This window comes from Pseudomonas sp. 58 R 12, assembly GCF_900005865.1.
Classification (GTDB): Bacteria; Pseudomonadota; Gammaproteobacteria; order Pseudomonadales; family Pseudomonadaceae; genus Aquipseudomonas; species Aquipseudomonas tritici.
This window is the reverse complement of record NZ_CVTP01000018.1, coordinates 1-56,130: the sequence shown is the minus strand read 5'-3', so window position 1 is coordinate 56,130 and position 56,130 is coordinate 1. Positions and strand designations below refer to the sequence as shown.

The 56,130-nt window shown below is 59.9% G+C and carries 55 protein-coding genes, 3 pseudogenes and 1 riboswitch (1 of these 59 only partly in view); of the genes and pseudogenes, 22 read left to right on the top strand and 36 right to left on the bottom strand.

Annotated features, from left to right (window positions below):
- The 6 genes in view from BFP95_RS15250 to cobO are tightly spaced (each overlapping or abutting the next) and all read right to left on the bottom strand, a layout consistent with a single transcriptional unit that may run on beyond the window.
- On the bottom strand, nt 1–1,417 hold the 5' portion of the coding sequence (locus BFP95_RS15250) for a cobyric acid synthase (protein ID WP_065910386.1). The gene continues 35 nt to the left of window position 1, outside the view; the window shows 1,417 of its 1,452 coding nt (coding positions 1–1,417); it begins with the start codon at nt 1,415–1,417; the stop codon falls past the left edge of the window.
- Entirely contained in the window at nt 1,414–2,403 is a 990-nt protein-coding gene (cobD, locus tag BFP95_RS15245) for a threonine-phosphate decarboxylase CobD (RefSeq protein WP_065873783.1), read from the bottom strand. Before cobD ends, BFP95_RS15250 begins: the two co-directional genes overlap by 4 nt.
- The gene (gene cbiB, locus BFP95_RS15240; protein WP_065910385.1) at nt 2,396–3,304 is read right to left on the bottom strand and encodes an adenosylcobinamide-phosphate synthase CbiB; all 909 of its coding nucleotides are present in this window, start codon (nt 3,302–3,304) and stop codon (nt 2,396–2,398) included. The genes cobD and cbiB overlap by 8 nt, the downstream gene beginning before the upstream one ends.
- Nucleotides 3,301–3,951, bottom strand: a complete 651-nt coding sequence (bluB, locus tag BFP95_RS15235) for a 5,6-dimethylbenzimidazole synthase (protein WP_065873785.1) — start codon at nt 3,949–3,951, stop codon at nt 3,301–3,303. The genes cbiB and bluB overlap by 4 nt, the downstream gene beginning before the upstream one ends.
- A complete protein-coding gene (locus BFP95_RS15230) occupies nt 3,948–5,351 on the bottom strand; it encodes a cobyrinate a,c-diamide synthase (protein ID WP_065910384.1) in 1,404 nt (467 codons plus the stop codon). Before BFP95_RS15230 ends, bluB begins: the two co-directional genes overlap by 4 nt.
- The gene (gene cobO / locus BFP95_RS15225) at nt 5,348–5,959 is read right to left on the bottom strand and encodes a cob(I)yrinic acid a,c-diamide adenosyltransferase (protein WP_065873787.1); all 612 of its coding nucleotides are present in this window, start codon (nt 5,957–5,959) and stop codon (nt 5,348–5,350) included. The genes BFP95_RS15230 and cobO overlap by 4 nt, the downstream gene beginning before the upstream one ends.
- A gap of 78 nt (nt 5,960–6,037) precedes the next feature.
- Nucleotides 6,038–6,297, bottom strand: a riboswitch (cobalamin riboswitch).
- A gap of 99 nt (nt 6,298–6,396) precedes the next feature.
- Here cobO and BFP95_RS15220 point away from each other — a divergent pair.
- On the top strand, nt 6,397–7,710 hold the full coding sequence (locus BFP95_RS15220) for a PQQ-dependent sugar dehydrogenase (RefSeq protein WP_065891093.1): 1,314 nt from the start codon (nt 6,397–6,399) through the stop codon (nt 7,708–7,710).
- A gap of 75 nt (nt 7,711–7,785) precedes the next feature.
- On the opposite strand, the gene BFP95_RS15215 is transcribed toward BFP95_RS15220, so the two are convergent.
- The 5 genes from BFP95_RS15215 to BFP95_RS15195 all read right to left on the bottom strand — a co-directional run bounded on the left by BFP95_RS15215 (nt 7,786) and on the right by BFP95_RS15195 (nt 12,364).
- Nucleotides 7,786–8,325: a C40 family peptidase gene (locus BFP95_RS15215; protein WP_046036011.1), complete on the bottom strand. Its 540-nt coding sequence runs from the start codon at nt 8,323–8,325 to the stop codon at nt 7,786–7,788.
- Nucleotides 8,326–8,470: 145 nt separating this feature from the next.
- Entirely contained in the window at nt 8,471–9,100 is a 630-nt protein-coding gene (locus BFP95_RS15210) for a C40 family peptidase (RefSeq protein ID WP_065873789.1), read from the bottom strand.
- Between the two features lie 209 nt (nt 9,101–9,309).
- Complete coding sequence (gene hda / locus BFP95_RS15205; RefSeq protein WP_025855817.1) at nt 9,310–10,014, bottom strand: DnaA regulatory inactivator Hda; 705 nt, start codon at nt 10,012–10,014, stop codon at nt 9,310–9,312.
- A gap of 203 nt (nt 10,015–10,217) precedes the next feature.
- Entirely contained in the window at nt 10,218–11,291 is a 1,074-nt protein-coding gene (locus tag BFP95_RS15200) for an AI-2E family transporter (protein ID WP_065873790.1), read from the bottom strand.
- 32 nt (nt 11,292–11,323) lie between these two features.
- Nucleotides 11,324–12,364 (bottom strand): DUF2066 domain-containing protein, encoded by a 1,041-nt coding sequence (locus BFP95_RS15195; protein ID WP_065873791.1) that lies wholly within the window; start codon nt 12,362–12,364, stop codon nt 11,324–11,326.
- A gap of 355 nt (nt 12,365–12,719) precedes the next feature.
- Here BFP95_RS15195 and purM point away from each other — a divergent pair, with 355 nt between their 5' ends.
- The 4 genes from purM to BFP95_RS15175 all read left to right on the top strand — a co-directional run bounded on the left by purM (nt 12,720) and on the right by BFP95_RS15175 (nt 15,605).
- Nucleotides 12,720–13,778, top strand: a complete 1,059-nt coding sequence (gene purM, locus BFP95_RS15190) for a phosphoribosylformylglycinamidine cyclo-ligase (RefSeq protein WP_065873792.1) — start codon at nt 12,720–12,722, stop codon at nt 13,776–13,778.
- Nucleotides 13,778–14,428, top strand: a complete 651-nt coding sequence (purN, locus tag BFP95_RS15185; RefSeq protein ID WP_065873793.1) for a phosphoribosylglycinamide formyltransferase — start codon at nt 13,778–13,780, stop codon at nt 14,426–14,428. Before purM ends, purN begins: the two co-directional genes overlap by 1 nt.
- 8 nt (nt 14,429–14,436) lie before the next feature.
- On the top strand, nt 14,437–15,150 hold the full coding sequence (locus BFP95_RS15180; RefSeq protein ID WP_065873794.1) for a DUF3108 domain-containing protein: 714 nt from the start codon (nt 14,437–14,439) through the stop codon (nt 15,148–15,150).
- 266 nt (nt 15,151–15,416) lie between these two features.
- Nucleotides 15,417–15,605, top strand: a complete 189-nt coding sequence (locus BFP95_RS15175) for a hypothetical protein (protein ID WP_049712101.1) — start codon at nt 15,417–15,419, stop codon at nt 15,603–15,605.
- A gap of 204 nt (nt 15,606–15,809) precedes the next feature.
- On the opposite strand, the gene BFP95_RS15170 is transcribed toward BFP95_RS15175, so the two are convergent.
- From BFP95_RS15170 to BFP95_RS15140, 7 genes are all read right to left on the bottom strand, one after another.
- Complete coding sequence (locus BFP95_RS15170; RefSeq protein ID WP_065873796.1) at nt 15,810–16,355, bottom strand: DUF2058 domain-containing protein; 546 nt, start codon at nt 16,353–16,355, stop codon at nt 15,810–15,812.
- Between the two features lie 25 nt (nt 16,356–16,380).
- Nucleotides 16,381–17,214 carry a nucleoside triphosphate pyrophosphohydrolase gene (mazG, locus tag BFP95_RS15165; RefSeq protein WP_065873797.1) on the bottom strand — a complete coding sequence of 278 codons (834 nt, stop codon included), beginning with the start codon at nt 17,212–17,214 and terminating at the stop codon, nt 16,381–16,383.
- Between the two features lie 154 nt (nt 17,215–17,368).
- Nucleotides 17,369–19,612: a GTP diphosphokinase gene (relA, locus tag BFP95_RS15160; RefSeq protein WP_049712098.1), complete on the bottom strand. Its 2,244-nt coding sequence runs from the start codon at nt 19,610–19,612 to the stop codon at nt 17,369–17,371.
- 120 nt (nt 19,613–19,732) lie between these two features.
- A complete protein-coding gene (gene rlmD / locus BFP95_RS15155; protein WP_065881198.1) occupies nt 19,733–21,085 on the bottom strand; it encodes a 23S rRNA (uracil(1939)-C(5))-methyltransferase RlmD in 1,353 nt (450 codons plus the stop codon).
- Entirely contained in the window at nt 21,085–21,987 is a 903-nt protein-coding gene (cysM, locus tag BFP95_RS15150) for a cysteine synthase CysM (protein ID WP_065873799.1), read from the bottom strand. Before cysM ends, rlmD begins: the two co-directional genes overlap by 1 nt.
- A 214-nt stretch (nt 21,988–22,201) precedes the next feature.
- The gene (locus BFP95_RS15145; protein ID WP_065873800.1) at nt 22,202–22,807 is read right to left on the bottom strand and encodes a tRNA-uridine aminocarboxypropyltransferase; all 606 of its coding nucleotides are present in this window, start codon (nt 22,805–22,807) and stop codon (nt 22,202–22,204) included.
- A 7-nt stretch (nt 22,808–22,814) separates the two neighbouring features.
- On the bottom strand, nt 22,815–23,708 hold the full coding sequence (locus tag BFP95_RS15140) for a LysR family transcriptional regulator (RefSeq protein ID WP_049712094.1): 894 nt from the start codon (nt 23,706–23,708) through the stop codon (nt 22,815–22,817).
- 163 nt (nt 23,709–23,871) lie between these two features.
- On the opposite strand from BFP95_RS15140, the gene speB reads away from it, so the two are divergent.
- From speB to BFP95_RS15120, 4 genes are read left to right on the top strand one after another with little or no spacing between them, the layout of a single operon-like run.
- A complete protein-coding gene (gene speB, locus BFP95_RS15135; protein ID WP_049712093.1) occupies nt 23,872–24,822 on the top strand; it encodes an agmatinase in 951 nt (316 codons plus the stop codon).
- On the top strand, nt 24,822–25,244 hold the full coding sequence (locus BFP95_RS15130) for a YybH family protein (protein ID WP_065891095.1): 423 nt from the start codon (nt 24,822–24,824) through the stop codon (nt 25,242–25,244). The genes speB and BFP95_RS15130 overlap by 1 nt, the downstream gene beginning before the upstream one ends.
- Before the next feature lie 21 nt (nt 25,245–25,265).
- Complete coding sequence (locus BFP95_RS15125; protein WP_065910383.1) at nt 25,266–26,840, top strand: purine-cytosine permease family protein; 1,575 nt, start codon at nt 25,266–25,268, stop codon at nt 26,838–26,840.
- 24 nt (nt 26,841–26,864) lie between these two features.
- The gene (locus BFP95_RS15120) at nt 26,865–28,244 is read left to right on the top strand and encodes a sodium:solute symporter (protein WP_065891097.1); all 1,380 of its coding nucleotides are present in this window, start codon (nt 26,865–26,867) and stop codon (nt 28,242–28,244) included.
- A 77-nt stretch (nt 28,245–28,321) separates the two neighbouring features.
- Here BFP95_RS15120 and BFP95_RS30055 read toward each other — a convergent pair whose 3' ends face one another.
- Together BFP95_RS30055 and BFP95_RS30050 are read right to left on the bottom strand one after the other, a co-directional pair.
- Nucleotides 28,322–29,254 (bottom strand): hypothetical protein, encoded by a 933-nt coding sequence (locus BFP95_RS30055; protein WP_256534228.1) that lies wholly within the window; start codon nt 29,252–29,254, stop codon nt 28,322–28,324.
- Nucleotides 29,255–29,296: 42 nt separating this feature from the next.
- The gene (locus BFP95_RS30050) at nt 29,297–30,400 is read right to left on the bottom strand and encodes an NAD(P)-dependent oxidoreductase (RefSeq protein WP_256534226.1); all 1,104 of its coding nucleotides are present in this window, start codon (nt 30,398–30,400) and stop codon (nt 29,297–29,299) included.
- 251 nt (nt 30,401–30,651) lie between these two features.
- Between BFP95_RS30050 and BFP95_RS29800 the strand changes: the two genes are divergently transcribed.
- Entirely contained in the window at nt 30,652–31,044 is a 393-nt protein-coding gene (locus tag BFP95_RS29800; RefSeq protein WP_175405795.1) for a hypothetical protein, read from the top strand.
- Nucleotides 31,045–31,076: 32 nt separating this feature from the next.
- Here the strand turns inward: BFP95_RS29800 and BFP95_RS15105 are convergent, their stop codons facing one another.
- The 3 genes from BFP95_RS15105 to BFP95_RS15100 all read right to left on the bottom strand — a co-directional run bounded on the left by BFP95_RS15105 (nt 31,077) and on the right by BFP95_RS15100 (nt 33,080).
- Nucleotides 31,077–31,679, bottom strand: coding sequence for a peptidoglycan recognition protein family protein (locus tag BFP95_RS15105; RefSeq protein WP_065873806.1), 603 nt, complete (start codon nt 31,677–31,679; stop codon nt 31,077–31,079).
- 242 nt (nt 31,680–31,921) lie between these two features.
- Nucleotides 31,922–32,044 (bottom strand): PA1414 family protein, encoded by a 123-nt coding sequence (locus tag BFP95_RS30045; protein ID WP_003193089.1) that lies wholly within the window; start codon nt 32,042–32,044, stop codon nt 31,922–31,924.
- Nucleotides 32,045–32,186: 142 nt separating this feature from the next.
- Nucleotides 32,187–33,080 (bottom strand): putrescine utilization regulator PtrR, encoded by an 894-nt coding sequence (locus BFP95_RS15100; RefSeq protein WP_065881203.1) that lies wholly within the window; start codon nt 33,078–33,080, stop codon nt 32,187–32,189.
- 103 nt (nt 33,081–33,183) lie between these two features.
- Here BFP95_RS15100 and BFP95_RS15095 point away from each other — a divergent pair, with 103 nt between their 5' ends.
- Nucleotides 33,184–34,392 (top strand): MFS transporter, encoded by a 1,209-nt coding sequence (locus BFP95_RS15095; protein WP_065910382.1) that lies wholly within the window; start codon nt 33,184–33,186, stop codon nt 34,390–34,392.
- Here BFP95_RS15095 and BFP95_RS15090 read toward each other — a convergent pair.
- From BFP95_RS15090 to BFP95_RS15080, 3 genes and pseudogenes are all read right to left on the bottom strand, one after another.
- A pseudogene (locus BFP95_RS15090) lies at nt 34,304–35,747 on the bottom strand (NCS1 family nucleobase:cation symporter-1). The gene BFP95_RS15095 and the pseudogene BFP95_RS15090 overlap by 89 nt on opposite strands.
- A 198-nt stretch (nt 35,748–35,945) precedes the next feature.
- A complete protein-coding gene (locus BFP95_RS15085) occupies nt 35,946–36,344 on the bottom strand; it encodes a DUF2177 family protein (RefSeq protein ID WP_065873810.1) in 399 nt (132 codons plus the stop codon).
- Between the two features lie 52 nt (nt 36,345–36,396).
- Nucleotides 36,397–37,233, bottom strand: coding sequence for a CvfB family protein (locus BFP95_RS15080; RefSeq protein WP_065873811.1), 837 nt, complete (start codon nt 37,231–37,233; stop codon nt 36,397–36,399).
- Between the two features lie 335 nt (nt 37,234–37,568).
- Between BFP95_RS15080 and BFP95_RS15075 the strand changes: the two genes are divergently transcribed.
- From BFP95_RS15075 to BFP95_RS15065, 3 genes are all read left to right on the top strand, one after another.
- Nucleotides 37,569–37,748, top strand: coding sequence for a hypothetical protein (locus BFP95_RS15075; RefSeq protein WP_003193095.1), 180 nt, complete (start codon nt 37,569–37,571; stop codon nt 37,746–37,748).
- A gap of 208 nt (nt 37,749–37,956) precedes the next feature.
- Nucleotides 37,957–38,679 (top strand): TorF family putative porin, encoded by a 723-nt coding sequence (locus tag BFP95_RS15070; RefSeq protein ID WP_065910381.1) that lies wholly within the window; start codon nt 37,957–37,959, stop codon nt 38,677–38,679.
- Between the two features lie 65 nt (nt 38,680–38,744).
- The gene (locus BFP95_RS15065; RefSeq protein WP_065873813.1) at nt 38,745–39,611 is read left to right on the top strand and encodes a DUF6279 family lipoprotein; all 867 of its coding nucleotides are present in this window, start codon (nt 38,745–38,747) and stop codon (nt 39,609–39,611) included.
- A 99-nt stretch (nt 39,612–39,710) separates the two neighbouring features.
- On the opposite strand, the gene BFP95_RS15060 is transcribed toward BFP95_RS15065, so the two are convergent.
- A complete protein-coding gene (locus BFP95_RS15060; protein WP_017134854.1) occupies nt 39,711–40,100 on the bottom strand; it encodes a hypothetical protein in 390 nt (129 codons plus the stop codon).
- Between the two features lie 156 nt (nt 40,101–40,256).
- On the opposite strand from BFP95_RS15060, the gene BFP95_RS15055 reads away from it, so the two are divergent.
- Nucleotides 40,257–40,532 (top strand): hypothetical protein, encoded by a 276-nt coding sequence (locus BFP95_RS15055; RefSeq protein ID WP_065873814.1) that lies wholly within the window; start codon nt 40,257–40,259, stop codon nt 40,530–40,532.
- 48 nt (nt 40,533–40,580) lie between these two features.
- Here the strand turns inward: BFP95_RS15055 and BFP95_RS15050 are convergent, their stop codons facing one another.
- The gene (locus tag BFP95_RS15050) at nt 40,581–41,927 is read right to left on the bottom strand and encodes a DEAD/DEAH box helicase (RefSeq protein WP_065873815.1); all 1,347 of its coding nucleotides are present in this window, start codon (nt 41,925–41,927) and stop codon (nt 40,581–40,583) included.
- A gap of 193 nt (nt 41,928–42,120) precedes the next feature.
- Between BFP95_RS15050 and BFP95_RS15045 the strand changes: the two genes are divergently transcribed.
- Nucleotides 42,121–43,419 carry a mechanosensitive ion channel family protein gene (locus BFP95_RS15045; RefSeq protein WP_065873816.1) on the top strand — a complete coding sequence of 433 codons (1,299 nt, stop codon included), beginning with the start codon at nt 42,121–42,123 and terminating at the stop codon, nt 43,417–43,419.
- Between the two features lie 47 nt (nt 43,420–43,466).
- Here BFP95_RS15045 and BFP95_RS15040 read toward each other — a convergent pair whose 3' ends face one another.
- The 3 genes from BFP95_RS15040 to BFP95_RS15030 form a co-directional block, all read right to left on the bottom strand.
- The gene (locus tag BFP95_RS15040) at nt 43,467–44,333 is read right to left on the bottom strand and encodes a carboxylate/amino acid/amine transporter (protein ID WP_065873817.1); all 867 of its coding nucleotides are present in this window, start codon (nt 44,331–44,333) and stop codon (nt 43,467–43,469) included.
- A gap of 202 nt (nt 44,334–44,535) precedes the next feature.
- Nucleotides 44,536–45,135 (bottom strand): FMN-dependent NADH-azoreductase, encoded by a 600-nt coding sequence (locus tag BFP95_RS15035; protein WP_049712077.1) that lies wholly within the window; start codon nt 45,133–45,135, stop codon nt 44,536–44,538.
- 151 nt (nt 45,136–45,286) lie between these two features.
- On the bottom strand, nt 45,287–45,601 hold the full coding sequence (locus tag BFP95_RS15030) for a 3-phosphoglycerate kinase (protein WP_065873818.1): 315 nt from the start codon (nt 45,599–45,601) through the stop codon (nt 45,287–45,289).
- A gap of 49 nt (nt 45,602–45,650) precedes the next feature.
- Between BFP95_RS15030 and BFP95_RS15025 the strand changes: the two genes are divergently transcribed.
- The 5 genes and pseudogenes from BFP95_RS15025 to aqpZ form a co-directional block, all read left to right on the top strand.
- Nucleotides 45,651–46,574 carry a LysR family transcriptional regulator gene (locus BFP95_RS15025; RefSeq protein WP_065891102.1) on the top strand — a complete coding sequence of 308 codons (924 nt, stop codon included), beginning with the start codon at nt 45,651–45,653 and terminating at the stop codon, nt 46,572–46,574.
- A gap of 14 nt (nt 46,575–46,588) precedes the next feature.
- Complete coding sequence (locus tag BFP95_RS15020) at nt 46,589–47,392, top strand: alpha/beta fold hydrolase (RefSeq protein WP_065873820.1); 804 nt, start codon at nt 46,589–46,591, stop codon at nt 47,390–47,392.
- 3 nt (nt 47,393–47,395) lie between these two features.
- Nucleotides 47,396–47,959: a peptidylprolyl isomerase gene (locus tag BFP95_RS15015; RefSeq protein ID WP_065873821.1), complete on the top strand. Its 564-nt coding sequence runs from the start codon at nt 47,396–47,398 to the stop codon at nt 47,957–47,959.
- 83 nt (nt 47,960–48,042) lie between these two features.
- Nucleotides 48,043–49,875: an ABC transporter ATP-binding protein gene (locus tag BFP95_RS15010; protein ID WP_065873822.1), complete on the top strand. Its 1,833-nt coding sequence runs from the start codon at nt 48,043–48,045 to the stop codon at nt 49,873–49,875.
- A 156-nt stretch (nt 49,876–50,031) separates the two neighbouring features.
- Nucleotides 50,032–50,610 (top strand): annotated as a pseudogene (gene aqpZ, locus BFP95_RS15005) (aquaporin Z); the annotation flags it as partial.
- Between the two features lie 197 nt (nt 50,611–50,807).
- Here the strand turns inward: aqpZ and BFP95_RS15000 are convergent.
- Nucleotides 50,808–51,932 carry a GNAT family N-acetyltransferase gene (locus BFP95_RS15000; protein ID WP_065873823.1) on the bottom strand — a complete coding sequence of 375 codons (1,125 nt, stop codon included), beginning with the start codon at nt 51,930–51,932 and terminating at the stop codon, nt 50,808–50,810.
- A gap of 282 nt (nt 51,933–52,214) precedes the next feature.
- Between BFP95_RS15000 and BFP95_RS14995 the strand changes: the two are divergent.
- Nucleotides 52,215–53,090, top strand: a pseudogene (locus tag BFP95_RS14995) (putative porin); the annotation flags it as partial.
- 620 nt (nt 53,091–53,710) lie between these two features.
- Here BFP95_RS14995 and BFP95_RS14990 read toward each other — a convergent pair.
- From BFP95_RS14990 to BFP95_RS29880, 4 genes are all read right to left on the bottom strand, one after another.
- Complete coding sequence (locus BFP95_RS14990) at nt 53,711–53,956, bottom strand: anti-sigma factor family protein (RefSeq protein ID WP_049712065.1); 246 nt, start codon at nt 53,954–53,956, stop codon at nt 53,711–53,713.
- Nucleotides 53,950–54,564: an RNA polymerase sigma factor gene (locus BFP95_RS14985; RefSeq protein ID WP_065873825.1), complete on the bottom strand. Its 615-nt coding sequence runs from the start codon at nt 54,562–54,564 to the stop codon at nt 53,950–53,952. The genes BFP95_RS14990 and BFP95_RS14985 overlap by 7 nt, the downstream gene beginning before the upstream one ends.
- A gap of 148 nt (nt 54,565–54,712) precedes the next feature.
- Entirely contained in the window at nt 54,713–55,834 is a 1,122-nt protein-coding gene (locus tag BFP95_RS14980; RefSeq protein WP_065873826.1) for a beta-ketoacyl-ACP synthase III, read from the bottom strand.
- A 99-nt stretch (nt 55,835–55,933) separates the two neighbouring features.
- A partial coding sequence (locus BFP95_RS29880; protein WP_218187118.1) for a hypothetical protein occupies nt 55,934–56,130 on the bottom strand: 197 nt, incomplete at its 5' end.

Here is a 56,130-nt window from a genome sequence, read left to right as displayed (position 1 = left end):
CCAGGTGGTTTTCCACCAAGTCGGCCAGGCGCTCGATATCGCGCTCGCGCAAGGCGTGGTAGTCGACCTCCTGCACATCCTGCAACCCCGCCCAACGCAGCAGCGCACTGCACGCGGCCGGGGTTTCGAACAAGCCATGCAGGTAAGTGCCGAGGACCTGCCCGTCTGCACTTTGCGCGCCATCACTGCGGCCGTCATCGAGGCGCACAGCGGCGTTCGACAAGGCATCGCCAGACGTCACGCCCGCATGGATCTCATAACCGCTGACGTCGGCATCTTCCAGTAACAGGCGACCGCGTACGTTGCGCAGCTGTTTCTCTTCTTCCAAGGTGGTGCTGAACGCCAATAACCCAAGGCCATCGCTGGAGCCCGCAAGCCCTTCCAGGCCCAACGGGTCATGCACCTGCTCGCCGAGCATCTGCAAGCCGCCGCAAATGCCGAGCACCTTGCCGCCGTAGCGCAAGTGCCGCGCCACGGCGGCGTCCCAACCGTTGGCACGCAGATAAGCCAGGTCGCTGCGCACGCTTTTCGAGCCTGGAAGGATAATCAGGTCGGCAGCAGGGATCGGCTGGCCTGGCCCGATGAATTGCAAGTCCACCTGGGGATGCAAACGCAACGGGTCGAAATCCGTATGGTTGCTGATGCGCGGCAACACCGGCACCACCACCTTGAGTACCTGCGCAGCCTTATCGATTTGGCGCTGATCGATGCCGTCCTCAGCTTCCAGATGCAGGTCCATCACGTAAGGCAATACGCCCACCACCGGTTTGCCGGTGCGCGCTTCCAGCCAGTCCAGGCCCGGTTGCAACAGCGAAATGTCGCCGCGAAATCGGTTGATGATGAAGCCTTTGACCCGTGCCTGCTCGCTGGGCGAAAGCAGTTCCAGGGTTCCGACCAGATGGGCAAACACCCCGCCGCGATTGATATCGGCGATCAGCAGCACCGGGCAATCCACTGCTTCGGCGAAGCCCATGTTGGCGATGTCATTGGCACGCAGGTTGATCTCCGCCGGGGAGCCAGCGCCTTCCACCATCACGACGGGGTAGGCTTGGCTCAACCGTGCGTGGGAGGCCAGCACCGCCTGCATCGCGATGGCTTTGTAGTCGTGATAGGCCACCGCGTTCATGCTGGTAACAGCGCGGCCGTGGATGATCACTTGGGAACCGGTGTCGCTGTTGGGCTTGAGCAGCACCGGGTTCATATCGGTGTGCGGCGCCAGGTTGGCCGCCTGGGCCTGCACCGCTTGCGCACGACCGATCTCGCCGCCCTCGGCCGTCACGGCGCTGTTGAGCGCCATGTTCTGTGGCTTGAACGGCACCACTGGCACGCCCTGGCGCACCAACCAGCGACACAGCGCCGTCACCAAGGTGCTTTTGCCGGCGTCGGACGTCGTGCCTTGCACCATCAACGTACTCATGTCGCGTCCTTATAAGCGGCCAGGGCTTCGTCCAGGCGTTGCCAGTCGGCGTCGGTATCCGGCAGGCCAAAACGCAGGCTGCTGTTATGGACAAACAGGCGCAGCAGGATGCCGCGCTGGGCCATGAATTCATGCATGCGTTCGGCGTGCGGCGTGATCAGCCACTGGAACAAGGCGCAGCCGCCCTGAGGTTGAAAGCCGTGGCGCTCGAGCGCGGTAAACAAGCGCTGGCTCGCCTCGATGCAGCGCGCGCGTTGCCGCGCCTGCCCGGCAGTGTCGCGTAGGCAGACTCGGCCCAGTACCCGCGTCGGCCCGCTGACCGCCCAAGGGCCAACCTGCTCGGCCAGCAACTTGAGCAGCTTGCGTTCGGCCAGTACGAAGCCCAGTCGCACACCGGCCAGGCCGAAGAATTTACCGAACGAGCGCAGCACAATCAGGCCGACCTGATGCGCCTGGCCCGCCAGGCTCAATTCCGGAGTCACGTCCATGAACGCTTCGTCCACCACCAGCCAGCCGCCGCGCTGGGCCAGCCGCGAGTGCCAGTCCAACAAGCGTTGCGGGTTCAGGCTCAGGCCGGTGGGATTGTTGGGGTTGACCACCACCAGCACGTCAAGGCCATCAAGAAAGAAGTCGACTTCCTGCTCCAGCACTTCGCGCACCACGTAACCGGCACGGCGCCAGGCTTCGGCGTGTTCGGCATAGCACGGCGACAATACCCCGACCTTGCCGGCGCGACGCAGACGTGGCAGCAACTGAATCGCCGCCTGGGAGCCAGCTACTGGCAACAGATGCGCTGCGCCGTAATACTCGCTGGCGGCCTGCTCCAGGCCGTCATCGGTTTCCGGCAGACGCGCCCAGGCGCGCAGCGGGATCTCGGGGATCGCCCAGGGCCAGGGCGCCAGGCCGCTGGACAGGTCGAGCCAGTCAGCTTCGGCAATTCCGTACTGAATCGCTGCCTTGCGCAGCCGGCCACCGTGCTCAAGCATAAAATTGCCCCCCGACGCATAAGATCAGCAGCCACAACCATACGCCGCGCTGCACCAGTTGCCAGCCCCGGTCGATGGCGTCCGCATCCGCCGCCGGGCCCTCGCCCAGCGGCGGGCGCTGGTGCACTTCACCGTGATAGATCGCCGCGCCGCCCAGTTCAACGCCCAGCGCGCCTGCACCGGCAGCCATCACCGGGCCGGCGTTGGGGCTGTCCCAGGTCGGGCCTTGGGTGCGCCAGCATTTGAGCGCCAGACGGGTCTTGCCGAGCACGGCATAGGTCAAGGCGACCAAGCGTGCCGGAATGTAGTTCAGCACATCGTCGATTTTTGCCGCGGCCCAACCAAAGCGCTCAAAACGTTCGTTGCGATAACCCCACATGGCGTCGAGGGTATTGCTCAGGCGATAAAGCACCACGCCCGGCACGCCCGCCACCACAAACCAGAACAACGCGGCGAAGACTGCGTCGCTGCCGTTTTCCAGCACCGATTCGGTCGCGGCGCGGGCGACTTCGGTGCGGTCCAGTTCGCTGGTCTGGCGGCTGACCAAGTAGCTGACGCGCTTGCGGGCTGCCTCCAGGTCATCGCTGCGCAGGGCCTGGGCCACCGGGATCACATGCTCGCCAAGGCTACGCATGCCGAGGGCGCAATACAGCGCCAGAATCTCTACTACCCAGCCGATATACGGCGCCCACGACAACGCCGTGGCCAGCAGGGTCAGCGGCACTACGGCGATAAACCAAGCGGTCACGCCATGGCTGCGCCAGCCACGGCCACCGGAGTTAAAACGTTGCTCGATGCGCCCGGCGAAATTGCCGAATGCCACCAGCGGATGCCAGCGCCTGGATTCGCCCAGCAGCGCATCCAGCGCCACTGCAGCGACGCACAGCAAGGCCACACTCATTGACTCACTCCCCACACATTCTCATACAACATGTCACTCAGCGGCCGAGGCTCGGTCCAGCCTTCGAGTTGCAACATCGGTGCCGGGTAGAACTCGGTTACCGGCCCCAGGCACAACACGGCCAGGGGTTTCGCGCCGGGCGGCAAACCGAGCAGATCGGCCAGGGCCTGGGGTTCGAACAACGAAACCCAGCCCATGCCCAGACCCTCGACACGCGCGGCCAGCCACAGATTCTGGATGGCACAGGCCAGCGAGGCCATGTCCATTTCCGGCAAGGTACGACGGCCGAAGATGTGCCGCTCACGGTCATCCATCAGCGCCGCCACCAGCACTTCGGCGCAGTCGTGGATGCCTTCGACCTTGAGCTTCATGAACGCGTCGGAGCGCTCGCCCAGGGCTTCGGCGGTGCGTACGCGCTCCTCTTCTACTAACTGCTGAATCTGCCCACGCAGTTGGCGATCGCTGATGCGGATGAAGCGCCAGGGCTGCATCAGGCCGACGCTGGGGGCCTGGTGCGCGGCCTGGAGCAGACGGTGCAGCAATTCGGGGGCGACAGCGCCGCCGCTGAAGTGGCGCATGTCACGGCGTTCGGCGATGGCGCGGTAGACGGCGTCGCGGTCGGCCTGGGGGAAGGCGTTGTCCGTCATGGCCTCTTCGCGGGCAAGTCGAATCGTCGCACCGCCCCTCCCACATTTTGATCTGTGAACACTGTCGATGTGGGAGCTGGCTTGCCTGCGATAGCGACATCACGGTCTGGCGCAAACAGTGCGGCTACAGCGGCTGGATTCGACGGGAAATAAAAATGCACGTAAGAAGCCGTCATCCGCCCCTGACGGTAAACCGCCTCAGCCCCGCGCCCACCATTGGGGCTCACCCCCCTGGCAATCGGCTGCCAGTCGGTGCTGGTCAGCGAATGGTGATAGGTGTGACCACGCAGTGTGCCTTCCGGCAACTCGACGCTTTGCAGCGCCAGGGCCGCCAGTTTCTTTTGCATCACCGCATCGCCCTGCAACAGGCCCACCAGTTCGGCGCGGGTGCCGTCGACATCGGTGAGCGAGTCCAGCAGGTAGAGCATGCCGCCGCATTCGGCGAGCAAGGGTTTGCCGGCCGCATGGTGAGCGCGGATCGCGTCGAGCATTGGGGTGTTTTCCGACAGCGCCTGGTGGTGCAGTTCCGGGTAACCGCCGGGCAGGTAGAGGCTGTCGGCATCAGGCAATGCGCGATCGTGAATGGGCGAGAAAAACTTCAGCTCGGCGCCCATGGCCCGCAGCAGATCAAGACTGGCGCCGTAGGTAAAAGCGAAGGCTTCGTCGCGGGCCACGGCAATACACACGCCCTTGAGCAGTGGCTCGGCCTCGATCACTTCCGGTGCAGCAAAGGTCACCGGCGGCGGCAAGGCCACTTCGCAACTGCTGCCCAAGGCTTGGGCGGCGGCGTCAAGGCGCACATCAAGGTCATTCAGTTCGCTGGCTTGCACCAGGCCCAGGTGACGGCTAGGCAGCTCTATACCGGTCTCGCGGGACAACGCGCCGTACCAGCGCAGGCCTTCGGTGAGGCTGCCTTCCAGCAATTGCGCATGACGCAGCGTGCCAACGCGGTTGGCCAGCACCCCGGCGAACGGCAAGTCCGGCTGATAACGCGCCAGGCCCAGGGCCAAGGCGCCAAAGGTCTGGGCCATGGCCGTGCCGTCAATAACGCCCAGTACCGGCACGCCGAAGTGTCGCGCCAGGTCGGCGCTGGAAGGGGTGCCGTCAAACAAACCCATCACGCCTTCGATCAGGATCAAGTCGGCCTCGCCCGCCGCTTCCCACAGCAGGCGGCGACTTTCCTGCTCGCCCACCATCCACATGTCCAATTGATACACCGGCGCACCGCTGGCGCGCTCGTGGATCATCGGGTCGAGGAAATCCGGGCCGCATTTGAACACGCGCACCTTGCGACCCAGGTTGCGGTGCAATCGGGCCAGCGCCGCGGTGACGGTGGTTTTGCCCTGGCCGGACGCCGGTGCGGCGATCAATACGGCCGGGCAATGACGGGGCTGATTCAAAGTTCGACGCCCTTCTGTGCCTTGATACCGGCCTGGAACGCGTGCTTGAGCATGCCCATTTCGGTGACGGTGTCACCCATTTCGATCAACTCAGGCTTGGCGCCACGGCCGGTGACCACCACGTGCTGCATCGGCGGGCGGGCCTGCAAGTCACTGAGCACCTGGTCCAGTTCGAGGTAGCCGTGCTTGAGGGCGATGTTCAGCTCATCCAGCACGACCATGCCGATGCTCGGGTCTTGCAGCAGTTCGCAGGACACAGCCCAGGCGGCTTCGGCCGCGGCGATGTCACGTTGGCGATCCTGGGTTTCCCAGGTGAAGCCTTCGCCCATGACGTGGAAACGTACTTGCTCGGGGAATCGGCGGAAGAACAACTCTTCACCGGTGCTGTGACGCCCCTTGATGAACTGCACCACGCCGCACTGCATGCCGTGGCCCATGGCCCGGGCCAGCATGCCGAACGCGGAGCTGCTCTTGCCTTTGCCGTTGCCGGTGAGCACCAGCAGCAAGCCGCACTCGTTGGGGGAATTGGCAATGCGTTCGTCGATCACGGCTTTTTTGCGCAGCATGCGCGCCAGGTGGCGTTCGTCGCGGTCGGGGGAATCGGTCATGACAGCTCTCCGTTGGGGCTGGACAAAAACGGCGGGCAGGAAAAAAGAAAAACAGACAGCCAAGCATCGCCCACCGTGATGCTGTTGGATGTAACAGGCCGGTCTCCGGGCTCATGAGTGGCGCCGTTGCCCTCGTATAGAGAGCGCGCAGGCCAACGCTACGCCTTCCCATATCGCTGGCGATACAGTGGCAAAAGGCAGCGTCTTGACTCATTTACCGTTGCGGGGGCAGCGCCGGAATCGCGGCAGCACTGTGTACAAGTGCGCTCACTCACCGGCTTCCCTGTTTCACTCGGTCGACCCATTGGTCACAGAGCACCTGGAACAAGCCGCGAAGGTTAGTGGGTTGGGGGTGGAGCGTCAATGAAAGCTGACCTTGCACTTGAACCATCGCACCGCCGACCTCCTCTACCCTTACAGGTATTAAGGAGAACACCATGCATAAAACAAGACTTGCCCTACTCATCCTGGTCGCCGGCACCCTCGCCGCCTGCGGTGAAAGCTCCACCCTCCAGGTCTCCGACGGTACCGGGCCTTCGCCCAAGTTGCCGGAACCGAACAAAACCCTGATCCCCACCGTCAATATCGCCCCCGCCATCGGTTGGCCCGAGGGCGTGAAGCCAACGGCCGCCGCCGGCACCCAGGTTGCGGCGTTTGCCGAAGGCCTGGACCATCCGCGCTGGCTGTATGTGCTACCAAATGGCGATGTGCTGGTAGCGGAAACCAACGCGCCGCCCAAGCCGGATGACTCCAAGGGCGTTCGTGGCTGGGTCATGGAGAAAGTCATGGGCCGCGCTGGCGCCGGGGTGCCGAGCCCGAATCGCATCACGCTACTGCGTGACGCCGACCACGACGGCGTCGCGGAGACGCGCACGGTATTCCTGGAGAATCTCAATTCGCCGTTTGGCATGACACTGGTCGGCAACGACCTGTACGTCGCTGACTCGGACAAGCTGCTGCGTTTCCCCTATCAACCGGGTGACACTGCGATCAAGCAAGCCGGCACCAACGTCGTCGACCTGCCGGGCGGGCCTCTGAACCACCACTGGACGAAAAACGTGGTGGCCAGCAAGGACGGCACCAAGCTGTACGTGAGCGTGGGTTCCAATAGCAACGTCGGTGAAAACGGCCTGCAAGCGGAAGAAGGCCGGGCGGCGATCTGGGAAGTCGATCGCGCCAGCGGCGAGCACCGCATCTTCGCCTCCGGCCTGCGCAACCCGAACGGTATGGCGTGGGAGCCGCAGAGCGGTAAGTTGTGGACGGCAGTCAACGAGCGTGACGAAATCGGCAGCGACCTGGTGCCGGACTACATCACCTCGGTCAAGGATGGCGGCTTCTATGGCTGGCCGTTCAGCTACTACGGGCAGCATGTGGATGTGCGGGTCAATCCGCAGAATTTGGACTTGGTGGCCAAGGCGATCGCGCCGGATTACGCGGTAGGCCCGCACACCGCATCCCTGGGGCTGACGTTTGCCGAGGGCAGCAAACTCCCTGCGCAGTTCAGTAACGGCGCGTTTATCGGCCAGCATGGTTCGTGGAATCGCAAGCCGCACAGTGGCTACAAGGTGATCTTCGTGCCGTTCGAGGGTGGGCAGCCTAAAGGGCCGCCGGTGGACGTGCTGACGGGGTTCCTCGATAAGGACGAGAAAGCCATGGGCCGCCCGGTGGGCGTGGTGATTGATCAGCAGGGGGATTTGCTGGTGGCCGATGATGTGGGGAATAAGGTATGGCGGGTGTCGGCCGCTAGATAGCGGAGCAGCAAGCCTCACGCTTGAAGCTGCAAGCAGGCATTGCGCCTTCTTGCAGCTGACAGCTCGTAGCTGCCGCTAGGGATTACGTGCCAGATTCGCCGGCAACACACGCTTGGCACTCAGGTACGCATTCTGCCAGTACGCCTTGGACAAGGTATCCAGCTTCACCGTACCGCCCGTTTGCGGCGCGTGCACAAAGCGCCCTTCCCCCACGTAGATCCCGGCGTGGCTGACCTGTGAACCACCACCGGTGGCGAAGAACAGCAGGTCGCCGGTCTGCAGGTTCTGCTCGCTGACGTCCTGGGCGCGCATTACGATCAGTTCACGCGTAGTACGCGGCAATGAGATGCCGGCAGCGTCGCGAAACACAAAACCAATCAAACCGCTGCAATCAAACCCGGAGTCCGGCGTGTTGCCGCCCCAACGATAAGGCGTGCCGACCAGGCCCAGCGCGCGGAAGAGCACATCTTCAGCCGCAGGCGAGAAATTCTGGGTGGAATAGTTGAACACCGGCTTAGGCTTCACCGCGACAGGCGCGGGCGGCGGTGGGCGGCTTGCACAGGCGCTGAGCAGCGCGGCGCAAACAATAAGAATCAGGCGGGCCGAGGTCGACATGTGCAGAACAATCCTGGTCTGGATGCGGCTTTTCGCTGCCGAACGCTGAAAACCAGAACGCGCAAGCAAAGCTCGCGCGAACGGATTACAACAATGTCCAGGGATTCTAGCGCTTACACGTCAAACTTCAAGTATCACTTTAAGTTTACTTGCTAGCGGTAACCGTCGTCGGGGCCATGGCGAGTGCGCGCTTGGCTTCGATGAAGGTTTTGCTCCAGTAGCTATCACCCAGGTTGTCGACTCGAACACCGCCACTGCGACGGCTGCTGGAGTGGATAAACTGGTTATCGCCCAAGTAGATACCGGCATGGCTGACGCGACCACGACCAGCCGTACTAAAGAAAAGCAGATCACCGGGCTTGAGGTTGTTGCGCGCGACCAACGGTGCATTCACGTTGATCATTTCGCGAGTGGAGCGTGGCAGGTTCATGCCCGCCTCTTCACGAAACAGGTAGCCGATGAAACCGCTGCAATCGAAACCGGCTTCGGAAGTACCGCCGAAACGGTAACGGGTACCGATCAGGGACATGCCGCGTTCGAGGATGCTGTCGGCGAGAACTGGAAGCTGGTAAGGCTTGCTGCCGGAGAAATTGGCCAATTCTTTTTCAGTTGCCAGCTCTTCTTCGTAAACAGAAGCAGACTGTGCAGCAACAAATTTGGCCTGGTTTTGAACCTGTGGTTTTTGCTGTTCTGCCACCTGTTGAGGGTGGGAGGCGCAACCAAACAACAGGGTAACGAGTGCGAGAGGCACGAGGGGTGCGAAGCGATTTAGCATGGGCACGACCGTGGCTGGTATGTAAAGAAGCCGAGACTATGCCTTCTATCACATCGATTTGCAAATTCAATCGTGGTCTATGTGACTTCCCGCTTGGACTATGCCATCTAAGCCGTAATTCCATTTATCGATTGAAATGCGTGACCAATACGGTTCAAACGCAGGTTTTCTGGCGCCTGAAAATTGCCGAACCCCGTCAATTCAATGGGTTACCAGCCCAACGTTTCTTTCAGGAAAGGGATCGTCAATTTTCGTTGAGCCTGCAAGGAAGCCTGATCGAGTTGCTCGAGCAAATCGAATAAGGCGCTCATGCTGCGTGTGCCACGGGTAAGGATGAAATGCCCCACCTCGTCGGTGAGATGCAGGCCGCGACGCGACGCGCGCAATTGCAAGGCGCGCAGTTTGTCCTCGTCGGACAGCGGGCGCATCTGGAAGATCAGCGCCAGGGTCAGACGCGACTTGAGGTCAGCCAGCTTGATCGGAAGTTCACGTGGGGAAGTCGAGGCGGCAATCAATAAACGCCGACCGCTGTCACGCAGGCGGTTGAACAGGTGAAACAGCGCCTCTTCCCAGTCTGCCTTGCCGGCGATCGCTTGCAGATCGTCCAGGCACACCAGCTCGTATTGCTCGAGGTGGTCGAAGATGCCGATGCCACGGTCCATCAACTCAGCCAGGGGCAGGTAAACCGCTGGCTCGCCCATCTGCTCGAAACGCAGGCACGCGGCCTGCAACAGGTGAGTACGCCCTACGCCGTGCTTGCCCCACAGATAGATCAGGCTTTCGGTCCACCCGGCGTCGGCTTCGCAGAGCCGCTCGACATAGCCGAGTGCAGCGGCATTGGCGCCTGGGTAGTAGTTGATAAAGGTGGCGTCATCACGCAGACGCACACCCAAGGGCAGCTGAATCGGTTTCATGCTGACTGAACGGCTCCAAACGAACCGTTAGTGGCCTCTGTGTAAAGTTTGCAAAGTTTATACCCGTGACGCCGGGCGCACAATGCAGCAGACCGCAAGCAAAATCAAAGGTTTGCGTTAACTTGTTGGATTTGTGCAGATTGTTTGGCGCCGCTGCTCCAGAAACAACAAACCCGGCCTTGGCCGGGTTTGTTACGAAGCGGTTACAGCTCGGGGTCTTCAACGCCGGTATACACATCCGAATCCTTGTACAGATCGTGCATATGGCGCACCAGCACCATGATCACCGCCGCCACCGGCAGAGCCAGCAGGATGCCGGTAAACCCGAACAGCTCACCGCCCGCCAGGATTGCAAAGATCACCGCCACCGGGTGCAGGCCAATCCGGTCGCCCACCAGCAAGGGCGTGAGCACCATGCCTTCCAGCGCCTGGCCGACCATGAACACCGCGACAATCCCCAGCATCGGGTACAGGTCGCCGCCAAACTGGAACAGCCCGGCCACCAGCGCCGCGCCGATACCGATCACAAAGCCCATGTACGGCACGATAGCGGCCAGGCCGGCGATCAGGCCGATCAACAAGCCCAGCTCCAGACCGATCGCCATCAAGCCGCCAGCATAGATGATGCCCAGCGCCAGCATCACCAGCAGTTGGCCACGCACAAACGCGCCCAACACCTCATGACACTCGCCTGCCAAGGAAACAATGCGCTCCTCACGATCGCGCGGTAGCAGGCTGCGGATCTTGGCCATCATGATGTCCCAGTCGCGCAGCAGGTAGAACGCCACGACCGGGATCAGCACCAGGTTGGTCAACCAACCGATCAGCGCCAGGCTGGACGCAGTTGCCTGGCTGAGGATGACACCGACGATATCGGTGGTCTGGCCCATGTGCTCGCTGATCGCCGCCTTGACCTTGTCGAACTTCCAGAAGCCGTCCGACAGCCCGAGCTTGGCCTGGGCCCACGGCATTGCCGTGTGTTGCAGCCAATCGAGCATCTGCGGCGCCAGTTCATACAAGCGATACAGCTGCTTGGCCAGCATGGGTACCAGCACCAATACCAATGCCGTGATGATCAAGGTAAACAGCGCAAACACTGCCACTACCCCCAGGGTACGCGACAAGCCAGCCTTTTCCAGGCGATCCACGACGGGATCGAACAGATACGCCAGCAGCAACGCAACCAGGAACGGCGTCAGGATCGAATGCAGCAGGAACACAAAGACGCACAGCAGGACAATCCCGCCAAGCCACACCCAACGACGCGTATCCGCCATAAACCACTCCATCTATATAAAGAAGAAAACTGCTACCAACGAAAACGCAGCTGTGCTTGAGGTTCAGGTGCGATTGCAGGCTGAGCGCCATCTGTTACAGGCTGCTGGACCGGTGCTTCACCGGCAGGAATCTCCTGCAACTTGGCCAGGCTTAGCTGGGTACGTAACTGATCGGCACTGCCGTTGACGCGGTACACGATGCGATTGCCATCCACCCGTTGGGGCTGGCCACCAAAGGGCTCAAGCAGATGACCCAGCGCGGCGTAGCGCTCAAGGGTCATGCCTTGCACTTCCAGCAATTGCTCGGTGCTCACGCCAGGCTTAACCGCAAAACGCGGCGCCAATTTCTGGCTGACCGCCAGCATCACCGCATCGGCCACGGCAGCAGTGTCGGCGCCTTGCGCAGTGCCCTGCTCGTTCTTGTCGCCCAGCCACAGGCGCCATTTGGCCTGCCATTGGCTGCCTTCCTGGCGCGCATGCACGGCCAGCAGGGCGTCGGCGCCGTAACGCTCGGAGGCGGCGCGCAACGGTGTGGCATCGGCACTTTCCAAGTTCGGCGCGGTGGCGACCACCTGCTCATCCAGGTCCCCCAGCGGCAGACGCAACGGCAGGCCACGGTGTTGCGCAGCGCGGCGCAGCGCCTGGGCGACGGTTTGGCCGTCGCCTACCAGGCTGCTGCCTTCAGTAGAGTCGTTCAACCACCAACCGAGGATCGAGGGGCGATTGCTGCCCCAGATCGACAGGCCCGCATCGCGCAAGGCGCGGTCAGTACTGACCGGATCAAAATCCACTTGCAGGCTTTCCGGCGGACCAGCGTCGTACCCATATTGCGTGATGATTTGTTGCGGATCCTTGCGAATCGCCGCCAGGCCCGGGCCTTCGGCGGCCTTGGCATCACCGGTCAGGCGGATCACCAGGGTTTGCACGGCACGCTGGGTAGCCTGGTCGCGCTCTTGCGGGGACTGGCTGCTGACAGGCTCAAGTACTTGATAAAGGCCATTGAGTGTTTCGGCATGACTCGCCAGGCTGACCAACGACAAGCAGCCTACAAAGAAGAAGTTACACAGACGCATGGAAGATTCCCGAACGACAAATTTAGCGGCTGCAACAGACCGCGTGAACTCGGTTTGGCAAGGCTGTGACCACAGCCACCGGTAAAACATTCACAGGGTCATGGCAGTTTTTGTACTGTCATAACGATAGCGGGTTAAAGGCTATACCTTAATACGTGCCAAAGCAGAGTCGATTAGCATTTTTTTAACCCGCTTTTTTGACCTATATGGCCCTGCCCGTCGGCCCGAGGATGGCCGCTGCCCCTCAAGCCTGATAAAATCGCGCGCCTTCGCAGACCGTCAACGGCTGGGCCTTTTACCAAAAGCGCCTGCCCGCTCGGTCGTTACCCCTGAATCCCCCCTAAAGGCCTGGATCATGAGCAAGCAACCCTCCCTGAGCTACAAGGACGCCGGTGTAGACATCGACGCCGGTGAAGCATTGGTCGAACGCATCAAGAGCGTCGCCAAGCGCACTGCGCGCCCCGAAGTCATGGGCGGCCTGGGCGGTTTTGGCGCCCTCTGCGAAATCCCGGCCGGCTACAAGCAGCCTGTACTGGTTTCCGGCACCGACGGCGTGGGCACCAAGCTGCGCCTGGCGCTGAACCTGAACAAGCACGACAGCATCGGCATCGACCTGGTTGCCATGTGCGTCAACGACCTGGTGGTGTGCGGCGCTGAGCCGTTGTTCTTCCTGGACTACTACGCGACCGGCAAGCTCAATGTCGAAACCGCGACCCAGGTGGTGACCGGCATCGGCGCTGGCTGCGAACTGTCGGGTTGCTCCCTGGTTGGCGGCGAAACCGCTGAAATGCCAGGCATGTACGAAGGCGAAGACTACGACCTGGCCGGCTTCTGCGTCGGCGTTGTAGAAAAAGCCGAAATCATCGACGGCTCCAAAGTGGCTGCCGGTGATGCCCTGCTGGCCCTGCCATCCTCCGGCCCGCACTCCAACGGCTACTCGCTGATCCGCAAGATCATCGAAGTGTCCGGCGCCGACATCGAGAACATCCAGCTCGACGGCAAGCCGCTGACCGACCTGCTGATGGCCCCGACGCGCATCTACGTCAAGCCTCTGCTCAAGCTGATCAAGGACACTGGCGCAGTCAAAGCCATGGCCCACATCACTGGCGGCGGTTTGCTGGATAACATCCCGCGCGTCCTGCCAAAAGGCGCCCAGGCGATCGTCGACGTGGCCAGCTGGCAGCGTCCTGCGGTCTTCGACTGGCTGCAAGAGAAAGGCAACGTCGATGAAACCGAAATGCACCGCGTGCTGAACTGCGGCGTGGGCATGGTCATCTGCGTGGCCCAAGAGCACGTTGAAACCGCGCTGAACGTGCTGCGTGAAGCCGGCGAGCAGCCTTGGGTCATCGGCCAGATCGCCACCGCCCCAGAAGGCGCGGCACAGGTTGAACTGAAGAACCTCAAGGCTCACTGATGCCTCAGACCTGTGATGTCGTGGTGCTGCTTTCCGGCACCGGCAGTAACTTGCAGGCCCTGATCGACAGCACGCGCACCGGCGACAGCCCGGTGCGCATCGCTGCGGTGATCTCCAACCGCAGCGACGCCTACGGCCTGCAACGCGCCAGGGACGCGGGTATCGACACCCGCTCCTTGGATCACAAGGCTTTTGAAGGTCGCGAGGCCTTTGATAACGCCTTGATCGAACTGATTGACGCCTTCAACCCCAAACTCGTGGTACTGGCCGGCTTCATGCGCATCCTCAGCGCTGATTTCGTACGGCATTACGAAGGGCGGCTGCTGAATATCCACCCTTCCCTGCTGCCCAAGTACAAAGGCATGCACACGCACCAGCGTGCGCTAGACGCCGGCGACAGCGAGCATGGCTGCAGCGTGCACTTCGTCACCGAGGAACTCGATGGCGGGCCTCTGGTCGTACAGGCAGTGGTTCCGGTAGAGTCTGACGACTCGGCGCAGAGCCTTGCGCAACGGGTTCACACCCAGGAACACAGGATTTACCCGCTGGCCGTTCGCTGGTTTGCCGAAGGTCGGTTGATTCTTGGCGACCAGGGTGCATTATTGGACGGTCAGTTACTCGCGGCCAGCGGCCACTTGATTCGAACCTAGGAGATTTTATGCGTCGCGCCTTGCTCTTCGCTTTTGCGCTGTTCGCCTTGCCTGCCGTGCAAGCAGCAGACCTTCACCCCTTCTCCGCCAGCTACACCGCTGACTGGAAACAGTTGCCCATGAGTGGTTCGGCAGAACGCAGCCTGACCAAGAACAGCGACGGCACTTGGACGTTGAACTTCAAGGCGTCCATGATGATCGCCAGCCTGACCGAAACCAGTGCGATCGTGTTCGACAAGGACACACTGCAACCGAAGAGCTACACCTTCGAACGCGGCGGCTTGGGGAAGGCGAAGAAGATCAATCTGGATTTCGACCAATCCGCCAAGAAAGTTACCGGTTTTGAAAACAAAGACCCGGTCAACGTCACCCTTGAAAGTGGCATGCTCGACAAGTCGACTTACCAACTCGCCCTCCAGCGTGACGTGGCTGCCGGCAAGAAAAGCATGAGCTACCGTGTGGTCGAAGGCACGGACGTCGATACCTATGACTTCCGCGTCATCGGCCCTGAAAAGGTCCAGACCAAGGTAGGCTCCATCGACGCGATCAAGGTCGAGCGTGTGCGCGACCCGTCGCAGAGCAAGCGCATCACCCAGATGTGGTTTGCCAAGGACCAGGGCGGCATCCTGGTTGCCCTGCGCCAGGTTGAGACCGACGGCAAGGAATACAACATCATGCTGCTGGACGGCACCGTTGACGGTAAGGCTGTCAAAGGTAGCTGATCGGTAGATGGAACAAAGAGCCTCGCGAATGCGGGGCTTTTTTTCGTCTGGAGGTTTTGTGTTGAAGCCTTACGCCAACATGAAACTTTTGTCATAAAACTCAGCACCCTGCGACGCAATGCCTTGATTTACGCGGCCTGCAGCACTGTTGCATTTACCGCAATGAATTATTGCGCGAAAAGTCAGTTTACTTAGCAAGCTAACAAAACATATAACAAAGGCCTGCGACGACTTGCCGCAGACCCACCAGAGATTGGAGCAAGCAGATGACTGTAAAAGTAACTGAACGCGACGACGAACATATGTCCCACGAAGCCTTGGGCCATGGGATTCACATCTGGGACGTACACCAACAAGACCTGCTGGTCGGCATGTTTCACAACGAGAGCGACGCTCATAATTATAAGAACGAGCTGGAAACCCTTGAGATGAGACGCCAGGCGCAAGATTCCTGAAGACATATCTGTAGTGAGCGGGCTTGCCCCGCGCTGGGTGGCGAAGCCGCCCTAATAAAGACACCGTGCATTTCCAGGTAGAGTCACGTCGCCTGGTTTGGGGCGGCTTCGCCACCCAGCGCGGGCGGTGCGACGATTCGACAAGCCCGCTCACTACAAACGACAAACCCCGCCTTTTGAGCGGGGTTTGTCATTTTTAAAGCCTTACCACATCAGGTCATCCGGGATCTGGTAGGCGGCGTACGGATCATCCTCATCCGGCACCTGGCTCTCCGTCAGGATGTTGAGCTGCACGATACGCTCCGGTGCGCGCTCCTGGATCTTCAGCGCTGCTTCGCGCGGGATCACCTCATAGCTGCCGCCGTGATGCACGATCGCCAGGGATCCGTTGCTCAGCTTGTTGCGCATCAAGGTGTTGACCGACAGGCGCTTGACCTTCTTGTCATCCACGAAGTTGTAGTAGTCCTCGGTGGTCAGCTTGGGCAGGCGCGAGGTCTCGATCAGTTGCTTGACCTGGGCCGTGCGGGCCTTGGCCTCGGCTTTTTCCTGCTGCTGGCGGTTCAGCTCCTGGTCGCGCTTGATCTTCTCAGCCTTTGCCTCGGCTGCCAGGCGGGCCTGGGTGTCGTCAGCCTCGATCTGGCCTTTGTGGACCAGGCGCTGCTGCTTCTGTTTGTCTTTGCCGACCTGCTTGGCCTGCTTTTGGTTGACCAGACCTGCTTTGAGTAACTGATCGCGAAGGGAAATGCTCATGGTGCTTACTCACTTAGGCAGCCGCTCAACCGCAGCTGGACATGTTCTTTTCCTGACGTTTGGCTTCGCCCCACAGGGCGTCCAATTCTTCGAGGGTGCAATCTTCTATGGGACGATGGGTATCGCGCAATGCCTGTTCGATAAATCGGAAACGTCGTTCGAACTTGGCATTGGCGCCACGCAGTGCGGTTTCCGGGTCGACCTTGAGGTGGCGGGCCAGGTTGACCGCCGCAAACAGCAGGTCGCCGACCTCGTCAGCAATGGCCGCCGAGTCGTTATCGGCCATGGCTTCGAGCACTTCATCGAGCTCTTCGCGCACGTTATCCACCACCGGCAAGGCCGATGGCCAATCGAAGCCAACCTGGCTGGCGCGCTTTTGCAACTTGGCGGCACGGGACAGGGATGGCAAGGCGGTGGGTACATCGTCCAGCAGGGAGAGTTGCTCTGGTGCGTCGGATTTTTCCGCGCGCTCCTCGGCCTTGATCTGCTCCCAGCGTTGCTTGACCTGCTCTTCGCTCAGCTGCGGGATATCCAGCGGTGCATACAGATCGCCGGTGGGGAATACGTGGGGATGGCGACGGATCAGCTTGCGCGTGATGCTGTCGATCACCCCGGCAAATTCGAAGCGCCCTTCCTCCCGCGCCAACTGGCTGTAATACACCACCTGGAATAACAGGTCGCCCAACTCGCCTTGCAGGTGATCAAAATCGCCGCGCTCGATGGCGTCGGCGACTTCGTAGGCTTCTTCCAAGGTGTGCGGGACGATGGTCGCGTAGGTTTGCTTGATGTCCCACGGGCAGCCGTATTGCGGGTCGCGCAGACGGTTCATCAGGTGCAGCAGGTCTTCGAGTGAATACATCAATTTGTGCCTGATCAAGTTGGAACGCCGCCGCTCAAATGTGGGAGCGGGCTTGCTCGCGAATACGGTGTGTCAGTTCCAGATGCATTGGCTGATCCACCGCATTCGCGAGCAAGCCCGCTCCCACATTTTCAGACCGCGTTCATCCAGATGTTCATGGCGTGCGATTACGCCGCGTCTCGATGATATTCGGCAACTGGGAAATCCGCCCCAGCAACCGCCCCAGTGCGTCCAACCCCGGAATCTCGATGGTCAGGGACATCAACGCGGTGTTGTCCTCTTTGTTCGAGCGGGTGTTGACCGCCAGCACGTTGATCCGCTCATTGAGCAGCACTTGCGACACGTCACGCAGCAAACCGGAACGGTCGTAGGCGCGAATGATGATATCCACCGGGTAGGTCAGCACCGGCACCGGGCCCCAACTGACCTGGATGATCCGCTCCGGCTCACGCCCGCCCAATTGCAGCACCGAGGCGCAATCCTGACGGTGAATGCTAACGCCACGGCCCTGGGTGATATAGCCGACAATGGCATCCCCCGGCAATGGCTGGCAGCAACCGGCGATTTGCGTCATCAGGTTGCCCACGCCCTGGATCTGGATATCGCCACGCTTGCCAGGCTTGTAGCCGGTGGCTTTGCGTGGGATCAGCTCCAGCTGTTCGCTGCCGCGTTCCGGTTCGACCAGTTGCTGCGCCAGGTTGACGAGTTGCGCCAGGCGCAAATCGCCAGCACCGAGGGCGGCGAACATGTCTTCGGCAATCTTCATGTTGGCTTTTTCGGCCAGCTTGTCGAAGTCCACCTGCGGCAGGCCCAGGCGTGCCAGTTCGCGTTCAAGCAAGGTTTTACCGGCGGCGACGTTCTGGTCACGCGCCTGCAACTTGAACCAATGGACGATCTTCGCCCGCGCCCGCGACGTGGTGATGTAGCCCAGGTTCGGGTTCAGCCAGTCGCGGCTCGGCGTACCGTGCTTGCTGGTGATGATCTCGACCTGCTCACCGGTCTGCAGGCTGTAGTTGAGCGGCACGATGCGCCCGTTGATCTTCGCGCCCCGGCAGTTGTGGCCGATCTCAGTGTGTACGCGGTAGGCGAAATCCAGCGGCGTGGCGCCCTTCGGCAAATCGATGGCGTGGCCGTCGGGGGTAAAGATATAGACCCGGTCCGGTTCGATATCCACCCGCAACTGCTCGGCCAGGCCGCCGATGTCACCGAGTTCTTCGTGCCATTCCAGCACTTGGCGCAGCCAGGAGATTTTCTCTTCGTACTGGTTGGACCCGGCCTTGACGTCCGTGCCCTTGTAGCGCCAGTGCGCACAAACCCCCAGCTCGGCCTCTTCGTGCATGGCATGGGTGCGGATCTGCACTTCCAGTACCTTGCCCTCGGGGCCTATCACGGCGGTGTGCAGCGAGCGGTAGCCGTTTTCCTTGGGGTTGGCGATGTAGTCGTCAAACTCCTTGGGGATGTGCCGCCACAGCGTGTGGACGATACCCAGCGCGGTGTAGCAGTCGCGCATTTCCGGCACCAGCACACGCACGGCTCGCACATCGTAGATCTGGCTGAAAGCCAGGCCTTTGCGCTGCATTTTGCGCCAGATGGAATAGATGTGTTTGGCGCGGCCGCTGATGTCGGCTTCGACACCGGTGGCCTGCAACTCGGAGCGCAACTGGTTCATCACGTCGGCGATAAAACGCTCACGGTCGAGCCGCCGCTCGTGCAGCAACGTGGCAATCTGTTTGTATTGATCGGGTTCGAGGTAGCGGAAGGACAAGTCCTCCAGCTCCCACTTGATATGGCCGATACCCAGGCGGTGCGCCAACGGCGCGTAGATATCGAAGACTTCGCGGGCGACGCGGTTACGCTTCTCGTCGTCGGCGGTTTTTACCGCACGGATCGCGCAGGTACGCTCGGCCAGCTTGATCAGCGCGACGCGTACGTCGTCGACCATTGCCACCAACATCTTGCGCAGGTTTTCGACCTGGCCCTGAGTGCCCAGCACCAGGGACTGACGCGGGCTGAGGCTGGCGCTGATCGCGGCCATGCGCAGCACGCCGTCGATCAGCTTGGCCACTACCGAGCCGAAACGCTGGCCAACGGTCGCCAACTGAATGTGCCCTTCCCGCACGCCGCGATACAGCACGGCGGCGATCAGCGAATCCTGGTCCAGCTTGAGATCGGCGAGGATCTCGGCGATTTCCAACCCGGTGCGAAAGCTTGACGTGCCTTCGGCCCACAGGTTCTTGGCCGCATTGTCTTGCTGCTCAGACTCACGAGCGAACTCGCAGGCTGCTTTCAAGGCTTCACGGTCCAGTGCCGGGTCGACACTGATGGCATGATCCAGCCATGCCTCGAGATTGATACTGCCGTCGGTGTTGATCGGCTGGTGTGCTCTCACCTGTACCATCTTGCTTACCTTCCCTACGACGCACCTTGGGTGCGCCAAAAATCATCCCGACCTTTGCTGCAAGCTCCCTGGCAGTTCACGGCCCTGAAGAATGCAGGCCAGTCGGATTAAACGGGCATCCTAGCCCGCTTCAAATAACGCCATGGCCTCGACATGCGCGGTTTGCGGAAACATATCGAGGATCCCGGCACGTTTTAGCCGGTAGCCTTGCTTGACCAACTCAACCGTGTCCCGCGCCAGCGTGGCTGGGTTGCAGGACACATACACCAGACGCTTGGCCTTGAGGGTCGCAAGCTTGCGCACAACCTCCAGGGCACCATCGCGCGGTGGGTCCAAGAGTACCGCAGAAAAGCCCTGTTTGGCCCATTCCGCGTCAGTCAAAGGCTGGGACAAATCGGCCTGAAAAAACTGCGCATTATGCAAATCGTTGCTGACGGCATTGGCGGCAGCCCGCTCTACCATGGCCTGCACACCTTCCACCGCCACCACTTCACGCACCTGGCGCGCCAGTGGCAGGGCAAAGTTGCCCAGGCCACAAAACAGATCCAGCACCCGCTCGTCGGGGTGTGGCGCCAGCCATTCCAGGGCCTGGGCGACCATCGCCGCGTTGACCCCGGCGTTGACCTGCACGAAGTCACCTGGCCGGTAGGCCAACTCCAGGTCCCATTGTTCCAATCGAAACCCCAACACCGAATCAGCTTCGACCGGTTCCGGCTGGCCCTCGCCATGCAGCCACAATTGGGCTTCATGGAAACTGCAGAATTCTTTGAGGATCAGCAGGTCCGCGTCCGACAACGGCGCCATGTGCCGCAGCAATACCGCGATGGACGTACCGCTGAACAACTCCACATGCCCCAGGGCCTGAGGTTTGCTCAGCCGGCGCAACATGTTCGGCAAGCGCTGCATGATCGGCTGCAAGGCCTGTACCAGCACCGGGCAATCATCGATGGCGACGATTTCTTGACTGGCCACGGCGCGGAAACCGACTTCTAGACGCTTCGCCTTGGCATCCCAACGCACGGCCACGCGGGCGCGGCGCCGGTAGCCGAATTCCGGGCCACTCAAAGGTGCAGCCCACTCTTGCGGTTCGACACCCGCCACACGGGACAGTTGCTCGGCGAGCATGCGCTGTTTCAGGGCAAGTTGTTCGGCATGGGGCAAGTGCTGCACGCTGCAACCGCCGCAGCGGCCAACGTGCGCGCACGGTGCTGGGCGACGCAGTTCGCTGGCGGTGAACACACGTTCGGTGCGCGCTTCGACGATCTTGCCGTGGGCGCCCAGTACCCGTGCTTCGACTTCTTCGCCGGCCAGCGCACCATTCACAAACCAGGTGCGGCCCTCAAAGAACACGATGCCGCGCCCGTCATTGGCCAGGCGCTCGATGGTCAGGCGTTGTTTCTTGCCCACGGGGATCTGCGGGGCTCGGCTGCCGCCCGTCGGTTGGAAGCGCAGCCCCCTCTCGTGCTTGGCCATCAGTTGGGTTCGTCGAAGATGCCGGTCGACAGGTAACGGTCGCCTCGGTCACAGATGATCGCGACGATCACCGCGTTTTCCACTTCTTTGGACAAGCGCAACATACCGGCCACAGCGCCACCGGAGGACACACCGCAGAAGATGCCTTCTTCACGGGCCAGGCGGCGGGTGGTGTCTTCGGCTTCACGCTGGGCCATGTCGATGATGCGGTCCACGCGGGTCGCGTTGTAGATCTTCGGCAGATACTCTTCGGGCCAACGGCGGATGCCCGGGATAGCAGAGCCTTCCATCGGTTGCAGGCCGATAATCTGGATCTCGGGGTTCTGCTCCTTGAGGTAGCGCGAATTGCCCATGATGGTGCCGGTGGTCCCCATCGAACTGACGAAATGGGTGATGGTGCCCCCGGTCTGGCGCCAGATTTCCGGGCCGGTTGTGGTGTAGTGCGCCTCGGGGTTGTCGCCGTTGGCGAACTGGTCCAGCACCTGGCCACGGCCTTCGGCGGCCATGCGTTCAGCGAGATCGCGCGCGCCTTCCATGCCTTCTTCCTGGGTCACCAGCACCAGCTCGGCGCCATAGGCGGTCATCGCCGCCTTGCGCTCGGCGCTGCCGTTGTCGGGCATGATCAGCACCATCTTGTAACCCTTGATCGCGGCGGCCATGGCCAGGGCGATCCCGGTGTTACCCGAGGTGGCTTCGATCAGGGTGTCGCCCGGCTTGATCTGCCCGCGCAACTCGGCGCGGGTGATCATCGACAACGCCGGACGGTCCTTGACGGAGCCGGCCGGGTTGTTGCCTTCGAGCTTGAGCAACAAGGTATTGCTGGTTTCGCCCGCCATGCGTTGCAAGCGGACCAGGGGCGTGTTGCCGACGCAATCGGCGATTGTAGGGTACTGCAAGGTCATGGCGTATTCGCAATCCAGACTGCGGGGGCGGACATCATACCGGGAAAGGCCGGCGGGCCATATCACGCAAAGTGCGGTGCTTATGGCTTAAAGGCATAAGCACAGAATGTGTTGCCTGGGAGGATGCTATCGCGGGCATGCCCGCTCCCACACTTGAAATGCGCGCTTCTGTGGGAGCTCGCTTGGCTGCGATGGCCGCGCATCGGTCAGCCTGCTAGCCATGCCGACCGTCGCCATGGTTTCGCTGAAAAACCGCGTCCCCCATCGCCGCAATCTGGCCTTCGATCAAGGCGTCGAAGGGCTTGAGCAACGGCTCGAATGAGGTGGGTGCCTCCAGCACTTGCAATGCCTGCACGATGGCTTCCACGGTGGACAAGGCACCCGGCCCTGGCGCCTTGCGCAGCCGATAGCGGGAAACGGCACCCTCGGCCAACGTTACCCGGGGCAACGCCGCCAACAATGGATTGAGGTGCAGCAGTTTGCGCGCCTTGCGCCAGGTGCCGTCGGGGACCACTAGCAACAGCGGTTGATCGCTGGGTGCATAGCCTTGCAGCAACTGAGCATCGTCAGCAGGAAACAATAGTCGCGCTTGGTAGCCGGGCGGATTCAGCAAGGTAGGCAAGTCATCAAACACCTCCCCCACCACCAATTGCGCATTGTTCAACCCCAACGCCGCTAAACGCGCAGTATTCAGCGCATGGTTGACCTCACTCGGGTGCTGCAATAGCAATACGCGGGTGCGGCTGTCGAGGCTGGGGATCAGCGCGCACAGGCAGTGGGGGGTAGGCCGCAAGCAGCGGGAGCATTGGGGTCTGGACATATGGGTTTCAGGCCTGGTTGAGCTGGGCTTTGAGCAAGTCGCGGAAGGTCTGGATCAGTGGTTCACGGCTGCGGCCGCGGCGCATGATCATCGAGAACGGCGCCTGGTAGCCGAAGGTCGCCGGCAGCAGCACGCGCAGGTCGCCCTTGTCGGCCCAGGCCTGGGCGTAGTGCTCGGGCAAATAGCCGATATAGGCACCGGACAGCACCAGGATCAACTGCGCTTCCATACTTTCCACGGTCGCGGCGCTGTGCTTGAAACCGTGGCGCGCCAGTTCGGCCTGGCTCCAATAGCCACGACCGACCATGCGTTGTTGGGTGATGACTTGCTCGGGGATACGCCGTTCATTGAATAAAGGATGCCGGGTGCTGCAATACAACCAATGCTGCTCGCGATACAGCGGCATGTAGATCAGCCCGCTCATGCGGTTGGAGAAAGCACCGATGGCCAGGTCCAGGCGATTGTCCTGCACGCCCAATTGCAATTCGTAAGGGCTCATCACCGACAAATGCAGGTGCACCGCCGGGTGTTCCTGGCTGTAGGCGCCGATGACTTCGGCGAACGGCAGGGCTTTGTCGCTGACGGTGGAGTCGAGCACGCCGAGCTTGAGGGTACCGCGCAGTTCGCCCTTCAACGCCGCCGCGTATTGTTCGAACCCTTCCAACTCACCGAGCAGGCGCAGGGTTTCCTGATGAAACAACTCGCCCTTGCTGGTCAGGCTGAAGCCGCCCCGGCCGCGATGGCACAACACCAGCCCCAGCGCCGATTCCAACTGGCTCATGTAGGTGCTGATGGCCGACGTCGACAGGTTGAGTTCGTGCTGGGCATTGGCGAACCCCTGGTGCCGCACGACGCTGACGAAGATGCGCAAGAGTTTCAGGTCGGGCAGAGCATTGGCCATGGGGTCTCCGAAGGCACACACAAAATCCTACATTTGAACCGAGTCTACCTCAGCCATTAGTTTAGAAAAATCTGAACTAAGTATTTGCCCCTGGCGATTCTTTCGTTTCCAGGGATTTCGCAGAATCGGCCCCTAATAAACAAAACAACGATGAGGCACTCCCGTGGACAAGATTTTTCACCAACCACTGGGCGGCAACGAAATGCCGCGCTTTGCCGGCATCGCCACCATGATGCGTCTTCCCCACCTGCAATCGGCCAAGGGCCTGGACGCCGCTTTTGTCGGCGTGCCGCTGGACATCGGCACCTCGCTGCGTGCCGGCACCCGTTTCGGGCCGCGTGAAATCCGCGCCGAATCGGTGATGATCCGCCCGTACAACATGGCCACCGGCGCCGCCCCGTTTGATTCGCTGTCGGTTGCCGACATCGGCGACGTGGCGATCAACACCTTCAACCTGCTCGACGCCGTGCGCATCATCGAAGAAGCCTATGACGAGATCCTCGAGCACGGCGTGATCCCGATGACGCTGGGTGGCGACCACACCATCACCCTGCCGATCCTGCGGGCGATCCATAAAAAACACGGCAAGGTCGGGCTGGTGCACATCGATGCCCACGCCGACGTCAACGACCATATGTTCGGCGAGAAAATCGCCCACGGCACCACCTTCCGCCGCGCCGTGGAAGAAGGCCTGCTCGATTGCGACCGTGTGGTACAGATCGGCCTGCGTGCGCAGGGCTACACCGCCGAAGATTTCAACTGGAGCCGCAAGCAAGGTTTCCGCGTGGTCCAGGCCGAAGAATGCTGGCACCACTCCCTCGCGCCGTTGATGGCCGAAGTGCGTGAAAAAGTCGGCGGTGGCCCGGTGTACCTGAGCTTCGATATCGACGGCATCGACCCGGCCTGGGCGCCAGGCACTGGCACCCCGGAAATCGGCGGGCTGACCACCATCCAGGCCATCGAGATCATCCGTGGCTGCCAGGGCCTCGACCTGATTGGTTGCGACCTGGTAGAAGTTTCGCCGCCCTACGACACCACCGGTAACACCTCACTGCTGGGCGCCAACCTGTTGTACGAAATGCTCTGCGTACTGCCAGGCGTGGCGCACCGCTGATGAGCACGCACGACGTGCTGCAAGCCGCCGCCGAGCTGGTGGCGGCGTTCGCGCGCAACGACCGCGACGCCTACTTCGGGGCATTCACGGCCGATGCCAGCTTTGTGTTCTACACCCTCCCCCAGCCGCTGCTCAGTCGCGATGCCTATCAGGTGTTGTGGGACAGCTGGCGCCGGGACGAGGGCTTCGAGGTGCTGTCGTGCACCTCGAGCAATGCCTTTGTCAGCCTGCAAGGCGACGTGGCGATATTCATGCATGACGTGGCCACCGAGCTGCGCATGCAAGGGGAGCAATTCTTTAGCCAGGAGCGCGAGACCATTGTCTTTAAACGGCAAGGGTCTGGCACACAACAAAAACAAGGCCTGTGGCTGGCCTGTCACGAACATTTGTCCGCTATGCCGGAAGGGCTGCCGCCCCCTTAGCCAATGTGATCGGAGCTGATCATGAATAATAAAAACAACGATAAAAGTATTCGCAAGATAGAAACCAACGGGGTCGAGCAGATCCCGGACCACGAACGCACCGCCACACCCAAGGATCTGTTCCGGCTGATCTTCGGCGGAGCCAATACCTTTGCCACCGCTGTGCTGGGCTCTTTCCCCGTGCTGTTCGGTTTGTCATTCCAGGCCGGCGTCTGGGCGATTGTGCTGGGCGTGCTGGTGGGTGCGCTGATCCTGGCGCCCATGGGCCTGTTCGGGCCGATCAATGGCACCAACAATGCGGTGTCTTCCGGTGCGCACTTCGGCGTGCACGGGCGGATTGTCGGCTCGTTTCTCTCGCTCCTTACCGCGATTGCCTTCTTCTCACTGTCGGTGTGGAGTTCGGGCGATGCGCTGGTGGGGGGTGCGAAACGTCTGATCGGCCTGCCGGAAACCGACCTGAGCCTGGGCCTGGCCTACGGCGTGTTCGCCATTCTCGTCCTGACGGTGTGCATTTACGGCTTTCGTTTCATGTTGTGGGTCAACCGCATTGCGGTGTGGGCGGCGAGCCTGCTGTTCCTGCTGGGGATCTTCGCCTTTGCCCCGGCTTTCGACCGCCATTTTGCAGGCACCGTAGCGATGGGACAGACCGGTTTCTGGGCGGCCTTTATCGGCGCCGCGCTGGTAGCCATGAGCAACCCGATTTCCTTCGGCGCGTTCCTCGGTGACTGGTCCCGCTACATCCCGCGTGAGACGTCGAAAATGCGCATCATGCTGGCGGTGGTCCTCGCGCAGATTGCCACCTTGATCCCGTTCCTGTTCGGCCTGGCCACCGCGACCATCGTGGCGATCAAGGCGCCGGACTACATCGCGGCGAATAACTATGTCGGCGGTTTGCTGGCGGTGGCGCCCACCTGGTTCTTCCTACCGGTGTGTTTGATCGCGGTGATCGGCGGCATGTCCACCGGCACCACCTCGCTGTATGGCACCGGGCTGGACATGTCCAGCGTGTTTCCGCGCTTGTTGTCGCGGGTCAAGGCCACGCTGCTGATCGGGGTGATGTCGATTGCCTTCATCTTTATCGGACGTTTCGCCGCCAACCTGGTGCAGAGCGTGTCGACCTTCGCCGTGCTGATCATCACCTGCACCACCCCATGGATGGTGATGATGATCATCGGGCTGATTGTGCGTCGCGGCTTCTACTGCCCGGATGACCTGCAGGTATTTACGCGCGGCGAAACCGGCGGCCGCTACTGGTTCAGCCATGGGTGGAACTGGCGCGGGCTGGGGGCGTGGATTCCGAGTGCGCTGGTGGGCCTGTGCTTTGTCAACCTGCCGGGGCAGTTTGTCGGTCCGCTGGGCAACCTGGCCGATGGCATTGATATCAGCCTGCCGGTCACGCTGGGGTTGGCGTCGGTGGTGTACCTGACCTTGCTGCGTGCGTTTCCGGAACCGACGGCTGTCTACGGCCCGACCGTTGTGGCGAGAGAGCTTGCTCCCGTTCGACAGCGAAGGTGGGGCCGCTTCGCAGCCCAGCGGGAGCAAGCTCCCTCGCCACAACAAGCTCCCTCGCCACAGCAAGCACCTTCACCACAATAAAAAGATAATTGGAGACTCGCCGTCATGGCTTTGGATTTATTCGTCGTACTCATCTACGCCGCCGGCATGCTCGTGCTCGGCTATTACGGCATGCGTCGCGCCAAGACCCATGAAGACTACCTGGTGGCCGGGCGCAACCTGGGCCCGTCGCTGTACATGGGCACCATGGCGGCCACAGTACTGGGCGGCGCATCGACCGTCGGCACCGTGCGCCTGGGTTATGTGCATGGCATCTCCGGCTTCTGGCTGTGTGCCGCGCTGGGCATGGGCATCATCGCGCTGAACCTGTTCCTCGCCAAGCCGCTGCTCAAGCTGAAGATCTTCACCGTCACCCAGGTCTTGGAAAAGCGCTACAACCCCATGGCCCGCCAGGCCAGTGCGGTGATCATGCTGGCGTATGCGCTGATGATCGGCGTGACCTCGATCCTGGCCATCGGCACGGTGTTGCAAGTGCTGTTCGGCCTGCCGTTCTGGATCTCGGTGCTGCTCGGCGGTGGCGTGGTGGTGGTGTATTCGACCATCGGTGGCATGTGGTCGCTGACGCTGACCGATATCGTGCAATTCGTGATCAAGACCGTTGGCCTGATGTTTATCCTGCTGCCGATCTGCCTGTACCGCGTGGGCGGCTGGGACGAGCTGGTGGCCAAGCTGCCGGCGTCGAGCTTCAGCTTTATCGCCATCGGCTGGGACACGATCATCACCTACTTCATGATCTACTTCTTCGGCATCCTGATCGGCCAAGACATTTGGCAACGGGTATTCACCGCCCGTGACGAAAAAGTCGCCAAGTACGCAGGCACTTTCGCCGGTTTCTACTGCATCCTCTACGGCCTGGCCTGTGCACTGATCGGCATGGCGGCGCATGTGCTGATTCCGGACCTGGATAACGTCAACAACGCCTTCGCGGCGATCGTGAAAGCATCGCTGCCCGACGGGATTCGCGGCCTGGTGATTGCCGCGGCTCTCGCGGCGATGATGTCAACGGCCAGCGCCGGTTTGTTGGCCGCCTCCACCGTCCTGACCGAAGACCTGCTGCCGCGCCTGCGTGGTGGTAAACAGTCGAGCCTGGCGATCAACCGTTTGTTCACGATGCTGACCGGTATTGCCGTGCTGGGGATCGCACTGGTGGTGAACGACGTGATCAGCGCACTGACCCTGGCTTACAACCTGCTGGTGGGCGGTATGCTGGTTCCGCTGATTGGCGCGATCTTCTGGAAACGCGCGACCACGTCGGGGGCGATTACCTCCATGACCTTGGGTTTTGTGACGGCACTGGTGTTTATGTTCAAGGATGGGCTGGATGCGAACACGCCGATTTACTACAGCCTGGCGGTTGGGCTGGTGAGTTTTGTCGTGGTGAGTTTGTTGTCGCGTAAGCCGGAGGCGGTGGCAACGGCGGTTTGATGCAGAACGAGCTTTAAAGCGGTTTCTTCAGCGGGTGCGACGTCGGATGTCGCACCCGTTTTTTTATCACTCAACGCTCAAGTGTTAGTTTGCTGGATGATTTCCTGAACTAAAGAAGCCCATACCAATCCCTGCGTTGTGCCCGCCGCGTAAGTTCCCCCAGCCGCGATTCGATGATAGGCCGACCAATAAACGATCGACAGTCCATCTGCGGTGCAAGGCCTGGCACATTCGATAATATGCAAGTCGCCACTTTCGATCGCCCTGCGGTAGGACATCGGAAAGTGCCGAGAAACAGCGGCCAGGCACGCCGCCAATATCTGCTCCTTGCATTCCGACGTCGAATCAGGCGGAACCTGCCCGCCGGAGACAAGTATGCAATCCCCATCCAACCGGCAATTCATGACGCCGACGGGCAGATCGTACTGCAGCTTGAGTCCGCGCACTTCGACGCCTTCATCACCGACAGCACGCAGTTTGAAAAACCAGCCAATGATCGCGATTACCTCTGACTCCTCCACCCCCATGGCTGTGATGACGAAGTGCTCTCTGCTCAGCTCAGTAATTTGGGCCGGACTCAGATGCTGGGGCTGAAACTGAACGCCAGAGCACTGCAGAAGCGCCTCTAGCTCATTCTTTAAATGGATGAACTCAACATCGTAGCCCGATACCTCAATAGCCCGACCAATCCCTAGGATTGCATAGTTTGCCTGGAATTGCAGTTGACTGATCTCTGCGAGTTCATATCCCGGCTTCCCACTTGGCCAACGCCTGCTTTCAATATCACGCTGCTCAAGAATCGCGGCCTCTACACCACTCGCACCCACCCTATAGGCTCGTACAATCCCCGCCTGTGCGAATTGTGCAAGCGATGGGTTGTCGGCCAGAAGCTTTTCAAAGAGCTCAATGCCTGCGCGGTTGCACGCAACAGCAAAGCACTGATTCCCGGGAGTCAGATGGTCATTATGCAGCGGCTTTGCAGTTGTCTCCGTTGCGGAAAGATGGCGCATGTTCACCTGCTTATGACTGGCTCCATTGCTCTCGCGATTTCCTCAGTATACGACGACCTGATAATTCGCCAGGCGTAACATCATGGCTTGGAGCAGACCGTTGATTCCTCTACCGATGATCGACACGCGCGGCGCACCGACATGTGTGTGTTGAGAGGGGATCATTAACGATTGTGCAAGCTTGCGCCTGACAACACCCCGCAACGCCATTAAGCTCAGTTGGACTGCGACCGCATAGTCAAGGTCGCAATGGCAGGCTTCGGTGGTTGCCGCCCGTGCAGTGAGCGTCGCCGGTTTACGCCACGTGGAGACACTACAGCCGAGCATTTGGGTACGCATCCGAAACACATCCAATGTCGTAGGTCCGTAATCGACGACAAGCTGGATGCCTCCAGCCGCCGCCAACATTCGCAATGCATCATCGCTAAAGACATCCGGTTTGGCGACACAGACCAGGCGAGCTTGTTTGTGCATACATTCAATGAGGGCCTGATCAATGCGATACGTAGACTCATCATTCAGTGATAAACATATGGCAACAGCAGAGGCACCCTCTAACGCCTCGAACCAGTCTGCGACAAAAGTCACCCGGTTATCGGAAAAGGCTGTCCCATTATTATCTGGCGCTCGACAGTGTCGAACCAACACCTTTATCCGAACATCCGGATCTCGATCAAGCAACAACTTGACCAGCTCTTTGCCTACATTGCCGTATCCCAATATACGGACATCATGGGGTAAGGAGCCGTCGGCCAGTTTCAACCAATGCGTGATATAGGCAGCCACATGCGGCGCATTGACCCCAGGCGTATTGATCACCCGAATACTGTTAGATTTACACAGGTCCAGCCGCACTTTATCCAAACTCGTACCTCTTCGGATCAGATAGAGGTCTTCAAAAGGATGAGATATACGCCATTGGTCAATGACGTCTGCATCGATAGATTGGTCGCCGACAATTATCGTTGATGGGCGCAGGAGCCCAATCTGTATGAGCAGAGCTTGCTTAGTTAACGTTGGGGGAAGAAAAACTACGTTGCTGGGGGCCTCAGCCTTCCAGGCTCTCGACACAGGCGCGATATGTAAAATGTTTTCAGTTATGGCAATGAGTGACGCAGCGACGGGCGGAACCGAAGAGAGCAACATAGCTTTGTCTCCAACCAATTCTGACTTACTGGTACCTCAGAGCGAGGCACTCAATAAAGTTAGGGCGCGATGAAAATGCGCTTAGTTTTTATCCGAGACTAGTTGCCTTGGTCCCTAATGGAACCCAACCTACGCGTGTCTTTATAATTAAATAAGCCAGCCGATTCTGACAATCATGCAGTCCAATTCCGACAAATGAGTGCCAAAACCTGATTGACATGCGTGAAATCGGGCTAGTCACCCGAAATCCCGTGAACAAGAGCGGATACGACTTCAGATATCACTTCTATCTTTTCAACCCGTCGCTATTTTTTGGCGCCTTCAAACACATCACCGCAGTCCTTGCAGCCAAAGTACTGCGCAGTTGCCGGGCACTCAATCTCCCCCGTAGCGCCTGCCCTCACCCGCCAAATGCATGCCTTGCCTTGATATTTCAGCGTGCCCTCCAGGTAACAAGGCGCCCAGTCATACTCATCGTGCAGCGTACGACCATCAATAAGTTCAGCCTGCTTGAAAAAGGCCGCTACCTGCCGCTCATCCAGCGCAACGTCACTGGGACGGCAACGCTCAGGTTCTTCGGAATGGAAGCCCGCGATGGAGATAGCCTCAACATCACGCGGGGTGGACGCGCATCCGGCGAGTAACATCCACACGCCCAGTGCCCATCGCGCTGAAGTCATTGCCACACCGCACTGCTGGCTTCACCTGGATGTTTGTATGAGATTTGCGGGTGCGTGTAGATGTCTTCCGGTGTCAGACGGAAATGACCACGCAATTCAGACACCAACCACTGCAGAGACTGATTCTGCAGTGCGGTAACCCGCTCATAACGCGTGGCATCCAGGTGTTTGCCGACCAATTCGATACCCAGGGAGTCCGCATTCATCGGGTATCGTTCAGGATAGCCCTTGGTGCGTTCGTGCCGGTCCAGCGCGCGAATCTGTAACGTCCAGGTGAGCGCTTGAATCGACTGGATTTGAGCGGTATCACAGGTCGTTTTATCAACTGCCAGGCACTTGGAGCGCAGGTAGCGCCCAACGTGATAACAGCGTTTTTTCAGGCTGGCCGTCTGGTAGATGAGGCCATCTTTTTCAATCAGAAAGTGCGCACCGTTGCCTTTGGACAGATAACCGTTAAAGGTGTGCTGTGCCGTTGGGGCATCCGTCTGGTGAATCACCAAGGCACGAACGCTACGCATATCTCCCTGCTCAATCGATGGAAACCGACGACGCTCAACCCTGTCGGAAATCACCATACCTTCGCCATCAATGCTCGACATTCCACTACCCTTCCGTCCTTGTGAAGACAAAAATATAGAAGGACGAACCGGAAAAAGGTACGGATGACAGGATAAAAAGAAGGGTCCGACGACAACGCTGGCCTCGTCAGATAATCCAGTAAAGCGGCGGGGAACAAACTGCGGCTGCGCCCGAATGACAGGGAACCGAGCACGCCCTGAATAACAACCCATTGCAAAGCGCCCGCACGATCAACGAGTCGATCGCATGAGCGCTTCAGGACTTACCGGCGGCGTGGGCGGCGCTGCTCATCATCTGTGCGGATAGGCACCGGTTGTAGCGGAGGCTCGATCAAGCCCAGTGCAACACCCAGATCATGGAGCCAGTTTTGAATTTTCTCTTTCATGGTTGCCCCCCTTGAGGGTAATGCTGGTAGGCGCAAGTTCTGTCGCCTTTTCCTACACTGATAGTAGCCCTAAGTCCTACGTAATGCATGAACGAAACCACAACGAACTATTACTGAATTGATTCAAATCCTGACGGATCGTTCAAGCAATTGCGCGTGCGTCTCGCAGGACCTCTGCCTTGCCCTCTTGCTGAAGGTCGATCCATGCATTGAGGTTAGCGCCGAGCATACCCTTTCGCCACATCAGCCAGGTGGTCGCAGTGGCAAAAGGCCCCGTCAGCGGATGAACGGACACATTTTCCTTGCCTGGCAGGCTGTCGAGCATGGACTCGGACATCAACGCCACCCCGGAGCCAGCAATCACGCAGGCGAGCATGCCTTGATAGGATTCAATCTCGATTGCCCGCCCCATGGCCACACGCTCGTGGGAAAACCAGGTTTCCAGACGAGTGCGATAAGCGCAACTGCGGCGGAAGGTGAACACTGAACGCCCGGCCACATCCTGCGGCCCGCGCACCGACGGGTGATCGGCCTCGCATATCAGTACCAATCGTTCCTCGCACAGGGCGACTCCGTCCAGGGACGCGATGGTGATGGGGCCGTCCACGAATGCAGCATCCAGACGACCGGTGATCAAGCCTTCGAGCAACTCACCGCTGGGCGCCGATTGCACTTGCAGGTTCACCATCGGATAAGCCTTGTGATAGCGCGCCAGCAGCTTGGGCAAGTGAACCGCTGCCGTGCTGTACATGCTGCCCAACACAAAATCCCCAGCCGGTTGCCCGCCTTGCACGGCGCCATGGGCTTCGTCGTGCAGCGCCAGCAGGCGGGTGCTGTAGTCCAGCAACACCTTGCCTGCAGGAGAAAGCTGCAAGCGTTGGCGTTCACGTACGAACAGCTCGACGCCGAGCTGTTCCTCCATCTGCTTGAGCCGGGTCGACAGATTCGACGGCACCCGATGCAGACGCTCGGCGGCGCGGGTGATGGAGCCCTCTTCGGCCACGGCCTGGAAAATGCGCAATTGACTGAACTCCATAACTTTCTCCAAAACTGAACAAGTTGCTCACTATTATTCAATTTTACAGAAAGTCAATCAGCTTTAGCCTGAGGGTATTCGCTTACCCGCAGGAAACTTGACCATGTCTCCCTTGATACGCTTACTTGCCAGCTTCGTCGCCCTGATGATGGCGATGGGCATTGGCCGCTTCGCCCTCACCCCACAAATGCCGCACCTGCTCAGTGAAGGGCAGATCGACCTGACCGGCGCCGGCCTGATCGCTGCCGCCAACTACCTGGGCTACTTCGTCGGCGCGGTGAATTCGATCTTTGCGCGCAGCCACCACCACGTGCGCGGGCGCTTGTATGGCGGCTTATGGCTGTGTGTGTTGCTGACGCTGGCGTCGTATTGGGCTCATGGGTTCTGGCCGCACCTATTACTGCGCTTTGGTACCGGTGTCGCGAGTGCCTGGGCCCTGGTGATGATCACCAGCCTCAGCCAACCATTGGCGATTGCGGCCGGGCGTCCGCGCCTGGGCGCCTTGGTATTCGCCGGGCCAGGGTTGGGGATTCTGTTGACCGGGTTATTGGCGCTGGGCTCCAACCTGCAGGGGCAAAACTCGGCGACGTTATGGCTGGTGTATGGCGTGGTGGCGTTGGTGATGTTGTTGGCAATCCTGCCTTTCCTGCCAAGGCCTTATGCCGATGGCGCAGCGGTTGCCAGCCACACCGAGGGAGGCAGCAACGGCAGCATCGCGCATTTGTGCTGGATCTACGTGCTGTTCGGCCTTGGCTACATCATTCCGGCAACCTTCCTGTCGCAGATGGCCAGCGCGCAGTTCAAGGGCGCCTGGCAGGCCGATCTGTTCTGGCCGTGCTTTGGCCTGGCCGCAACGATTGGCGTGGGAGTGGCGAGTCTGCGCCGCAAGGACCCGCACACCACGCGCCGTTGGCTGATGACCACGCTGTGGCTGCAAGCGGCCGGCGTATTCGCCTGTTTGTTCGGCAATGGCTGGGGTTTAGCGCTGGGCGTGCTGCTGTGTGGCGGGCCGTTCCTGGCCTGCATGCAGTTGGTAATGGCCCGCCTGCGGGACGTCGCGCCCCACGGCTACCAGCGCAGTACCGGGCTGCTGACCGCCAGCTTTGCCATCGGCCAACTGAGCGGCCCGTTGCTGGCGTCGGTCAGCAGCCACCTCAGCGCCGGGTTGCAACCCGCGCTGGTGATTGCCGGCGCGGGCCTTTTAATAGCGGGCTCGGTGCTGCTCAGCCGACAACCAGCGGCGCAGGCACACGAATCTGCTCACGCCGAGCCAGCACCAGGAAAAACAGCCCACCCAGGAAGCAGCCGGTAAACCAGGCGAAGTTGGCCATAAACTGCAACGCCGGGGTAAAGGTGATCGCGACACCCACCAGCGTCGCGGGCACCAGCGCTTTGACCGCCGTCCAGTTCACGCCACCGTCGAAGTAGTAGCGCCCGCTGGGGCTGTCATCAAACAGTGCATCCACGTCGATCTTTTGTTTTTTGATCAGGTAGAAATCCACCAACAGAATCCCGAACAGTGGCCCGATAAACGCGGCGAGGATATCCAGGGTGTAGTGGATCATCAGCGGGTTATTGAACAGGTTCCACGGCGTGATAAAGATCGACGCCACGGCGGCGATCATCCCGCCGGCACGCCAACTGATTTTGCTCGGCGCGACGTTGGCGAAGTCAAACGCCGGGGAAACGAAGTTGGCGACGATATTGATACCAATGGTCGCGGTGACAAAGGCGAAGGCACCGAGCAACACCGCCATGCTGTTATCGATGCGCGAAACCGTGGCAATCGGGTCATGCAGCATTTCGCCGAACACCGGCAAGGTGCCCGAGACGATGACTACGGTGACCAGGGAAAACGCCAGGAAATTCACCGGCAGCCCCCCAGAAGTTGCCGCGTCGTACGTCCTGCATGCTGCGACAGTAGCGGCTGAAGTCACCGAAATTCAGGGTGGGCCCGGAGAAGTACGACACCACCAGCGCGGTGGCCACGATCACCTGGCCAAACGCCTGCCAACCCGATAGGGATTTCTCTGACAGGGTGAAGCTGATATTCGACCAGCCCGCCTTCCACACGATCCAGCCGGCCAGGGCAAACATCACCGCATACACCACCGGCCCCGCCCAATCGATAAAGCGGCGGATAGACTCCATACCAGCCCAGAACACGGCCGCCTGGAGCGACCACAGGCTCAGGAATCCAAACCAGCCGAGGTACGACAGGCCTGCAAAGTGCGGTTCGGCGTACACTGCCATCTGCGGGAAGAAGCGCAGTACCACGATGATCAACGCACTTGATGCCAAATACGTCTGAATCCCATACCAGGCCACGGCGATCAAGCCACGAATCACTGCGGGGATATTCGCGCCAAACACGCCAAACGCCAGCCGACAAATCACGGGATACGGCACAGCGGCCTGCTGGCTCGGCCTGGCCACCAAGTTAGCGATCAACTGAACAATGCAAATACCGGCGAGCAAGGCGATCAACACCTGCCAACTGGCCAGCCCCAGGGCGAACAGGCTGGCGGCGAACACATAACCGCCAACGCTGTGCACGTCGCTCATCCAGAAGGCGAAGATGTTGTACCAAGTCCACTTTTGCGGCAGTGGGCCCAAGTCCTTGTTGTACAGGCGCGGGCTGTAGCCTTTGGGCAATTGTTCGGTCATCGCTGGGCTCCTCGAAATACCGGCCTGCGCTTCCGTCACTGGGTGCATACGGGAGGCGGCATGGTTTGTATACGAGACAGTCAGCAGAATGCGTGCCAATTGAGCGCAATCCCTTTGATACGGCGTTCCAAAGAGATTGATACAGGTCTATAAGCGGGGACCGCGCTCAGCTACGGTGCACATCAATCCTGTACACAATCAACGGTGCACTCGATGTGCACACAAGTAGCCCACCGTACAGCACGCCGCCGTCAGAAAGGTGCCCCAGGCCATGTCCATGATCGCCAATTGCGCGGACCAACCTTGCAGCGTGGCCCAGTTGCTCAGGTCATAGGTGCCGTAGGCAACCAGACCAAGCAAGGCGCCAAGGCGTGCGGCGCGTTGCCAGCTTGCGCTGGGCAAGACCACGAACACTACGCAACCCAGTACATAAAGGAGATAGAAGAGTGTCGCAGGCAACAGGCGGGGCTGATCCAGCATCAGGGGACCCAGCAGGGATTTGTAGGTGGGTCCCATGAGGACGCCAAGCCAGAGGCCGTCCAGGATCAGGAACGCGAGCAGAGTGCCGAGGTAGGCGAAGAGCATTTTCTTGGTCATTGATGCAACCTCTGTAGGCACCGGACGGCGCCTACAGAAGAGCAAAGCGCGATCAGCTTAGTTCAATGCGATCCGCGTGAATCACGATCTGGCCCTGCTTATACAGCGCACCAATGGCTTTCTTGAAGTTGCCCTTGCTCACGCCGAACAAGTTACTGATCACCGTCGGGTCGCTTTTGTCGCTGACCGGCAAGATGCCGTTGTTTTCACGCAACTTGGCGAGGATCTTCGAGTTCAGGCTGGAGGCCGCTTCCTGTCCGACCGGTTGCAGGCTCAGGCTGATATTGCCGTCAGCGCGGATTTCTTTGATAAAGCCTTTTTCTTCCTTGCCCGGGCGCAGGAACTTGAACACTTCGTTCTTGTGGATCAGGCCCCAATGCTTGTTGTTGATGATCGCCTTGAAGCCCATATCAGTGGCTTCGGCCACCAGCAGGTCGACTTCCTGGCCCACCTGGTAGTTAGCAGGCGTTTTGTCCAGGTAACGATCCAGGCGCGCAGTGGCGGTGATGCGCTTGGTGTGTTTGTCGAGATAAACGTGCACCACGCAGTATTCACCTGCGGTCATCTGGCGTTTTTCTTCCGAGTAAGGCAGCAACAGATCCTTGGGCAAACCCCAGTCAAGGAACACGCCAATACTGTTGACTTCCACCACTTTCAAACTGGCGAATTCACCCACTTGAACTTTCGGTTTTTCAGTGGTGGCGATGAGTTTGTCATCGCTGTCCAGATAGATGAAAACGTTAAGCCAGTCTTCATCTTCGCTGGGAATATCTTTAGGGATATACCGATTAGGCAAGAGGATTTCACCGTCTTGCGCACCATCCAGGTACAAACCGAAGTTAGTGTGTTTTACCACTTGCAAGCTGTTGTAGCGCCCGACTAAAGCCATGTCCAAATACCCTCATTGCGTGAGCGGCATTCTACCCGAGTTGGACCCGCCACGCGCGGGCGCCTGAAAAAACGCGGGCTGAGGTGGCCTTGCAATAGCATCGCCCAACGCACAGCCCCGCTCGTCCGATCAATCGGCCAGTTTTTTCAAGCCGCCAACCCTCGACCGCCCCATGGTTTCGAATTAAAACAGTAAGTTAGGGGCTTATTTCAAAAAATGAAACTTTACTATTTCCGTGCGCAGCACTTATTCCTGGGGGATATTTACCAAGCAATTGTCAAGTATTTCCTGTACGATGCCTGGCCAAGTTAATTTTCTACAGGTTAGTGGCCGCCATGCGTGTAAAAGCATCCAACAGCAAAGCAAAGCCAGCTCCAGCCGTTGAAACCAGCGAATCGATCAACAGCCAGATCGCTGCGTTCCTTAAGTCCGGCGGCGAAATCCAGCAAATTGCCAAAGGCGTGAGCGGCCAGACTTTCGGCCCATCCAAGCAGATCAGCTTGGGTAAAAAGTAATACCGCGCAACACACCTGGTCCCTAAGCGTCTTGCCCTCAAGGCGCTAGGACTAGAGCTCGAAATACCCTCTCCAATCATCCACATTTTTGCATGAATCGACGAACGGGCCTCACCTACAGGCATTCGCCGGTATGCTTGCACGCGTCTAGCACGGGCATCTGCCCGATTTCCTTCGTCACTGCTCCTCGCTTTTCATGGAGTGAAGCATGCTCAAATCCTGTATTTTCCTGGTCGGTGCCCTGGTGACCTGCCCCCTCGCCGAAGCGCAAATCTTTCAGCGCGAATTGGGTGATTTCGATTTGAAATTGGGCACCACTCCCAGCCGCAGCATGGCGCAGGGCTTGGTCAAGCCGACGTCGCCTGGCAGCGACTCGTTCCATGGCGGGTTGGACCTGAGCCACGACAGCGGCCTGTACTTCGGCCAGTTTTCCCCGAATATGGGCTTGTGCTCGGCCAGCACCCTCGAAGTCGATTCCTACATGGGTTTCAAACACCCCTTCGATCAGACCCTGGGCTACGAAGTGGGCTTGATCCATTACAGCTACCCCAAGCTCAGCCCCCTCGACAGCCAGGAGTTCTACGGCGGCCTGAACCTGCTGGGCAATCGCTTTGGCGCCTCCTTCAGCAACGATCCGGACCGCCAGGACAGCACCCTGTTTGCCGACCTCGGCGGCACCCAACCTTTCGGCATTGGGGTCAGCATGAAATACACCACTCATCAGTTGGGCGCTCCAGTCTCGGTGGACGGCGGCTCCATCCGCGCCTTCAGTGACTGGTCGGTGCAATTCTCGCGGGAATGGATGGGCGTTGACCTGAACCTGATCTACAGCGACTCCAGCCTGAGCGGCGGGGATTGCTCGGCGTATTCCGGACATAATTCGCAATGCGATGGTCTGTTGACGTTGAAGGCCGCGCGGACGTTTTATTAATGGGCTGAACTGTCGCGCCCAGCGCGGGTTCACATGTGACACCCCATTCCGCGAAGGACCCGCCCATGCTGCGTCGGCTCAAATTACTGGTGGTATTGCTGACCGTGAGCCTGATGCTCGCCGGCTGCAATCGCGTGGGCCTGGCCTACCGCAACCTGGACGTGATCATCCCCTGGACCCTCAACGATTACCTGGACATGAACGCCGGGCAAAAGAGCTGGTTCAACGACAAACTCAAGGAACACCTGGCCTGGCACTGCACCACACAGCTGCCGGGTTATCTGGATTGGCTGGATCGCCTGCAACAGATGGTCGACAACAACCAGGTCACAGACGCCGCCTTGCAGACCCGTACCGCCGAAGCCAAGCAGGCTATTGACGAGGTCGCCCGTGAGATCACGCCATCGGCCATCGAACTGCTCAAGGGCCTGGACGATCAGCAGGTCAAGGAAATGAACGAGGCGCTGGCCAAGGATCTGCGCAAGCGCCAGGATGAATACCTGAAGCCGCCATTGGCCAAGCAGATCCAAGAACGTGCCGAGCGCATGAGCAAGCGCCTGGATACGTGGATGGGCCCGCTCAGCGCCAGTCAGCAGAATCGCGTGACGGCGTGGTCGCTCGCATTGGGAGACCAGAACACGGAATGGATCGGCAACCGTGCGCAGTGGCAGGCTCAATTCATCGACGCCGTGCAACACCGTGCAAGCGCCGACTTCCCGCAGAAAATGCAGCAGTTGCTGGTGGATCGGGAGAGCTTGTGGACCCCGGAGTATCGCGCTGCTTATGCCCAGACAGAGGCTGCAGCGCGCAGTCTGTTGGTCGACCTGATGGCAGACAGTAGCGCGCAACAACGCTTGAAGCTGACGCAGAAAATTGACGGCGTGCGCAGCGACTTCAAAGCGCTGAAATGCCTGAAGGCTGCCACGATCTAAAAATGTGGGAGCGGGCTTGCCCGCGATAGCGATCGGTCAGTAACGACTATATCGACTGACACGCCGTCATCGCGGGCAAGCCCGCTCCCACAGAAGCACTCAGGCAATCTGAGCTTTTGACGCCACTTCAGCAAAGGTCGCCGGATCCAGTGCATCCGCCTGCTCATCCAACACCTGACGCGGATGATCGTTGCCCGGGATCGAACTGTCGATCAGCGCCAGCAACTGCGCGCCGAGTGCAGTCAGGATGAAGTTCTCGCCATTACCGCCCTCTTCCTCAGGGCGCGATTCAATAAAGCCACGCTTGAACAGCAGCGCCTCATAATCCGCAGCGGTCTTTTTCAGCGCATCCAGGTTGCCGGTCGATTCGCCCGCCGTCGCCTTCTCGGCTGCTTCCTGCTCGGCATACTTGCGCGGCGCGAAGCTGCCCTCGCCGTTCTGCACTTCATGCAACAGCCGTTCGATCAGATCCCAGTTGTAAGTCGTCATCCTGATTCCTCCTGCAGGCTTAAGGAAAATTAGCCCGTCTTGAGGTGTGACCCGTCACGTCAGCCGCCGTTCAGCCGAATAGACGGCGTGTCATTTCTCTGAACTTTCCAGACGTTCGCGCCCTCAACAGCACATAACCGCCAAGGAGGTCTCTCCATGAAAACCCTGAAAAACCTGGCGATCGCCGCCACGCTGCTGACTGCTCTGCCAACCTGGGCCTGCACACCAGACGAGGCCACGGCCAAGCGCGAACAACTGGCCCAGGAAGTGGCCAAACTGACCGAACAGAACCCGACCAAGGCCAAGGAGATGAACGACGAGCTGCAGAAGATGGATCTGGATACCGAAAGTGCCGAGTTTCCTGACAAGTGCCAGTTGATCGATGCCCGACTCAAGGAACTCAAGGAAGCAGCCGCCAAAGCCAAAAGCTGAAGGCATAAAAAACCGGACAAATGTCCGGTTTTTTTCATCACTCAAGCCTTACTCAGCAGCCGGTGCTTCAGGCTTGCGGCGCTTAAGTGGCGCCATGCCATCTTTGCTGACGAGCGACAGGTTGTCGGTCTTCGGCCGGTTGGCGATCTTGCGCTTGGTCGGCGACTTGGCGCCGGTTTTCTTCTTGTCGCCCTTGGCGTCGGTCTTTTTCTTCTTTACGCCAACCGCCTTGCCCGACGCCTTGACCTTCTTCGGTCCGGTGTACGTGCCTTTGACTTCCTTGATGGTGCGACGCTCGAACGACTGCTTGAGGTAGCGCTCGATGCTCGACATCAGGTTCCAGTCGCCGTGGCAGATCAGCGAAATGGCCAAGCCGTCGTTGCCGGCACGCCCGGTACGCCCGATACGGTGCACGTATTCGTCGCCGCTGCGCGGCATGTCGAAGTTGATCACCAAGTCCAGGCCGTCCACGTCCAGGCCGCGCGCGGCAACGTCGGTGGCAACCAGAATCTTCACGCCGCCAGCCTTGAGGCGGTCGATGGCCAGTTTGCGGTCCTTCTGGTCTTTGTCACCGTGCAGCACGAACGCTTTGTATTCCTGGGCCACCAGGCGACCGTAGATGCGGTCGGCCGCAGCGCGGGTGTTGGTGAACACGATGGCTTTCTGATAAGTCTCGTTGGCCAGCAGCCAGTTGAGAATCTGCTCTTTGTGCACATTGTGGTCGGCGGTGACGATCTGCTGACGCGTGGTCGCGTTCAGGTCGCTGACGTTGTTGACCTGCAGGTGCTCAGGGTTGTTGAGGATCTTGGCGACCATTTCACGCAGGGTCGAACCGCCGGTGGTGGCGGAGAACAGCATGGTCTGCTGGCGGTTGACGCACTCGGCTACCAGGCGCTGCACGTCGTCGGCAAAGCCCATGTCGAGCATGCGGTCGGCTTCGTCCAATACCAGCACTTCGACTTCCTTGAGGTCAAGGTTGCCGGCGTTGAGTTGCTCGATCATGCGGCCAGGGGTGCCGATCAGGATATCCGGCACCTTGCGCAGCATGGCGGCCTGGACCTTGAAGTCTTCGCCGCCGGTGATCAGGCCGGACTTGATAAACGTGAACTGCGAGAAGCGCTCCACTTCCTTCAAGGTCTGCTGGGCAAGCTCGCGGGTCGGCAGCAGGATCAGGGTCTTGATGCTGACGCGGACTTTGGCCGGGCCAATCAAACGATGCAGAATCGGCAGGACGAAAGCGGCAGTCTTGCCACTCCCGGTTTGAGCAGTCACCCGCAGGTCACGCCCTTCGAGCGCGAGCGGGATGGCCGCTGCTTGCACCGGCGTAGGCTCGACAAATTTAAGCTCGGCCACGGCTTTGAGCAGGCGTTCGTGCAGGGCGAATTGGGAAAACACGGGTGCTACCTCGAAGAAATACAAAAAAACAGCTGCATAGGTTACCGGTTTCGGGCGTCCAAACCGAGTTTCTTTACGCGAACGGTACTAATCAGCTGCTTTTTTGTCAGGGCATTTGTCCATGACGTCAACTTTGTCGCACTTAAATGCTCTAATCGCCCCGTCTTGTCTTACAGAAGAATCGGTCTCATCCATGGATATCAAACAGCTCTGGCTTAACGTCCAAGACCTTTGGGGCACCCTCGATCAACACCCGTTGCTCCATGCCAGCCTCGGTCTGCTGGTGTTGCTGGTCGTGGCGCTGCTGCTTGGACGTGTAGCGCGTTATCTCATTCTCCACGCCGTCAAATTGCTCGGCCGGCAGCCGGCCCTGCACTGGGTCAACGATCTGCGGCATAACAAAGTCTTTCATCGCCTGGCCCAGATGACGCCGTCGCTGGTGATCCAGTTCGGCCTGTACCTGGTGCCGGACCTGAGCAAGACCGCCATTCTGTTTATCGGTAACGTGGCCCTGTCGCTCACCATTCTGTTCCTGGTACTGGCCATGAGCGCACTGCTCAGCGCCTTGCTGGACATCTACGCCCGTACCGAACACGCACGCACCCGCTCGATCAAGGGCTATGTGCAGTTAGCGAAGATGGTGTTGTTCGTGTTTGGCGCGATCATTATTGTCGCCACCCTGATCGACCGTTCGCCGCTGTTGCTGCTCTCAGGCCTGGGTGCGATGTCGGCGGTGATCCTGTTGGTGTACAAGGACACCTTGCTGTCGTTCGTCGCCAGCGTACAACTGACCAGCAACGACATGTTGCGGGTCGGTGACTGGATCGAAATGCCCCAGGTCGGCGCCGACGGCGATGTGGTGGACATCACCTTGCACACAGTCAAGGTGCAGAACTTCGACAAGACCATCGTCTCCATCCCCACTTGGCGCCTGATGTCCGAGTCGTTCAAGAACTGGCGCGGCATGCAGGCCTCCGGCGGGCGCCGCATCAAGCGCTGCCTGTATATCGACGCCAGTGGCGTGCGTTTCCTGCGTGACGATGAAGAACTGCGCATGACCCAGGTGCACCTGCTCACCGACTACATCGGGCGCAAGCAGGCTGAACTCAAGGCCTGGAATGAAGCTCAGGGGAACAGCGCGCAATTGTCGGCAAACCGCCGCCGCATGACCAACCTCGGCACCTTCCGCGCTTATGCCCTGGCGTACCTGAAAAGCCACCCGGACATCCAGCCGAACATGACCTGCATGGTGCGCCAGATGCAAACCACCGCCCAGGGCGTACCGCTGGAGATCTACTGCTTTACCCGCACCACAGCGTGGGCGGATTACGAGCGGATCCAGGGGGATATCTTTGATTACCTGCTGGCGGTATTGCCGGAGTTTGGCTTGAGCTTGTATCAGCAGCCGAGTGGCAATGATCTGCGCGCTGGGATGTTGCCGGCGGTGCTCGGGGCCAGTCATTTGCCGGCCCCGGAAAAAATATCGATTTAACGACGCGGCCTATTGTGGGAGCGAGCCAGCCCGCTCCCACAAGGGGTTCAGCGTAACAATGGCGCCTTTCGCACACCCAACCGACTGATCCACACCGCCCCCAGAATCACCAACCCACCCAAGGCCAAGCGGCCCAGCGGTTCGTGCTGGTTCCAGATCAGCAGGTTCAGCAGCAGCCCCACCGGCACATGCAGATTGTTCATCACCGCCAGGGTGCCGCCATGGACCAGGCAGGCGCCTTTGTTCCACCAATACATCCCCAGGGCGGTGCTGACCAGTCCAAGAAATACCAGCACGCCCCATTGCAGCGGTGCTTCCGGCAGAAAGTTCGACTTGCCGAACAGCAGGAACGCCGGCAACACCACCAGCAACGCGCCCACGTAGAAGTAACCAAAGCGTCGGTAGTGCGGCAAATCACTGGGATAACGCGCGACCAAATGCTTGTACATCACCTGCCCGGCGGCGTAGGTGAAGTTGGCCAGTTGCAGCAGCAGGAAGCCCCCAAGGAAGTGCGGGGTGATCTGGTCGAAGCGGATCACCGCCGCGCCGGCCACTGCCACCAACGCGGCGATCAACGCCCACGGGTTGAAACGGCGGTTGAGGGCATCTTCGATCAGGGTCACGTGCAGCGGCGTGAGGATAGTGAACAGCAGCACCTCCGGCACCGTGAGCACGCGAAAGCTCAGGTACAGGCACACGTAGGTCACGCCAAACTGCAGCGCGCCAATCACTAGCATGCCGCGCATGAAGGCTGGCTCCACCGAACGCCAGCGCGTCAGCGGGATAAATATCAGCCCGGCCAGCAACACGCGCACCAGCACTGCAAAGTAGCTGTCGACGTGACCGGCGAGGTATTCGCCGATCAAGCTGAAGGAAAATGCCTGAATCAGAGTGACAACCAGTAAATAGCCCATGCGCGCCTCATTTCGAATGGGCGGGACATTAAAGGTTTTCGACGATTGAAGAAACTCGGCGCAAAAAAAACCCGACCTCGCTAATGCGTCAGTCGGGCAGGAGCACTCAGGAGCAAAAAGTGCAAAGGGAGGTTCGATACGCGTACTTGAAGGGTTGCGTGGCGCTAGATAAACACCGAGGGATTATCTGGCGATTAAAAGATCAGGCGACCTGTGCCAGCAGCGCCTTGGCGTGGTTAATGCCTTTTTCCTGGAAGTCCCCACTCAGGTTCACCCCTTCGGCGTGAATGAAGGTGACGTCGTGAATCCCGATGAATGCCATGACCTGACGCAGGTAGGGTTCCTGGTGATCGGAAGTGGCCCCCGTGTGGATGCCGCCGCGCGCGGTGAGCACGATGGCGCGCTTGCCGGTCAGCAAACCCTGAGGGCCGGTGGCGGTGTATTTGAAGGTCACACCCGCACGCAACACGTGGTCCAGCCAGGCCTTGAGGGTGCTGGGGATGGCAAAGTTGTACATCGGTGCGGCCATCACCAGTACGTCGGCCGCCAGCAGTTCGTTGGTCAATTCGTCGGAGCGATCCAGGGACGCCTGCTCGTTGCCGTTGCGCTGATCCGCGGGCTTCATCCAGCCGCCAAGCAAGTTGGCGTCCAGGTGCGGGACCGGGTTGAGGGCCACGTCACGCACAGTGATCTGATCCGCCGGATGGGCGGCCTGCCATTGGCTGATGAACTGCCGGGTGAGTTGGCGGGAAATCGAATCCTGCTGGCGGGCGCTGCTTTCGATGATCAGAACATTGGACATGGCTTTGTAGGCTCCATCTGTAATTGCTGTAAGTCGATGGAGTGAAGATTAAACAGAGCCAATTCGATTAAAAAGCGTAAAAAACTGCTATAACCCATCTATAAATTTGTTCATAAGCGGAGTATTGCTGTCAGCATGCTCCGCTGTCGGGTTACTTCGGCCCGCAAGCCAGGGCGATACGCATCTTGATAATGGCGCGGTTGAACTTGGCCGTGGTGTTCGTGCTTTTTCCCGCCGGCACCGTGACCGTGCGGCGACGCGGTGATTCCGGCCCGTTGGTGAAGGTTACCGAGCATACGGCGTCATTCGTGCCGTAGTTATTGAGCTGGATCGAACTGATATCGCCGTCCACATCGGAGGCGGTGTAATCGATGCTGACGCCGTCGATCTTTTTTGTGACGTCGATGGGGTAGGCAAATGCGCTCATCGGCAGCAGCGCCAGCAACACACAACAGAATTTTCTCATTCGGCAGTCTCCAATAAGGACTGTCAGCTTAGGACAAGAGGAACCCATCTTGAAAGCGCCCCGCGTTACCCTCGATCAATGGCGTACGTTGCAAGCCGTGGTCGACCATGGCGGCTTCGCCCAGGCGGCCGAAGCGCTGCACCGTTCGCAGTCTTCGGTGAGCTACACCGTGGCCCGCATGCAAGACCAGCTCGGTGTGCCGCTGCTGCGCATTGATGGGCGCAAGGCGGTGCTCACCGACGCCGGTGAAGTGCTGTTGCGCCGCTCCCGGCAACTGGTGAAAAACGCCAGCCAGCTGGAAGACCTCGCGCACCATATGGAGCAGGGCTGGGAAGCCGAGGTCCGCCTGGTGGTGGACGCGGCCTATCCGAACGCACGCCTTGTGCGCGCGCTCTCCGCCTTCATGCCGCAGAGCCGTGGTTGCCGCGTGCGCCTGCGTGAGGAGGTGCTGTCGGGCGTTGAAGAGCTGCTGATTGAAGGCGTGGCCGACCTGGCGATTTGCGGTTTCAGCATCCCGGGCTACCTGGGCACGGAAATGAGCGATGTGGAATTTGTCGCCGTGGCCCACCCCGAGCACACCCTGCACCGCATGAATCGCGAGCTGAGTTTCCAGGACCTGGAAAGCCAGATGCAGGTGGTGATCCGCGACTCCGGTCGCCAGCAACCACGGGATGTGGGCTGGCTTGGCGCCGAACAGCGCTGGACCGTCGGCAGCCTGGCCACCGCCGCCGCCTTTGTGGGCAGCGGCCTGGGCTTTGCCTGGTTGCCTCGGCACATGATCGAACGTGAACTCAGCGAAGGCGTGCTCAAGCAGCTACCCTTGGAACAGGGCGGCAGCCGCCACCCCACGTTCTATCTGTATTCAAACAAAGACAAACCCTTGGGGCCGGCGACGCAGATCCTCGTGGAACTGCTGCGCACCTTTGACACCGCCCCCCTGGACGCGCCCTTCGCTGCCCCCTGGCAAGCCTGAAACGGAGTTCAAGCATGGCCTGGTTCGACCACGAAGGATGCAGCCTGCACTACGAGGAATACGGCCACGGCACCCCGCTGATCCTGATCCACGGCCTGGGCTCCAGCAGCCAGGATTGGGAGCTGCAGATTCCCGTGCTGGCCAAACATTACCGCCTGGTCCTGGTGGATGTGCGCGGTCATGGGCGCTCGGACAAACCGCGCGAACGCTACAGCATCCAGGGCTTCACCTTTGATCTGCTCGCGCTGATCGAACACCTGGCCCTGCCGCCCGCCCATGTGGTGGGCTTATCCATGGGCGGCATGATTGCCTTCCAACTGGCGGTGGATGAACCTGCACGGGTCAAGAGCCTGTGCATCGTCAACAGCGCGCCGGAGGTGAAGGTACGCAGCGCCGATGATTACTGGCAGTGGGCCAAGCGCTGGAGCCTGGCGCGTGTGCTCAGCCTGGCCACTATCGGCAAGGCGCTGGGCGACCGCCTATTCCCCAAACCGCATCAGGCCGACCTGCGCCGCAAGATGGCCGAACGCTGGGCAAAAAACGACAAACGTGCTTATCTCGCCAGCTTCGATGCGATTGTAGGCTGGGGTGTGCAGGAACGCCTTTCGAGGATTACCTGTCCAACCCTTGTCATCAGCGCCGACCACGACTACACCCCCGTGGCGCAGAAAGAAAACTATGTAAAACTGCTGCCCGATGCGCGACTGGTGGTGATCAGAGATTCCCGCCACGCCACGCCATTGGATCAACCCGAAGTCTTTAACGCCACGCTGCTCGATTTTCTAACGACAGTCGAAACCACTACCCAGGATCATTGACCCATGCTGAAAAAAATCGCCTTTCTTGCCGGTTCTGTTTTGTTCGCTGCCAACCTGATGGCGGCCGAACCCGCCAAGGCGCCTCACGTACTGATCACCACCACCAACGGCGACATTGAAATCGAACTGGACCCGGTCAAGGCCCCGATCAGCACCAAGAATTTCCTGGCCTATGTCGACAAGGGCTTCTACAACAACACGATTTTCCACCGTGTGATCCCGGGCTTCATGGTCCAGGGCGGTGGGTTCACCCAGTCGATGTCGCAAAAGCCAACCGAAGCGCCGATCAAGAACGAAGCCAGTAATGGTCTGCATAACGTACGTGGCACCTTGTCCATGGCGCGCACCAGTGATCCGGATTCGGCCACCAGCCAGTTCTTCATCAATGTGGCCGACAACGCTTTCCTCGACCCAGGCCGTGATCGCGGTTATGCCGTATTCGCCAAAGTGGTCAAGGGCATGGACGTGGTCGACGTGATCGTCAATTCGCAGACCACCACCAAGCAAGGCATGCAGAACGTGCCTATCGATCCTGTCTACATCAAGTCGGCCAAGCGCATCGACTGAGATCTGCAGGAAGCTCCGTGCGCAGCCCACAAGGCTGCGCGCGCATTTGAACAGGAGAGCCCGCCAGGCGGGCGTCAACCCTAATGCTCTATCGTCGTTTTGAACAACTGATCGATATTTTCCGCGACGCGCCAAGCGCCGCCCCGCCCGATAAAGTCCTGCCGTTCTACCTCTACTACCTGCGCCAGGTGTGGCCATGTTTTGCCGCGCTGTTGGTGGTGGGCTTGATCGGCGCATTGATCGAAGTCGCGCTGTTCAGCTACCTGAGCCGTATCATCGACCTGGCCCAGGGCACGCCGCCCGCCAACTTCTTCCAGGTCCACAGCACCGAGCTGATCTGGATGGCCGCAGTTGCCCTGTTGCTGCGTCCGATCTTCGGCGCCCTGCATGACCTGCTGGTGCACCAGACCATCAGCCCCGGCATGACCAGCCTGATCCGCTGGCAGAACCATAGCTACGTACTCAAGCAGAGCCTGAATTTCTTCCAGAACGACTTCGCCGGGCGTATCGCCCAGCGCATCATGCAAACCGGCAACTCGCTGCGTGACTCTGCCGTGGCTGCGGTGGACGCGATCTGGCACGTGGCGATCTACGCCATCAGTTCCCTGGTGCTGTTTGCCGAGGCCGACTGGCGCCTGATGATCCCGCTGGTGAGCTGGATCATCTGCTACAGCCTGGCGTTACGCTATTTCGTGCCCCGGGTAAAGGAGCGCTCGGTGATTTCGTCCGAGGCGCGCTCCAAACTGATGGGCCGCATCGTCGATGGCTACACCAACATCACCACCTTGAAGCTGTTTGCCCATACTCAATCCGAGCAGGAATACGCCAAGGAAGCGATCATCGAGCAGACTGAAAAAACCCAGCTGGCCAGCCGGGTGGTGACCAGCATGGACGTGGTGATCACCACCATGAACGGCCTGCTGATTGTCACCACCACCGGCCTGGCGCTGTGGCTGTGGACGCAGTCGCTGATTTCCGTGGGCGCCATCGCGCTGGCCACCGGCTTGGTCATTCGCATCGTCAACATGTCCGGCTGGATCATGTGGGTGGTCAACGGCATTTTCGAAAACATCGGCATGGTGCAGGACGGCCTGAAAACCATCGCACAGCCACTGGCCGTGATCGACCGCGACAACGCCCCGCGCCTCAGCGTGCCCCGGGGCGAAGTGCGCTTCGAGCAAGTAGATTTCCACTACGGCAAGAAGAGCGGGATCATTGGCGGCCTTAACCTTGAGATCAAGGCCGGTGAAAAGATCGGCCTGATCGGCCCGTCCGGTGCGGGCAAGTCGACGCTGGTCAACCTGTTGCTGCGACTCTACGACCTGCAAGGCGGACGCATCCTGATCGACGGCCAGAACATCGCCGAGGTCGCCCAGGAAAGCCTGCGCGCACAGATCGGCATGATCACCCAGGACACCTCGTTGCTGCACCGCTCGATCCGCGACAACCTGCTGTACGGCAAGCCCGACGCCACCGACGAAGAACTCTGGGCCGCCGTGCACAAGGCCCGCGCCGATGAGTTCATCCCGCTGCTGTCGGACGCTGAAGGCCGTACCGGGCTGGATGCTCACGTGGGTGAGCGCGGCGTGAAACTCTCCGGCGGGCAGCGCCAACGTATCGCCATCGCCCGCGTGCTGCTCAAGGACGCGCCGATTCTGATCATGGACGAAGCCACGTCAGCCCTGGACTCGGAAGTGGAAGCGGCGATCCAGGAAAGCCTGGAGACCTTGATGAAAGGCAAGACGGTGATTGCGATTGCGCACCGCTTGTCGACCATTGCGCGGATGGACCGCCTGGTGGTGTTGGAGAAAGGCCTGATCGCCGAGAGTGGCAGCCATGCCGAGTTGCTGGCGCATGGTGGGTTGTATGCGCGGTTGTGGCAGCACCAGACAGGAGGCTTCGTCGGTATCGACTGAAACAACACCGCGATCCCCTGTGGGAGCTGGCTTGCCTGCGATGGCGGTCTGTCAGCCAGCCTCCCAGTAATGACGCACCGCTATCGCAGGCAAGCCAGCTCCCACACTTGATCAGCGCCAGGCAACCGAAGCCATCGGACCCTGGCGCGTTTTCATGCCCTGGTATTCGGGCTCACGGTGCTGACCATGGCGTTCGCCATCGGGCATATCAGTGGTTGTCACCTCAACCCGGCGGTATCCGTGGGGCTGGTCGTGGGCGGAAGGTTTCCGGCCAGGGAATTACCGGCGTACATCGTGGCGCAGGTTGTCGGCGGCACGGTCGCCGCGGCGCTGTTGTACTTCATTGCCAGTGGTAAACCGGGGCTTGAACTGGCGTCGGGGCTGGCGTCCAACGGCTATGGTGAGCATTCACCCGGTGGTTATTCGCTGGCGGCGGGGTTTGTCACAGAGCTGGTGATGACGGCGATGTTCGTGCTGATTATCCTCGGCGCCACCGACCGCCGCGCCCCACCGGGCCTTGCGCCCATTGCCATCGGTCTGGCGCTGACCCTGATCCACCTGATCTCCATTCCCGTAACCAACACCTCAGTCAACCCGGCCCGCAGTACCGGCCCGGCATTGATCGTCGGCGGGTGGGCGATCCAGCAATTGTGGATGTTCTGGCTCGCGCCGATCCTTGGCGCGGTGATCGGCGGCTTTACCTATCGATGGCTGGGCAAGGAGGAGCCAGGCTGAGGCAGAGCGCTATCCTTTGTAGTGAGCGGGCTTGTCCCGCGCTGGGCGGCGTAGCTGCCCTAACCAAGACGCTGCATTTTTTCAGGCAAATCGCAGCGCCGGGTTTTGGGGCAGCTTCGCCGCCCAGCGCGGGACAAGCCCGCTCACTACAAATACTTATTCATATCGGAACACGTATTCATCCAGTAGCACTCACCTTAGACCTGCCGATACGGCAGCGCCGTCTTCGCCTCTTCGGCATACGCCACGATCCCCACCCGCTCGCGCTCGAGGAAATCCTCCACGGCGTTTTTCAATCCGGGATGACGCAGGTAATGCCACGAGCGTGTAATCACCGGCTCAAACCCGCGAATCAACTTGTGCTCGCCCTGGGCTCCCGCATCAAAGCGTTGCAGGCCGTGGGCGATGGCGTAGTCCATTCCCTGGTAGAAGCAGGTTTCGAAGTGCAGGCGGTCGAATTCCGCCAGACAGCCCCAGTAGCGGCCGTAGAAGCTGTCACCACCGATCAGACTGAAGGCCATGGCGACCGGGCGGGTACCTTGTTTGGCCAGGACTACCCGAATCGCTTCGGGCATGCGCTCGGCCAGCAGGCTGAAAAAAACGCGGGTCAGGTAAGGGGCTTGGCGGCGGACCGCGTAGGTGTTGGCGTAGCAGGCGTAGACAAAATCCCACTGTGCTTCGCTCAGTTCATGCCCTTGCAGCCATTCGAACTCGATGCCCTGCCCCGCCACTTGCTCACGTTCCTTGCGCATCTGTTTGCGCTTGCGCGAGCTCAAGGCATCAAGGAAATCCTGGAAGTCGCGGTAGCCACGGTTCTGCCAGTGAAACTGACAACCCAGGCGCTGCAACCAACCCGGCTGTTGCGCCAGTGCAGCATCGGCCAGCGCGTCAGTGAAGTTGATGTGGGCACTGGAGAGTCCCTCGATTTCGAGGTAACCCGGCAGGCTTTTCAGCAACTCAAAACCCGCCTCGGCATTCGCCGCCAACAGGCGTGGCCCGCTCACCGGGCTGAACGGCACAGCCGTCAGCAACTTGGGATAGTAATCGATGCCGGCCCGCTCACAGGCATCCGCCCAGCCATGGTCGAACACGTACTCGCCATAGGAATGCCACTTGCGATAACTGGGTAACGCTGCCACCAGCCGATCACCGTCCCAATGCAGCAAATGCTCCGGCTGCCAGCCGGATTGCGGACCCAGGCTGGCGCTGTCTTCCAGGGCACTCAGGAAGGCATGCCGCACGAAAGGCTGGGCGTCCGGCACCAGTGCATCCCAAACCTGCGGGGCGATTTCGGACAGGCTGTCCAGGCGTTGCAACGGCATGTGCATCCTCACTGATCGGGGCGTGAAAGCCTCGCGAGTATCGCTTATCGCCGGTCCCAGCACACCCCCGAATCGCGTGACAAGGCTCTAAACCAATAGTTCCGATCCTAAATAATTTGTCATCTAGATGACATCACTTAGCCACTGCGCCGTCATAAACGATCGTGATACTGACGCCTGTTTTTAGAGCCCCTGGTTCTAGCAGGTGGTTATTTTTCCGTCCGTCATCGGTCGGTTGTGTCCTGGATGGTTTGCCATCCCTCCTCACTTTCGGAGATTGATATGCGTCTTGCTTCCACTAAAACTGCGGCGGCCCTGTGCGGCGGCCTGTTACTGGCCCTGAGCGTTCCGGCCAGCGCTGCAGTCGACGCTAAATTGCTCGACATGCTCAAGGCCAACGGTCAGATCACCGCGGCGCAGTACACTGAACTGCAAAGCGAATTGGCCAAAGACCAGAAAGAACAGCAGATCGCACGGCAAGCTCAACAAGAGACCAACGAACAGATCGCCGCCACCGCGAAGAAAACCAATGAGCTGAGCAGTTTCGACCAGAAGCTGGCCTGGGCTGCCAAGACCCAGCTCAAGGGTGACGTGCGCTTCCGCCACGAAACCATCAAGATCGACGGCACCCCGAACAACGGCGGCAAGGACAAGGACCGTGAGCGCATCCGTGCTCGTCTGGGCGCCTACACCGAGATCAACTCGCAGGTCGACACCGGCATCCGTATCGCCACGGGTAGCAGTGATGACGCGCGTTCCACCAACCAGGACCTGGACGGCTACTTCAACAAGAAGTCGATCTGGCTGGACCTCGGCTACATCGACTACCACCCGGACCAGATCAAGAACCTGCACGTGATCGGCGGCAAAATGCTGCAGCCGTGGGTCAGCATGGGTGATGTGATCTGGGATAGCGATATCAACCCGGAAGGCCTGGCCCTGACTTACAAATACCCACTGGGCAGCAGCGCCGAACTGTTCGGCAGCCTGGGTAACTACAACCTCAAGGACAACGTCAACGGCGACGGCGTGCAATTTCGCAATGACCTGCGCATGACCGCCGGCCAGTTGGGTTCGCGCTTCACCCTGACCGACAACCTGAAACTGACGCTGGGCGGCAGTGTTTATGCGTTCCAGAACGATGAAGACAGCCGCTGCCCGACCGCTGGCTCCACCGCTTGCCTGACCCCAGCCGAGACGGTCGCCAACACCACAGCCGGTAATGCCAGCGAGTACCGCTTGTATGAAGGCTTCAGCCAGATCGATATCGGCGGCCTGGCTGTACCGTTGTCGTTCTATGGCCAGTACGTGCAAAACACCAAAGCCACAGATAAAGACCAGGACACTGCCTGGTTGCTCGGTGCCAAGTCCAAAGTGTTCGGCTTCAACCTGGACTACAACTACCGCGACGTACAACGCTACGCAGTGGTCGGCGCCCTCACCGACTCGGACTTCGCCGGCGGTTTCACCGGTGCACGCGGTCACAAGTTCAAAGTCGGCTACGACATCGACAAGAACTTCGCTGTCGGCGCCACTTACTTCCTGACCAAAGCGGACTACGCCAGCGCCGCAGGCTACCGCGATGCCAACGCCAACACCCTTCAGTTGGACGCAGAAGCCAAGTTCTAAGACGGACAGCGGTGAGTTTCACGCTACACGCTTCAAGGAAGAGCATGTCACTTGCAGCTTCAAGCCAACCGCTTGAAGCTGCTTCTTTAACAGTCTTGCGCGGTTGGATCGATCCCCATCATCCGTTCGATCCAACCGCGCGAGCCTGCTTATTCCCCGCCTTTGTGATCCTTGAGCCGCTCGGCAGCCAGCCGCTGCGCCAAGGCATCCACGCCTTCAACCGGCTCATCCGGCATTATCTTCAGCGTTGCCTGCATCAGGCGCATCTGGCGGATAAACCGTCGGCAGTTCGGGCAGAACATCAAGTGATGACGCACCAGCAGACGTTCGCGAAAGGTCAATTGCCCATCGAGATAGTCACTGGAACGTGCCACTTGTTCTTTACAGGTCAGCATTCGCCCGTCTCCTCAAAATGCTCCACCGTGGCGAAGACTTTAAGCCGCGCTCGGTGCAACAGCACACGGACATTGGAGAGCGACAGCGTCAGGAGATTACAAATCTCTTCCAGCTCCAGGCCCTGGCGTTCACGCAGCACCAGCACGCTGCTTTGCAGCTCAGACAGGCTCAGCAATGTGTGTTCCAGGCATTCACGCAGTTCATCCTCGGTCAGCAAGGCTTCCGGAGTGTCCTGGTGCCAGGCGTAGGGGGCGACGGCCCAGTGGCCATCGTCCGGGGCGAAACGGTCATCACCAATGGTGCCGTGGGGTGAAGGCAGATCATCGAGCAATACTTCGCGACGATTCTGCTTGTAGCGCCCCTTGGCCGCGTTGGCGGTGATAGTCAGCAGCCAGGTCTTGAGGCTGGAACGCCCTTCGAATTTGCCCAGGTTGCGTACCACAGACAGCCAGGCATCCTGCACGATTTCGTCGGCGTGGCGCTGGCCGACGATGGCATAGGCCACTGCACGCATGGCGCTCTGATAGGTGGCGACCAACTCCTTATAGGCCCGTTGCTCACCCTTGAGCAGACGTTCAAGCAGGTGCGCGTCGTCCGCTGCTGCCATTGATTAACCTCGATTTCACTGTCGAAATCCGATCCCCTGTAGGAGCTGGCTTGCCTGCGATGGCATCACTGCGGTGTAACTGATACACCAAGGTGTCTGTATCGCAGGCAAGCCAGCCTCCCACAGTTGACCGTGATCGACCGGTAGATCAGCGTTTACGCAGGATCACGCTGCCAATCGAATAGCCCGCGCCAAACGAACTGAGCACGGCCACGGAACCCTTGGGCAAATCATCTTGATAGGTGTGAAACGCAATCACCGAACCTGCCGAACTGGTATTGGCGTAGGTGTCGAGGATCACCGGCGCTTCTTCCACCGTGGCTTCGCGGCCGAGCAGTTTCTTCACGATCAGGTGGTTCATGCTCAAGTTGGCCTGATGCAGCCAAAAGCGCTTCACATCGGCCACGTTCAGCTGGTTTTCCGCCAGGTGCACGCCGATCAGCTCGGCCACCATCGGGCAGACATCGCGGAAAACCTTGCGGCCTTCCTGCACGAACAGCTTGTCAGGCGCGCCGACGCCCTCTTCCGCGGCGCGGTTGAGAAAGCCGAAGTTGTTGCGGATGTTATTGGAGAACTTGGTCAGCAGCTTGGTGCTCACCACGTCAAACTGATGCTCGGAGGTGGCCAGGTCGGCGCGCTCGAGGATCACAGCCGTGGCCGCGTCACCAAAGATGAAGTGGCTGTCACGGTCGCGGAAGTTCAGGTGGCCGGTGCAGACTTCCGGGTTGACCATCAGGATCGCCCGCGCCTGGCCCAGCTGGATGCTGTTGGCGGCGTTCTGGATGCCGAAGGTGGCCGAGGAACACGCCACGTTCATGTCAAAACCAAAACCCTCGATGCCCAGGGCTTCCTGGACCTCAATGGCGATGGCCGGGTAGGCGCGCTGCAGGTTCGAACAGGCGACTATGACACCGTCGATGTCAGCGGCGGTCTTGCCGGCGCGTTGCAGGGCTTGTTCGGCAGCACCGATGGCCATCTGGCAGAGCACCGACCACTCGTCGTTGCTGCGCTCAGGCAGGCGCGGGGCCATGCGCTGCGGGTCGAGGATGCCGTCTTTGTCCATCACGAAGCGGCTCTTGATGCCCGAGGCTTTTTCGATGAAGGCTGCGCTGGATTCAGTCAAGGCTTGCACGTCACCGCGCTCGATGGCGGCGGCGTTAGCGCTGTTGAACTGTTGCACGTAAGCATTGAAAGACTGCACCAGCTCTTCGTTGGAGATGCTGTTGGCCGGGGTGTACAGGCCAGTGCCGCTGATGACGACGTTATGCACGGTCGTTCCTCTAAATCTGTCAGGCAGAAGATATTGGTACCGTCGTACCAAACTGTAAGTAGTCCGATTCCGCACCGCGGACACCAAACTGGCATCGCTTTATTCCATCGCGTCGCGACGCTTCACGACGATCCCGGCATTTATAACGGCGAAGTTTGCCACAAACCCTGGGATTTGGCGCCATCTCGCAGATATGTCCATTTTAATGTGGGAGCAACTGTCTTGATGGTTTTCATCAAGCCATTTTTTCCAGAGGCGGCAACGCTCCCACGGCTGTACTCCGTGTAACTGCTTTA

Bases quoted from the DNA above. Each gene is read 5' to 3' on its own strand.
- BFP95_RS15140 (WP_049712094.1), bottom strand. From the start codon at position 23,708: ATGGCCAATGCTCTGCCCGACCTGAAACTCTTGCGCATCTTCGTCAGC.
- BFP95_RS15085 (WP_065873810.1), bottom strand. From the start codon at position 36,344: ATGACCAAGAAAATGCTCTTCGCCTACCTCGGCACTCTGCTCGCGTTC.
- mazG (WP_065873797.1), bottom strand. From the start codon at position 17,214: ATGTATTCACTCGAAGACCTGCTGCACCTGATGAACCGTCTGCGCGAC.
- BFP95_RS15100 (WP_065881203.1), bottom strand. From the start codon at position 33,080: ATGGAGTTCAGTCAATTGCGCATTTTCCAGGCCGTGGCCGAAGAGGGC.
- relA (WP_049712098.1), bottom strand. From the start codon at position 19,612: ATGGTACAGGTGAGAGCACACCAGCCGATCAACACCGACGGCAGTATC.
- BFP95_RS15080 (WP_065873811.1), bottom strand. From the start codon at position 37,233: ATGGCTTTAGTCGGGCGCTACAACAGCTTGCAAGTGGTAAAACACACT.
- BFP95_RS15075 (WP_003193095.1), top strand. From the start codon at position 37,569: ATGCGTGTAAAAGCATCCAACAGCAAAGCAAAGCCAGCTCCAGCCGTT.
- BFP95_RS15105 (WP_065873806.1), bottom strand. From the start codon at position 31,679: ATGTCGAGCATTGATGGCGAAGGTATGGTGATTTCCGACAGGGTTGAG.
- BFP95_RS15125 (WP_065910383.1), top strand. From the start codon at position 25,266: ATGAATAATAAAAACAACGATAAAAGTATTCGCAAGATAGAAACCAAC.
- cobD (WP_065873783.1), bottom strand. From the start codon at position 2,403: ATGCTTGAGCACGGTGGCCGGCTGCGCAAGGCAGCGATTCAGTACGGA.
- hda (WP_025855817.1), bottom strand. From the start codon at position 10,014: ATGAAACCGATTCAGCTGCCCTTGGGTGTGCGTCTGCGTGATGACGCC.
- BFP95_RS15035 (WP_049712077.1), bottom strand. From the start codon at position 45,135: ATGTCCAATGTTCTGATCATCGAAAGCAGCGCCCGCCAGCAGGATTCG.
- BFP95_RS15220 (WP_065891093.1), top strand. From the start codon at position 6,397: ATGCATAAAACAAGACTTGCCCTACTCATCCTGGTCGCCGGCACCCTC.
- BFP95_RS15200 (WP_065873790.1), bottom strand. From the start codon at position 11,291: ATGGCGGATACGCGTCGTTGGGTGTGGCTTGGCGGGATTGTCCTGCTG.
- BFP95_RS15030 (WP_065873818.1), bottom strand. From the start codon at position 45,601: ATGAGAAAATTCTGTTGTGTGTTGCTGGCGCTGCTGCCGATGAGCGCA.
- BFP95_RS14990 (WP_049712065.1), bottom strand. From the start codon at position 53,956: ATGCTGACCTGTAAAGAACAAGTGGCACGTTCCAGTGACTATCTCGAT.
- BFP95_RS30045 (WP_003193089.1), bottom strand. From the start codon at position 32,044: ATGAAAGAGAAAATTCAAAACTGGCTCCATGATCTGGGTGTTGCACTG.
- BFP95_RS15215 (WP_046036011.1), bottom strand. From the start codon at position 8,325: ATGTCGACCTCGGCCCGCCTGATTCTTATTGTTTGCGCCGCGCTGCTC.
- cbiB (WP_065910385.1), bottom strand. From the start codon at position 3,304: ATGAGTGTGGCCTTGCTGTGCGTCGCTGCAGTGGCGCTGGATGCGCTG.
- BFP95_RS15060 (WP_017134854.1), bottom strand. From the start codon at position 40,100: ATGACGACTTACAACTGGGATCTGATCGAACGGCTGTTGCATGAAGTG.
- BFP95_RS15145 (WP_065873800.1), bottom strand. From the start codon at position 22,807: ATGTCCAGACCCCAATGCTCCCGCTGCTTGCGGCCTACCCCCCACTGC.
- purM (WP_065873792.1), top strand. From the start codon at position 12,720: ATGAGCAAGCAACCCTCCCTGAGCTACAAGGACGCCGGTGTAGACATC.
- BFP95_RS15210 (WP_065873789.1), bottom strand. From the start codon at position 9,100: ATGCTAAATCGCTTCGCACCCCTCGTGCCTCTCGCACTCGTTACCCTG.
- BFP95_RS15175 (WP_049712101.1), top strand. From the start codon at position 15,417: ATGACTGTAAAAGTAACTGAACGCGACGACGAACATATGTCCCACGAA.
- rlmD (WP_065881198.1), bottom strand. From the start codon at position 21,085: ATGGCCAAGCACGAGAGGGGGCTGCGCTTCCAACCGACGGGCGGCAGC.
- BFP95_RS15010 (WP_065873822.1), top strand. From the start codon at position 48,043: ATGCTCTATCGTCGTTTTGAACAACTGATCGATATTTTCCGCGACGCG.
- cysM (WP_065873799.1), bottom strand. From the start codon at position 21,987: ATGACCTTGCAGTACCCTACAATCGCCGATTGCGTCGGCAACACGCCC.
- BFP95_RS15065 (WP_065873813.1), top strand. From the start codon at position 38,745: ATGCTGCGTCGGCTCAAATTACTGGTGGTATTGCTGACCGTGAGCCTG.
- BFP95_RS15070 (WP_065910381.1), top strand. From the start codon at position 37,957: ATGCTCAAATCCTGTATTTTCCTGGTCGGTGCCCTGGTGACCTGCCCC.
- BFP95_RS15130 (WP_065891095.1), top strand. From the start codon at position 24,822: ATGAGCACGCACGACGTGCTGCAAGCCGCCGCCGAGCTGGTGGCGGCG.
- BFP95_RS30050 (WP_256534226.1), bottom strand. From the start codon at position 30,400: ATGTTGCTCTCTTCGGTTCCGCCCGTCGCTGCGTCACTCATTGCCATA.
- BFP95_RS15095 (WP_065910382.1), top strand. From the start codon at position 33,184: ATGTCTCCCTTGATACGCTTACTTGCCAGCTTCGTCGCCCTGATGATG.
- BFP95_RS15170 (WP_065873796.1), bottom strand. From the start codon at position 16,355: ATGAGCATTTCCCTTCGCGATCAGTTACTCAAAGCAGGTCTGGTCAAC.
- BFP95_RS15020 (WP_065873820.1), top strand. From the start codon at position 46,589: ATGGCCTGGTTCGACCACGAAGGATGCAGCCTGCACTACGAGGAATAC.
- purN (WP_065873793.1), top strand. From the start codon at position 13,778: ATGCCTCAGACCTGTGATGTCGTGGTGCTGCTTTCCGGCACCGGCAGT.
- BFP95_RS15000 (WP_065873823.1), bottom strand. From the start codon at position 51,932: ATGCCGTTGCAACGCCTGGACAGCCTGTCCGAAATCGCCCCGCAGGTT.
- bluB (WP_065873785.1), bottom strand. From the start codon at position 3,951: ATGACGGACAACGCCTTCCCCCAGGCCGACCGCGACGCCGTCTACCGC.
- BFP95_RS15040 (WP_065873817.1), bottom strand. From the start codon at position 44,333: ATGGGCTATTTACTGGTTGTCACTCTGATTCAGGCATTTTCCTTCAGC.
- BFP95_RS15055 (WP_065873814.1), top strand. From the start codon at position 40,257: ATGAAAACCCTGAAAAACCTGGCGATCGCCGCCACGCTGCTGACTGCT.
- BFP95_RS30055 (WP_256534228.1), bottom strand. From the start codon at position 29,254: ATGCGCCATCTTTCCGCAACGGAGACAACTGCAAAGCCGCTGCATAAT.
- BFP95_RS15120 (WP_065891097.1), top strand. From the start codon at position 26,865: ATGGCTTTGGATTTATTCGTCGTACTCATCTACGCCGCCGGCATGCTC.
- BFP95_RS15015 (WP_065873821.1), top strand. From the start codon at position 47,396: ATGCTGAAAAAAATCGCCTTTCTTGCCGGTTCTGTTTTGTTCGCTGCC.
- BFP95_RS15045 (WP_065873816.1), top strand. From the start codon at position 42,121: ATGGATATCAAACAGCTCTGGCTTAACGTCCAAGACCTTTGGGGCACC.
- cobO (WP_065873787.1), bottom strand. From the start codon at position 5,959: ATGACCGATTCCCCCGACCGCGACGAACGCCACCTGGCGCGCATGCTG.
- BFP95_RS15180 (WP_065873794.1), top strand. From the start codon at position 14,437: ATGCGTCGCGCCTTGCTCTTCGCTTTTGCGCTGTTCGCCTTGCCTGCC.
- BFP95_RS15195 (WP_065873791.1), bottom strand. From the start codon at position 12,364: ATGCGTCTGTGTAACTTCTTCTTTGTAGGCTGCTTGTCGTTGGTCAGC.
- BFP95_RS14985 (WP_065873825.1), bottom strand. From the start codon at position 54,564: ATGGCAGCAGCGGACGACGCGCACCTGCTTGAACGTCTGCTCAAGGGT.